41 protein-coding genes (1 of these 41 only partly in view) are annotated in these 44,334 nt (G+C 63.9%); 16 read left to right on the top strand and 25 right to left on the bottom strand.

What is annotated here, in order from left to right:
- Together FBY03_RS16845 and FBY03_RS16840 are read left to right on the top strand one after the other, a co-directional pair.
- Positions 1-153, top strand: a 153-nt coding sequence (locus FBY03_RS16845; protein WP_147173515.1) for a transposase, incomplete at its 5' end; no start/stop codon positions are given.
- Positions 154-273: 120 nt separating this feature from the next.
- Positions 274-501: a hypothetical protein gene (locus tag FBY03_RS16840; protein WP_147173514.1), complete on the top strand. Its 228-nt coding sequence runs from the start codon at positions 274-276 to the stop codon at positions 499-501.
- Between the two features lie 109 nt (positions 502-610).
- Here FBY03_RS16840 and FBY03_RS16835 read toward each other — a convergent pair whose 3' ends face one another.
- The 6 genes from FBY03_RS16835 to FBY03_RS16810 form a co-directional block, all read right to left on the bottom strand.
- Positions 611-1,228 (bottom strand): FKBP-type peptidyl-prolyl cis-trans isomerase, encoded by a 618-nt coding sequence (locus FBY03_RS16835; protein WP_147173513.1) that lies wholly within the window; start codon positions 1,226-1,228, stop codon positions 611-613.
- A 177-nt stretch (positions 1,229-1,405) separates the two neighbouring features.
- On the bottom strand, positions 1,406-1,702 hold the full coding sequence (locus FBY03_RS16830) for a DUF6482 family protein (protein ID WP_147173512.1): 297 nt from the start codon (positions 1,700-1,702) through the stop codon (positions 1,406-1,408).
- Between the two features lie 140 nt (positions 1,703-1,842).
- Positions 1,843-2,340 carry a TIGR00645 family protein gene (locus FBY03_RS16825; protein ID WP_147173511.1) on the bottom strand — a complete coding sequence of 166 codons (498 nt, stop codon included), beginning with the start codon at positions 2,338-2,340 and terminating at the stop codon, positions 1,843-1,845.
- 204 nt (positions 2,341-2,544) lie between these two features.
- Complete coding sequence (locus FBY03_RS16820) at positions 2,545-2,886, bottom strand: hypothetical protein (RefSeq protein WP_147173510.1); 342 nt, start codon at positions 2,884-2,886, stop codon at positions 2,545-2,547.
- Positions 2,887-3,088: 202 nt separating this feature from the next.
- Positions 3,089-5,575: a Lon protease family protein gene (locus FBY03_RS16815; RefSeq protein WP_147173509.1), complete on the bottom strand. Its 2,487-nt coding sequence runs from the start codon at positions 5,573-5,575 to the stop codon at positions 3,089-3,091.
- Positions 5,576-5,843: 268 nt separating this feature from the next.
- A complete protein-coding gene (locus FBY03_RS16810; RefSeq protein WP_147173508.1) occupies positions 5,844-6,179 on the bottom strand; it encodes a TraR/DksA family transcriptional regulator in 336 nt (111 codons plus the stop codon).
- A 549-nt stretch (positions 6,180-6,728) separates the two neighbouring features.
- Between FBY03_RS16810 and FBY03_RS16805 the strand changes: the two genes are divergently transcribed.
- On the top strand, positions 6,729-7,949 hold the full coding sequence (locus tag FBY03_RS16805; protein ID WP_147173507.1) for an RtcB family protein: 1,221 nt from the start codon (positions 6,729-6,731) through the stop codon (positions 7,947-7,949).
- A gap of 145 nt (positions 7,950-8,094) precedes the next feature.
- On the top strand, positions 8,095-8,463 hold the full coding sequence (locus tag FBY03_RS16800) for a hypothetical protein (protein WP_147173506.1): 369 nt from the start codon (positions 8,095-8,097) through the stop codon (positions 8,461-8,463).
- 54 nt (positions 8,464-8,517) lie between these two features.
- Here the strand turns inward: FBY03_RS16800 and ettA are convergent, their stop codons facing one another.
- Positions 8,518-10,185, bottom strand: coding sequence for an energy-dependent translational throttle protein EttA (ettA, locus tag FBY03_RS16795; protein ID WP_147173505.1), 1,668 nt, complete (start codon positions 10,183-10,185; stop codon positions 8,518-8,520).
- A 596-nt stretch (positions 10,186-10,781) separates the two neighbouring features.
- Here ettA and FBY03_RS16790 point away from each other — a divergent pair.
- The 3 genes from FBY03_RS16790 to FBY03_RS16780 all read left to right on the top strand — a co-directional run bounded on the left by FBY03_RS16790 (position 10,782) and on the right by FBY03_RS16780 (position 17,108).
- Complete coding sequence (locus FBY03_RS16790; protein WP_147173504.1) at positions 10,782-14,969, top strand: EAL domain-containing protein; 4,188 nt, start codon at positions 10,782-10,784, stop codon at positions 14,967-14,969.
- Positions 14,970-15,136: 167 nt separating this feature from the next.
- Positions 15,137-16,390, top strand: coding sequence for a serine hydroxymethyltransferase (gene glyA, locus FBY03_RS16785; protein ID WP_147173503.1), 1,254 nt, complete (start codon positions 15,137-15,139; stop codon positions 16,388-16,390).
- Between the two features lie 346 nt (positions 16,391-16,736).
- Positions 16,737-17,108, top strand: a complete 372-nt coding sequence (locus tag FBY03_RS16780) for a PilZ domain-containing protein (protein ID WP_147173502.1) — start codon at positions 16,737-16,739, stop codon at positions 17,106-17,108.
- A 158-nt stretch (positions 17,109-17,266) separates the two neighbouring features.
- Here FBY03_RS16780 and radA read toward each other — a convergent pair whose 3' ends face one another.
- A complete protein-coding gene (gene radA / locus FBY03_RS16775) occupies positions 17,267-18,631 on the bottom strand; it encodes a DNA repair protein RadA (protein ID WP_147173501.1) in 1,365 nt (454 codons plus the stop codon).
- A gap of 100 nt (positions 18,632-18,731) precedes the next feature.
- Positions 18,732-18,977: a YdcH family protein gene (locus FBY03_RS16770; RefSeq protein ID WP_147173500.1), complete on the bottom strand. Its 246-nt coding sequence runs from the start codon at positions 18,975-18,977 to the stop codon at positions 18,732-18,734.
- A 213-nt stretch (positions 18,978-19,190) separates the two neighbouring features.
- Between FBY03_RS16770 and mscL the strand changes: the two genes are divergently transcribed.
- Entirely contained in the window at positions 19,191-19,601 is a 411-nt protein-coding gene (gene mscL, locus FBY03_RS16765) for a large-conductance mechanosensitive channel protein MscL (protein ID WP_147173499.1), read from the top strand.
- Between the two features lie 64 nt (positions 19,602-19,665).
- Here the strand turns inward: mscL and FBY03_RS16760 are convergent, their stop codons facing one another.
- Positions 19,666-20,442 carry a ferredoxin--NADP reductase gene (locus tag FBY03_RS16760; RefSeq protein ID WP_147173498.1) on the bottom strand — a complete coding sequence of 259 codons (777 nt, stop codon included), beginning with the start codon at positions 20,440-20,442 and terminating at the stop codon, positions 19,666-19,668.
- A gap of 218 nt (positions 20,443-20,660) precedes the next feature.
- On the opposite strand from FBY03_RS16760, the gene FBY03_RS16755 reads away from it, so the two are divergent.
- A complete protein-coding gene (locus FBY03_RS16755) occupies positions 20,661-21,785 on the top strand; it encodes a class I SAM-dependent methyltransferase (RefSeq protein WP_147173497.1) in 1,125 nt (374 codons plus the stop codon).
- A gap of 170 nt (positions 21,786-21,955) precedes the next feature.
- Here the strand turns inward: FBY03_RS16755 and FBY03_RS16750 are convergent, their stop codons facing one another.
- Genes FBY03_RS16750 through FBY03_RS16740 form a run of 3 tightly spaced genes read right to left on the bottom strand, consistent with a single transcriptional unit; the run spans position 21,956 to position 24,560 of the window.
- Positions 21,956-22,099 (bottom strand): DUF2474 domain-containing protein, encoded by a 144-nt coding sequence (locus tag FBY03_RS16750; protein WP_147173496.1) that lies wholly within the window; start codon positions 22,097-22,099, stop codon positions 21,956-21,958.
- Positions 22,100-22,110: 11 nt separating this feature from the next.
- Complete coding sequence (gene cydB / locus FBY03_RS16745) at positions 22,111-23,118, bottom strand: cytochrome d ubiquinol oxidase subunit II (RefSeq protein WP_147173495.1); 1,008 nt, start codon at positions 23,116-23,118, stop codon at positions 22,111-22,113.
- Between the two features lie 2 nt (positions 23,119-23,120).
- Entirely contained in the window at positions 23,121-24,560 is a 1,440-nt protein-coding gene (locus FBY03_RS16740; RefSeq protein ID WP_147173494.1) for a cytochrome ubiquinol oxidase subunit I, read from the bottom strand.
- Positions 24,561-24,840: 280 nt separating this feature from the next.
- Here FBY03_RS16740 and FBY03_RS16735 point away from each other — a divergent pair, with 280 nt between their 5' ends.
- Positions 24,841-26,085 (top strand): MFS transporter, encoded by a 1,245-nt coding sequence (locus FBY03_RS16735; RefSeq protein ID WP_147173493.1) that lies wholly within the window; start codon positions 24,841-24,843, stop codon positions 26,083-26,085.
- 10 nt (positions 26,086-26,095) lie between these two features.
- Here FBY03_RS16735 and FBY03_RS16730 read toward each other — a convergent pair whose 3' ends face one another.
- On the bottom strand, positions 26,096-26,971 hold the full coding sequence (locus FBY03_RS16730) for a LysR family transcriptional regulator (RefSeq protein ID WP_147173492.1): 876 nt from the start codon (positions 26,969-26,971) through the stop codon (positions 26,096-26,098).
- 111 nt (positions 26,972-27,082) lie between these two features.
- Between FBY03_RS16730 and FBY03_RS16725 the strand changes: the two genes are divergently transcribed.
- Positions 27,083-27,499 carry a DoxX family membrane protein gene (locus FBY03_RS16725; protein ID WP_147173491.1) on the top strand — a complete coding sequence of 139 codons (417 nt, stop codon included), beginning with the start codon at positions 27,083-27,085 and terminating at the stop codon, positions 27,497-27,499.
- Entirely contained in the window at positions 27,496-28,212 is a 717-nt protein-coding gene (locus FBY03_RS16720) for a glutathione S-transferase family protein (RefSeq protein WP_147173490.1), read from the top strand. Before FBY03_RS16725 ends, FBY03_RS16720 begins: the two co-directional genes overlap by 4 nt.
- A 23-nt stretch (positions 28,213-28,235) precedes the next feature.
- Here the strand turns inward: FBY03_RS16720 and FBY03_RS16715 are convergent, their stop codons facing one another.
- Entirely contained in the window at positions 28,236-28,790 is a 555-nt protein-coding gene (locus FBY03_RS16715) for a DJ-1 family glyoxalase III (protein ID WP_147173489.1), read from the bottom strand.
- Positions 28,791-28,975: 185 nt separating this feature from the next.
- Here FBY03_RS16715 and FBY03_RS16710 point away from each other — a divergent pair, with 185 nt between their 5' ends.
- On the top strand, positions 28,976-30,268 hold the full coding sequence (locus FBY03_RS16710; protein ID WP_147173488.1) for an NCS2 family permease: 1,293 nt from the start codon (positions 28,976-28,978) through the stop codon (positions 30,266-30,268).
- 153 nt (positions 30,269-30,421) lie between these two features.
- The gene (gene trmA / locus FBY03_RS16705) at positions 30,422-31,510 is read left to right on the top strand and encodes a tRNA (uridine(54)-C5)-methyltransferase TrmA (protein WP_147173487.1); all 1,089 of its coding nucleotides are present in this window, start codon (positions 30,422-30,424) and stop codon (positions 31,508-31,510) included.
- Between the two features lie 194 nt (positions 31,511-31,704).
- On the opposite strand, the gene FBY03_RS16700 is transcribed toward trmA, so the two are convergent.
- The 10 genes from FBY03_RS16700 to FBY03_RS16660 form a co-directional block, all read right to left on the bottom strand.
- Positions 31,705-32,970: a nitrate/nitrite transporter gene (locus FBY03_RS16700; RefSeq protein ID WP_147173486.1), complete on the bottom strand. Its 1,266-nt coding sequence runs from the start codon at positions 32,968-32,970 to the stop codon at positions 31,705-31,707.
- Between the two features lie 50 nt (positions 32,971-33,020).
- Positions 33,021-34,094 carry a sugar phosphate isomerase/epimerase gene (locus tag FBY03_RS16695; protein WP_147173485.1) on the bottom strand — a complete coding sequence of 358 codons (1,074 nt, stop codon included), beginning with the start codon at positions 34,092-34,094 and terminating at the stop codon, positions 33,021-33,023.
- A 162-nt stretch (positions 34,095-34,256) separates the two neighbouring features.
- A complete protein-coding gene (locus FBY03_RS16690; RefSeq protein WP_147173484.1) occupies positions 34,257-35,753 on the bottom strand; it encodes a PLP-dependent aminotransferase family protein in 1,497 nt (498 codons plus the stop codon).
- Between the two features lie 225 nt (positions 35,754-35,978).
- Positions 35,979-37,664, bottom strand: a complete 1,686-nt coding sequence (gene betA / locus FBY03_RS16685; protein WP_147173483.1) for a choline dehydrogenase — start codon at positions 37,662-37,664, stop codon at positions 35,979-35,981.
- Positions 37,657-39,138 (bottom strand): cytosine permease, encoded by a 1,482-nt coding sequence (locus tag FBY03_RS16680; RefSeq protein ID WP_147173482.1) that lies wholly within the window; start codon positions 39,136-39,138, stop codon positions 37,657-37,659. Before FBY03_RS16680 ends, betA begins: the two co-directional genes overlap by 8 nt.
- A 3-nt stretch (positions 39,139-39,141) precedes the next feature.
- Complete coding sequence (locus FBY03_RS23075) at positions 39,142-39,315, bottom strand: hypothetical protein (protein ID WP_178090683.1); 174 nt, start codon at positions 39,313-39,315, stop codon at positions 39,142-39,144.
- A gap of 95 nt (positions 39,316-39,410) precedes the next feature.
- Positions 39,411-40,919, bottom strand: coding sequence for an aldehyde dehydrogenase (locus FBY03_RS16675; RefSeq protein WP_147173481.1), 1,509 nt, complete (start codon positions 40,917-40,919; stop codon positions 39,411-39,413).
- A gap of 2 nt (positions 40,920-40,921) precedes the next feature.
- Positions 40,922-41,908, bottom strand: coding sequence for an agmatinase (gene speB / locus FBY03_RS16670; RefSeq protein ID WP_147173480.1), 987 nt, complete (start codon positions 41,906-41,908; stop codon positions 40,922-40,924).
- A 151-nt stretch (positions 41,909-42,059) separates the two neighbouring features.
- Positions 42,060-42,965, bottom strand: a complete 906-nt coding sequence (locus FBY03_RS16665) for a LysR family transcriptional regulator (RefSeq protein ID WP_147173479.1) — start codon at positions 42,963-42,965, stop codon at positions 42,060-42,062.
- A 215-nt stretch (positions 42,966-43,180) separates the two neighbouring features.
- Positions 43,181-43,582, bottom strand: a complete 402-nt coding sequence (locus tag FBY03_RS16660) for a DUF4345 domain-containing protein (RefSeq protein ID WP_147173478.1) — start codon at positions 43,580-43,582, stop codon at positions 43,181-43,183.
- A gap of 132 nt (positions 43,583-43,714) precedes the next feature.
- Here FBY03_RS16660 and FBY03_RS16655 point away from each other — a divergent pair, with 132 nt between their 5' ends.
- Together FBY03_RS16655 and FBY03_RS16650 are read left to right on the top strand one after the other, a co-directional pair.
- Positions 43,715-44,149 carry a DUF411 domain-containing protein gene (locus FBY03_RS16655; protein WP_147173477.1) on the top strand — a complete coding sequence of 145 codons (435 nt, stop codon included), beginning with the start codon at positions 43,715-43,717 and terminating at the stop codon, positions 44,147-44,149.
- Positions 44,150-44,163: 14 nt separating this feature from the next.
- Positions 44,164-44,334 carry the start of a PhzF family phenazine biosynthesis protein gene (locus tag FBY03_RS16650; RefSeq protein ID WP_147173476.1) on the top strand. The gene runs 702 nt beyond the window's last position, so only the first 171 of its 873 coding nucleotides appear in the window; the start codon lies at positions 44,164-44,166; its stop codon lies beyond the right edge, outside the window.

Raw genomic sequence — 44,334 nt, 5'->3', positions numbered from 1 at the left:
ATCCTCGCCAGCGCTCGCTTCCACATGCATACCAGCCTGCTGGAAGGGGTGAACAACCGCATCAAGGTGATCAAGCGTATGGCCTATGGCTTCAGGGACTCGGACTACTTCTTCCTGAAAATCAAGGCCGCCTTCCCCGGGAAAGCGCGATGAACCTTTTTATTGCACGACGAAAGGCGGTAATTAAGGCTTGCTATTAATGTAATAAGAATTATTCTCATCTAACCACTTAAAGGAATTATTCTCATCTAACCACTTAAAGGGAGATGAGTCATGACCTACTTGATAGATGCCTGGCTGGACCGGCCACAGCCTTACTTGCGCATTCTCGATCGCGAAACCGGCGAAGTCTGTGCGGTGCTGGAAGCAGCAGCCCTGGATGAGCTACGTGGCCAGGGCGACCTGGACCTGCATGAGCTGAGCTCCAACGAACCCTTGGTACTCAAAGAACTGGTGCGCAACCTGTTTCTATTCTGCTACGCCCGGGCATTGCGCCCTTGATGCGGTTTTCCGAGCTGAATACGGCATCGCGAGCCATGCCCGCGATGCCACAGGGTGGCGCCTGGCCGAGTAGCGCTTTGCGCCAGCCAGCCGACCACGCAGCGAGCGCTTAGAGAATTTCCAGCAGCTCTACATCGAACACCAGCACGCTGTGTGGCGGGATGCTACCGACGCCCTGGGCGCCATACGCCAGCTCGCTCGGCACATACAGGCGCCACTTGCTGCCGGTGTTCATCAATTGCAGGGCCTCGACCCAACCCGCGATCACCCCGCCAACCGGGAATTCTGCCGGCTGACCGCGCTCGTAGGAGCTGTCGAACACAGTGCCGTCGACCAGCGTACCGTGATAATGCGCACGGATGGTGTCTTCGGCCGATGGCTTGGCGCCTTCACCAGCGGTCAGCACTTCGTATTGCAGGCCAGAGGCCAACACGGTAACGCCTTCACGCACGGCGTTTTCACCCAGGAAAGCTACGCCAGCGCTGGCAGCTTCTGCAGCCTTGGCCTCTGCGGCAGCCTGCATGACGTCGCGAATGACCTTGAAACTGGCCGACAGCTCAGCCTCGTCGACACGGCTCGCCTGACCAGCAAACGCATCGGATAGACCGGCCAGGACGGCGTCCAGGCTCACGCCCGGCGGCGGATTGTCACGCAGCTGGCCGCCAAGTTGACGGCCGATGCCGTAGCTGACGCGGGTTTCGTCAGTAGAGAGATTGAGTTCGGACATGACACTGCTCCGCTGGGGCAAAAAAGGCCGGCCAGACTAGCACAGATGCCTGAACGGCCCTAGCCGCTGACAGCGACTGACGCAGCACCAGGCCCCGCACTGCCCCCTCCTGCGGACTCGGTTTTCCGCAGCGAAGTTTATCGCCCGTCCCCATCGAGCCCTATGTCGCAGTGGACCTCAGTGAGATGCCTGCGGCCCCTTGCTGCGCGGATCTTCGGGCATACCGCACATTTCGTCGTGCTCCTGCGTCTGCACCAGATGCAGCGGGGGTAGCTGCGGTAATGAGTGCAGCAGTTCTCGGGCATGCTCCAACGAGCGCAGGTGCTGAAGATGCCCGCGGCCATCCTCCAGCGTGAAGGGACGGCCACCCACGCGCGCCTCCAACAAGTAGTAGTTACCGCCTTCGAGGGAGATCAGGTTCAACTCGTCGACATGCCCTGCGCGGGCATGACTGGAAAGGTCGTGCAGGTTCATGGCAACACCTCGCGCTAACGACTCGGACAAAACCCATACCAATACAGTGTTTGCAGTAGGTCGCAGAAGCACAAGGCAGAAAACCGACCGCCCGTCCGTTTCGCAACGAGCGGGCGGTTAGACCACGGTAATAGCGTTACTCAGCTGTGGTCGTGCTTGGTCAACTTATCCAGATAACCCATGGCGAAGGCCGACAGCACGAAGGTCATGTGGATGATCACGTACCACATCAGCTTGTTATCGGGGATGTTCTTCGCGTCCATGAACACCTTGAGCAGGTGGATCGAGGAGATCGCCACGATGGAGGCCGCGACTTTCATCTTCAGCGAGCCGGAATCCATCTTGCCCAGCCAGTTGAGCTTTTCCTTGCCTTCGTCGATGTCCAACTGCGAGACGAAATTTTCGTAGCCGGAAATCATCACCATCACCAGCAACCCCCCAACCAGGGCCATGTCGATCAGCGACAGTATCACCAGGATCAGATCCGCCTCGGCCATGGCAAACACGCTGGGGATGATGTGGAAGATCTCCTGAAAGAACTTCACGGCCAATGCCAACAACCCGAGCGACAAACCGAAGTAGATCGGCGCCAGCAACCAGCGAGAGGCGTACATCGTGTTTTCGATAAAGCGTTCCATGGGGTCTCACAGGGGGATTCAAAACCGACGGCGAGTATACCCAGCACGACCCAGCAGACAAAGGCTGCAAGCGCGCCGAACCACTCCGCCCCGGCTAACCCCGCGAACTGTGGACAATTATCCGAGCACCCCCTGAATTTATACCCGCTCAGCCGCCAGCCCCACCTCTGTTGCCGGCGGTACAACGGCTGAGCATACGGCCGCTCAGGTTTCAGGGTTGAACTGATAGTTACCGATATGATGGCAGCGCTCACCATTCAAGCGGCGCAGTTCGGCTTGAACATGCAAGCGCCAAATCGGCAACTCGTGGCATTCGTCATAGCCTTGAGTGGCCAGACTTTCGGCGATCCCTGCCAGCACCCCTTCTGCCACCACAGGCCCATAAAACGGGCCTTGCGCCTTGATCGCTGAAGGTTGTTCGCCAGAGATACCGGCGGCGCAGATTAGTGTCCAGAGTCCATTCTCACCGGCCAGTGGCAACACCACGCATTCGATGCGGGTGACCAGGCCCAAACATTGACGAGTGAGGCAGAGGCAACGCGGCATGGCGGCGACCCTCGCTAGATCAGGTCTTCAGCCTACACCCGTACAGGCGACTCAGGGAAGCCGGCAGTTGCCCTCGGCATCTGTGGATAACTCTGTGGATGAATCTAGAGGTAGCCCAAGCGCATCACCTGCTGGCTCCGCCGCAGCATTCGCCGAGTGACGGGGTAATCACTCGGCGAGGCCTCACCGTCAAAGGCTGCCTTCAGACCGCCGGTTTCTTCGTCCGCGCTTTTTTCTCCTTGGCCGCAACAGGTGCTCCCTTCTTACCTTCGGGCTGCTGGTCCGCGTCTTTTTTCTCCTCGGGCTTGTCATCCTCGCCCATGCCGATCTCGGCGATCTCGCGCAGTCGCTCGACCACCCGCGCATTGACGCTGCCAGCGGGGAACTGACCCTCGGCATTGGGGCTACCCGCTTCCTCGCCGACCAGCAGGCTCAGGGCCTCGTCCACCTGGCGCACCGCATAGACATGGAACTGCCCGGCGCGCACCGCCTGCAGCACTCGCTCGTCGAGCATCAGCGTGGTGACGTTGGAGTACGGAATGATCGCGCCCTGCTCACCCGTCAGACCGCGCGCCTCGCACAGCCGGAAGAAGCCTTCGATCTTCTCATTAACCCCGCCGACCGCCTGTACCTCGCCGAACTGATTGATCGAGCCGGTGATGGCAAAGCACTGCTTGAGCGGCCTGCGCGACAGCGCCGAGATCAAGGTACAGACTTCGCCCAGCGAGGCGCTGTCACCGTCGACATAGCCATAGGACTGCTCCAGGGCGATGCTCGCGGAGATTTCCAGGGGGAACTCCTGAGCGTAGCGACTGCCGAGGTAGCCGGTGAGGATCATCACCCCCTTGGAATGGATCGGTTGCCCCAGATTGACCTCGCGCTCGATGTCGACGATGCCCGAGCCGCCAGGATAGACGGTGGCGGAGATCCGCGCCGGCACGCCGAAGGCCGAGTCACCAACTTCCAGCACGGTCAGGCCGTTGCATTTGCCGACGGCGGCGCCGGCGGTGTCGATCAGGATGATGCCGGCCAGCATGTCGTCGATGATCCGCGCCGAGACCCGCCCGGTGCGCGTGGCCTTGGCTTTTAGCGCGCGCTCGATATGACCGACCTCGGTGACCTTTTCATTGGCCAGCTGGCGGATGAAGTCGGCCTCGCTGACCAGCTGAAACAGATCACCGATGCGCGCCGACAAGCGCCCCTGGTGCTCGGCCAGACGCGCACTGTAGGTCGCCAGCCGCGCCACCGCGGCCGCGGTCAGCGGCGCCATACCCTCTTCGGTGGTGCGGGTTTTGATCAACTGGGCGAACTGCTCCAGGCTCTCGTCGGCCAGCGGAATATCCTCGTCGAAATCGACCAGCACGCGAAACATTTCCTGAAAGTCCGGGTCGTGATCCTGCAAGGCGTAATACAGCTGGCGGGCACCGATAATGATCACCTTGACCTGCAACGGGATCACCTGCGGGTTGAGGGTCACGGTGGCGATCCGGCCAAGGTCGCCGAGCGGCGATTCCATTTTCAGCTTGCGCGAATGCAGGGCGCGCTTGAGCGCATCCCAGACGAAGGGTTCACCGAGCATTTTCTCGGCTTCGAGAATCAGGAAGCCGCCGTTGGCCCGGTGCAGGGCCCCCGGCCGCAACTGCCGGTAGCTGGTGTAGAGCGCCCCCTGATCGGCGTTATATTCGATGCGGCCGAACAGGTTGTCGTAAGTCGGGTGCGACTCGAACACCACCGGCGCGCCACCGTCGGCATGGTGACCGACCACCAGGCTCGGGCAATACTGCTCTTCCAGCAGCATGCGGGTCTGCGCGTCGGCCTTCTCCACCTCGACCAGTTGATCGACCACGGTCTTCAGCAAATTGACCTGCACCGCCTGCAAGTAGGCACCGACCCCGGCGTTTTCCGCGTACTTCTCCGACAAGGGTGCGAGCAGCGGCTGCAAAGCCACGGTGATGGTCTCTTCATTCAGCTGCCGGAGCTGGTTGCTCGACTCGCGCTTCCACTGTGGCAGGCTCGCCAACTCTTCGTTGAGGCGTTCTTCCAGGATTGAGATATCGGCATGGAAGCGCTCGCGCTCGGCCTCCGGCAACTGGGCAAATTCGGCCTCATCCAAGGCCTTGCCTTCGAGCATCGGGGTGAAGGCAATATTGCTGCTGTCGCGGTACAGCGCCACGCCCTTTTCCAACGATAAACGCTCGATCACATCCAGCGCCTGGTCGTAGCGCTTGTTGAAGGCGCGGTCGATCGCGCTCTTCTTCTGCTGATAGGACGGGTGCTCGAACACCGCGGGGAAGGTCGCCAACAGGTTGTCGATCAGCAGACCAATGTCGGCGATGAAATCACCGGCCGTGCCGGCAGGCAACTCCAGCGCGCGCGGCTCGCGCGGCTCATTGAAGTTGTTGACGTAGACCTGATCGGCCGGGGTTGCCAGGCGTTTGGCCTCGGCCTTGAGGTAGCGTTTGACGAAGGAAAACCGGCCGGTGCCAGGCTCCCCCATGACGAACACGTTGTAACCCGGGCGCGGCATCGCCACGCCGAACTGCAAGGCTTCTACCGCACGTTCCTGACCCAGCACGCCGCGAAAAGGCTCCAGATCATCGGTATTGGCGAAGTCGAACTGCTCGGCGGCGAAGGGTCGGGTCAGTGCATCGGGCGCTAGCCGCAGATGGGTAGCAACGGAGTCGGGCATTGGAAATCCTTGAACGGAGGGCACAGGCTAGAGAAATCATGGCTGGATCAGGCGGCGGCGACAAGCCATAAGCTTGATACAGCGCGGCGGTGTGATTAATCGATGCGCCTAAAGTACAACGCGCTCATACGGAAGCAAACGCATGAACCTTTTCAGGAAGTAGCCGCCCTGCTCGGTGGGCCTGGCGGTAAAACTGCGCCAACCTCGGTCATCCGCCGGCCAGCAGGTGAATCGCCCTGCCACCGAACAACGTGGCCGGTCAACCCAGCTAACGCCCGCTCACTCCGGCCTGTTCGGCACAGCGCAGACAGTACTCACTGGCCGGCAACACCTGCAGACGTGCCGGCTCGATCGGCTCGCCGCAACGCAGGCAGTCGCCGTAGGTGCCTTCGACCAGGCGCAGCTTGGCCAAGCCTACTTTGCGCATGCCTGCTTCGGCCTCGGCCAGCAAGGCCTCCAGCACCTCATCGTTTTGCCGCTGCAGCGCTTGCTCGGCGAAGTCTGGCGAATGGCTACGCGCCAGATCCCGGCGAATCGCCTTAGCCCGCGCGCCGTACTCGGCGAGCAGCGCATCCAAGGCCGCATGAGGATCGAAGGCAGGCATGGAAATACTCCTCGGTGATCACATCGCTAAGGTGGGGAAAGCAAACTACGGCGCTAGGCCACGCAACGTCAAAAGCAGCCACACAACAGTGCCACCCTGAACGTTTCAGCGTCGCCCCAAATAAAGTAGTTTTCCAACATTCTACTAAGTGTGGACGCTGCCACAGAGTCTGCATAATCGCCGGCGCAAACTTGTGCACCGATGCGGCCCAAGCAGACCTTACCGATGCCCGCGCCACCTCCCGCGACGCCGTAACCAGAACAACACCCCAAATGGATTTTGCCTTTAGCAGGCCCGAGCACCGTAGCGCTGCGCTTGGGCGCGCGCGAACTCAACCAGATGGCCGGTCCGAGCACACCCTGTTGCTGGAGCTGAAGTGGGATAGCTATTGAGCCCGTGCGGCCCCACTGACGACTCGACTGGGTGTACGCTTTCCCTCAACGCAGCACTTTGTTCACACCGGCAAGTCCCTGATCAGGGCAGCAGCCTCTATGCAGCAGGGCAGCGTCGAGTTGCCTGACGGCTATCCTCAAACCCCATTTAAAGCCCATGAAACACACCACACCCCAGATCCTCCAAGTCGCCACGGGCAAACCGATCAAGCTCTGGACCCAGGGCGTGCCGGTCGAGCCGGAGGCGCGCCAGCAACTGCTCAACACGGCGCAGATGCCGTTCATCTTCAAGCACCTGGCGGTGATGCCGGACGTGCACCTGGGCAAGGGGTCGACCATCGGCAGCGTCATACCGACGGTCGGCGCCATTATCCCAGCCGCGGTGGGCGTGGACATTGGCTGCGGCATGATTGCCGTGCGCACCTCATTGCTGGCCGGCGACCTGCCGGACAACCTGCACGGCCTGCGCAGCGCCATCGAACAGGCCGTACCCCACGGCAAGACCTTCGGCAGGCACGACCAGGGCGCTTGGGCGGACGTGCCAAAAGCCGCGGATCAGGCCTGGCGTGCACTGGCCGGGCGCTTCGAGGCGATCACCAACAAGTACCCGCGACTGGGGAAGACCAACAACCGCCAGCACCTGGGTACGCTGGGCGGCGGCAACCACTTCATCGAGGTCTGCCTGGACGAGACGAATCGCGTTTGGTTCATGCTCCACAGCGGCTCACGCGGGGTCGGCAACGCCATCGGCAGCCTGTTCATCGAGCTGGCCAAGACCGACATGCGCCAACACTTGGTCAACCTGCCGGACAGGGATCTGGCTTACTTCGAGGAGGGTAGCCGGCACTTCGCCGACTACCTTGAGGCGGTGGGCTGGGCGCAGGACTATGCCCAGCAGAACCGCGCGCTGATGATGCAGGCGGTGATCGCGGCGGCGCGCCGGGTGATCGGCAAGCCCTTCGAGTCCCGCCTGGAGGCGGTAAACTGCCACCATAACTACGTGCAGCAGGAACGCCATTTCGGCCAGGACGTGCTGGTCACCCGCAAGGGCGCGTTATCCGCGCAGCGCGGCGAGTTGGGCATCATCCCCGGCTCGATGGGTGCGAAGAGTTTTATCGTCCGCGGCCTGGGCAACCAGGAGGCCTTCTGTTCCTGCAGCCACGGCGCCGGTCGCAGCATGAGCCGCACGCAGGCGAAGAAACTGTTCGGCGTGGCAGACCAGATCCGCGCCACCGCCCACGTCGAGTGCCGCAAGGACAAAGAGGTGATCGACGAAATCCCCATGGCCTACAAGGATATCGACGCGGTGATGCAGGCCCAGCGCGAGCTGGTCGAAGTGCTGCATACCCTGCGCCAGGTGGTCTGCGTCAAGGGCTGAAGGCGAGCGATGAACAGTGCCGTCACGGCGCCTTGACGAATCCATCACATCGCCAGGCCTAGACTTCACCCATGGCCTGTACCTGGCAGCACAGGACCACGTTATCGATGCGCGCGCCCGCGTCCAGGCGCAGGAGGAATCCTCTATGGCGTTGACTTATGCCACCCTAGTTGCCGTCGCGCTGGCGGCTGGCGCAATCGCCGGCTGCGCCAACACCCACGACTACCTGATCGCCCAGGGCTATCCGCCGGCCTTTGCCGATGGTTATCAGCACGGCTGCAACAGTGGCCATCAGGCGGCTGGAGCGATTGGCGGCAACTTCCGCAAGGACGTGCCGCGCTACCTGCGCGAAGCGCAGTACGCCACTGGCTGGGACGATGGTTTTCGTCAATGCCAGGCCATGCAGGAAAGCCGCGAACGCCAGGCTTGGCTCGAAGAGCGGCAAGACCAGCACGAGGAAACCTGGCAACGCGAGAAGGATCGTGCCTGGGGCAAGGCCATGCACAGGCCTTGAACCCAGCATAAAAAACGGAGCCCTGGGGCTCCGTTCTGACCGGCTAACGAATGCTTACTGCGCCAGTTTCTTGTAACGCACGCGATGCGGCTGCGCCGCCGCCTCGCCGAGGCGTTTCTTGCGGTCGGCTTCGTACTCGGTGTAGTTGCCTTCGAAGAACTCGATGTGCGAGTCGTCCTCGTACGCCAGGATGTGCGTGGCGACGCGATCGAGGAACCAGCGATCGTGGGAGATGACGATAGCCGCGCCGGGGAAGTCGAGCAGCGCTTCCTCCAGCGAACGCAGGGTTTCCACGTCGAGGTCGTTGGACGGTTCGTCGAGCAGCAGCACGTTGGCGCCTTCCTTGAGGGTCAGGGCCAGGTGCAGACGGCCACGCTCACCACCGGAGAGGTCCTTGACGAACTTCTGCTGGTCGCCGCCCTTGAAGTTGAAGCGACCGACGTAGGTGCGCGACGGCACCTCATAGTTGCCGATGCGGATCATGTCCGAGCCGCCAGACACCGCTTCCCAGACGCTCTTGCTGCCGTCGAGGTCGTCGCGGCTCTGGTCGACGCAGGCCAGCTGCACGGTTTCGCCGATCTCGATGCTGCCCGAGTCCGGCTGCTCCTTGCCCATCAGCATGCGAAACAGGGTCGACTTACCGGCGCCGTTACCGCCGATCACCCCGACTATGGCGCCTTTCGGCATGCTGAACGACAGGTCGTCGATCAGCGCGCGGTCGCCATAACCCTTGCTGACGTTGACGAAGTCGATGACCTTGTCGCCCAGGCGCGGGCCGACCGGAATATAGATCTCGTTGGTCTCGCTGCGCTTCTGGAACTCCTGCGATTGCATCTCCTCGAAACGCTGCAGGCGCGCCTTGGACTTCGACTGCCGCGCCTTGGCACCCTTGCGCACCCACTCCAGCTCGTCCTTCATGGCCTTCTCGTGGGCCGACTGCTGCTTGGATTCCTGGGCCAGACGCTCGGATTTGGTTTCCAGCCAGCCGGAATAATTGCCCTCGTAGGGGATGCCGGCGCCACGGTCGAGTTCGAGAATCCAGCCGGCGACGTTATCCAGGAAGTAGCGGTCGTGGGTGATCGCCACCACGGTGCCGGGGAAGTCGTGGAGGAAGTGCTCCAGCCAAGCCACCGAGTCGGCGTCCAGGTGGTTGGTCGGTTCGTCCAGCAGCAGCATGTCCGGGGCCGACAGCAACAGGCGGCACAGCGCCACGCGACGCTTTTCTCCGCCGGAAAGCACCGCCACCTTGGCATCCCAAGGCGGCAGACGCAAAGCATCGGCGGCGACTTCCAGCTGACGCTCGAGGTTGTGGCCGTCGGAGGTCTGCAGGATGGCCTCCAGCTTGGCCTGCTCGGCCGCCAGCTTGTCGAAGTCGGCATCCGGCTCGGCATAGGCGGCGTAGACCTGATCCAGACGCGCCTGGGCGTCCTTGATCTGACTGACGGCCTCTTCCACCACTTCGCGTACGGTCTTGCTCGGGTCGAGCTGCGGTTCCTGCGGCAGGTAACCGACATTCAGCTCGGGCATCGGCCGCGCTTCGCCGTCGAACTCGGTGTCGACGCCGGCCATGATCTTCAACAGGGTGGACTTGCCCGAGCCGTTGAGGCCGAGCACGCCGATCTTGGCGCCGGGAAAAAAGGACAGGGAGATATTCTTGAGGATTTCCCGCTTCGGCGGCACTACTTTGCTCAGCCGATGCATGGTGTAGACGTATTGGGCCATGGATAACCTTGGTTCTATGACAAGAGAATGAAGACGGGCCAAAGGTTGTCGCGCCGCCTAGGAGCCTGGTTGGGGCGAGTGACTTCGCCCGGCGACACCAGACCGGCGCTTCGATCGCGGCAGCAGACGCCCGCCTGCCGCAAGAACCAACAAACAGCTCCCGCGCGCGTGCGGCAAAATTACCGGAATGCGCCGTGCAGGGCAAACCACGCTCGTCGGCCGCACTGGCACTTCGCCACAGTTATGGCATGCTAGCCGCCCCTGAAGTGCCCGTCCTCGCTGAACAGTCCGTTGAAAAACCACTGCTCCAGGCCATGTGACGTTTAAATCCACCTAGCAGGATCATGTTCAAGTCGTACACTGCACGGCGCCTGATTTCGCCTTGGGCCCCACATGGTTGTGAGAAGCAGGCAAAGTGCCGAGAGAGTTTTCGAGAACGAGTGCGACCCCGATCTGCGCTCGCTACCTTTCCAACGGACTGTAAAACACAATGAACCGCTGGCTTTCACTAAGTCGTAGCCGCAGGATTTTTGTCAGTGTCGACAGCCTCACCACCTAGATCCCCCCGAGTACCAGGCGAGCTGCTGGCGGCGCCCATGCGCGGCGCATTCAGGGCCGCTCTGGTGGCGTTGGTGCTGGCTATGCTGGCCTTGCTGCTGTGGCAATTGCAGCTGGAGTCACGCCAGCTGCAGGACAACCAGCGGCAACTCAGCCACGAGTTCAGCGCACAACTGGCCAATCACCTCAGCCTGAGCATGGAGCTGAAGGCCCGCGCCGGTTTGGCCATACTGCACCCATACAGCCGCCCGCCCGATTCGGCCGAACAACGCGAGGCATTACTAGAAAACCTGCGGGCAGTCTTCCCCAGCCTGCGCAGCCTGGTCTGGATCGGCCCGCGCGGCGGTATCCTCGCCGACAGCGCCCCTCAGGCGGATGACGCGCGCTACTTGGCCAGCCTGTTTCAGCGCAGCAACGGCGAACCCTTCCACTATGCCTTCAGCGCCCGTAACGGCGGACAAATCCACCTGTTGTTACGGCAAGCGGAGGCTACCGCCTCGAGTGGTTACTGGGCTTTGCGCATGGGCTCCCTGACCCTGCGCAACTGGCTCTACGAACACCACCAGAGCGCCTATCAGTGGCTGCTGGAAGACCGCCTGGCGCAACGGGTGATCACCCGTCAACATGACCAGCCAACGTCGAACCCCGCTGTTTTTCCACCGGTGACCGCCGAGAATCTGGCGCAGAGCATTCTGCTCACCCCTCTGCACGGCAGCGACTGGCAGCTGCGCGCGCTGTTCGACGAACGCAAGGTGCGCGCCCAGCTATTGCCGGAGCTGGCCGGCAAGTTTCTGCTGTTTACCCTATGCACCCTGCTGACCCTGTTCGCGCTGTACCACCTGCTGCGTGAACGGCGTAATTTGCATGCCCTCAACGCCGCCTCCCGACGCTCGCTGAAACAGGCCGCCAGTGCCCTTAGCGCCATCGAGGAGCGGGTGCTGGTGACTGACAGCAACGGCCTGCTCAGCTACCTCAACCCCCAGGCCGAAACCCTGCTCGGCCTCAGCAGCCATGACGCGCAGAATCGGCACCTGCTGGAGCTGCTGCCCAGCCTCGACCCGCTGCTGCTGCACGCCACGGCCTTTCACAGCGACCTCGGCCCAGACCTGGTGGAGATTCCTCAGGACGGGGTGCCCCGGCTCTTCGACATTACCCGCAGCGACCTCGGCGAGGCGGCGCAGCGTCTGGGCTTCGTCTGGGTGCTGCGCGATGTCACCGAAGAGCAACAGGCCATGCACGTCTTGCAGGAGACCCAGCGTCGCTATCAGGACATCTTCGAGGGCGTCGGCACCGCACTCTGCGTACTCGACCTGGCAGGGCTGCAGGCTTACCTGCAAGAGCAACAGTTACGTGACAACAGCGACCTGACTCGCTGGCTGCATGAGCATCCGCAACGCCATGACGAATTGCTCAAGCGCCTGCGCTTTACCGAGACCAATCAGCTGGCCCTGCGCCTGCTCGGGGTTGGTTCCACCGAGCAGGCCTGGCAATACCTGATCGACAGCGGCCCGCTGCAGCACGACGGCTTCCGCGTGCAGCTGATCAGCGCCCTGCTCGAGCGCGCCGGCCAGCTCGAGCTGGAAAGCAGAATCACCACCCCGCAAGGCCAGGAGCGCCACCTGTGGCTGGTGCTACGCCTGCCGGAAAACCCACAAGACCTGCATGCGGTGACCCTGAGCATCAGCGACATCACCAGCCGCAAGCGCATCGAGCTGTCCCTGGTCGAACGCGAGCGTTTCTGGTCGGATGTGGTGCGCGCCGTGCCGGACACCCTGTACGTGCATGACATGACGAGCAAGCGCGTGCTGTTCAGCAATCACCATCTGGGCCTGCAGCTGGGTTACAGCACAGGCGAACTGAAGGATCTGGGCGAGCGCTTCTGGGAGCACATCCTGCACCCGGACGATAGCGACTACTACTGGCGCATCCGCAGCCTGCAGCAGGTCGTGGGCACCGGCTTACTGCTCGAATCACAGCTGCGCTGGCGTCATAGAAACGGTAGTTGGCGCTGGTTCAGCGTGCGTGAGCAGGCCCTCGCGCGGGACGCCGCGGGTCGCGTCAGCCGCCTGCTCGGCGTGGTCAAGGACATCACCGAGCAGATCGAAAGCAGCGAGTCACTGCGCGACAGCGAACAGCGTTCCCGCCTGCTGGCGGAGAGCATCAGCGATGTGATCTTCTCCACCGACGATAGCCTGCAGCTCAACTACGTCAGCCCGTCGGTCGAGTCGGTGCTCGGTTATACGACCGAGTGGGTGCTCGCCAACAACTTCCAGGGCATGGCCACCAACCCGCAGCAACTGGCCGGCCTCTTTCGGCTGCTGGAGCGCCTGCGCGGCGCCCTCGGCGACCCGCAGCGCATGTCTGAATTGCGTCAGCAGTTCCAGCCGCAGCTGCTGGTCTGCGACTGCCTGCGCGCCGACGGCCAGCAGATCCCCGTGGAACTGCGCCTGGTGCCCATGTGGGACGCTCACGGGCGCTTCGAGGGCTTGCTCGGGGTCGGCCGCGACATCAGCCAGCAACGCCGCGCGGACAAAGACCTGCGCATGGCGGCCACGGTGTTCGAACACTCCACCGCGGCGATCCTGGTCACCGACCCGGCCGGCTATATCGTCCAGGTCAACAAGGCCTTCAGCCGGGTCTGCGGCTACGCCTCGGCGCAGGTGCTCGACCAGTTGCCCGGCATGCTCACCGCCGACCGCCAGCAGGCCAGTCACCTGCACTACATCCTCGGTCAGCTCAACCAGCGCGGCAGCTGGGAGGGCGAGGTGTGGCTGAAACGGCGCAACGGCGAGACCTTCCCGGCCTGGGTCGGCATCACCGCGGTGCAGGACGAGGAAGGCGATCTGGTCAGCTACGTGTGCTTCTTCAGCGACATGAGCGAGCGCAAAGCCAGCGAACAGCGCATCCATCGCCTGGCCTACTACGACGCTCTGACCCTGCTGCCCAACCGCACGCTGTTTCAGGATCGCCTGCACACCGCCCTGTTGCATGCCGAACGGCACCAGGAGTGGGTGGTGCTGATGTTCCTCGACCTCGACCGCTTCAAGCCGATCAATGATTCGCTCGGCCACGCCGCCGGCGACCGCATGCTCAAGGACGTGGCCGTGCGCCTGGCCGCCAGCGTCGACGATGACGACACCGTCGCACGCATGGGCGGTGATGAGTTCACCGTGCTGCTGCAGTCGCACGCCATCCGCGACGGCGCGCTGAACCGGGCCATTCATGTCGCCGAACAGATACTCGCCAGCCTGGCTCAGCCGTTCATCCTCGAGGGTCGCGAGTTCTTCGTCACCGCCAGCATCGGCATCGCCTTGAGCCCACAGGATGGCAATGAACTCAGCCACCTGATGAAGAACGCCGATACGGCGATGTACCACGCCAAGGAGCGCGGCAAGAACAATTTCCAGTTCTATCAGGCGGACATGAACGCCAGCGCCCTGGAGCGCCTGGAGCTGGAAAGCGACCTGCGCCATGCCCTGGAACAGGACGAATTCATCCTGCACTACCAGCCGCAGTTTTCCGGCGACGGCAAGCGCCTGACTGGCGTCGAGGCGCTGCTGCGCTGGCAGCACCCACGACGTGGCCTGGTGCCGCCGGACGATTTCATTCCGGTGCTGGAAGAGCTCGGCCTGGTGGTGCAGGTCGGCGACTGGGTATTGGCCGAGGCCTGCCGTCAACTGAAGGGCTGGCACGCGGCCAAGATTCGCGTGCCGAAGATCTCGGTGAACCTGTCGGCCCGGCAGTTCACCGAGGGCGATCTGGACTCGCGCATCGCCGCGATTCTCGAGCGCAGTGGCATTCCGCCAGCGTGCCTGGAACTGGAGCTGACCGAAAGCACGCTGATGCAGGACGTGACCAGCGCCATGGATACCCTCGCCGATCTCAAGCGCCTGGGCCTGTGCATCGCCATCGACGATTTCGGCACCGGTTACTCGTCGCTGAACTACCTCAAGCAGTTCCCCATCGACGTGCTGAAGATCGACCGCAGCTTCGTCGATGGCCTGCCGCAAGGCGAGCAGGACGGACAGATCGCCCGCGCCATCATCGCCATGGCCCACAGCCTGAACCTGACGGTAATCGCCGAAGGCGTGGAGACCCAGGCGCAGCTGGATTTCCTCCGTATACACGGGTGCGACGAGGTGCAGGGCTACCTGCTCGGCCGGCCCATGCCCGCCCGCCAGTTCGCCGCGCAATTCAGTGGTGCCGCGTTATTTATGCTCAGCTAAGGTCGACGGCCTTGGCGGAGCAGCCAGCCCCGGCGACCGGCCCAGCCTGACAGATGAGTCGCGCTTGCCCGCTACATGACCAAGCTTCATATGCCCGCCGAGCCCGGATGCGTTAGAATTCGCTCCCTCTTTCAACCGCCCAACTGACTTTTCTCAGGGGATTACCTATGTTCAGCCGTGATTTGAACCTTGCCCGTTTCGACGCCGAATTGTCTGCCGCGATGGAGCAGGAAGCCCAGCGCCAGGAAGAACACATCGAGCTGATCGCCTCGGAGAACTACACCAGCCCGGCGGTCATGGAAGCCCAGGGTTCGGTACTGACCAACAAGTACGCCGAAGGCTATCCGGGCAAGCGCTACTACGGCGGTTGTGAATACGTCGATGTGGTCGAGCAGCTGGCCATCGACCGCGCCAAACAGCTGTTCGGCGCCGACTATGCCAACGTCCAGCCGCACTCCGGCTCGCAAGCCAACGCCGCCGTGTACATGGCCCTGCTCAACGCCGGCGACACCGTACTGGGCATGAGCCTGGCGCATGGCGGCCACCTGACCCATGGCGCCAGCGTCAGCTTCTCCGGCAAGCTGTACAACGCCGTACAGTACGGCATCGACGGCAATGGCCTGATCGACTACGCCGAAGTCGAGCGCCTGGCCGTCGAGCACAAGCCGAAGATGATCATCGCCGGCTTCTCGGCCTACTCCCAGGTTCTCGACTTCCCGCGTTTCCGCGCCATTGCCGACAAGGTCGGCGCCTACCTGTTCGTCGACATGGCGCACGTCGCCGGCCTGGTCGCCGCTGGCGTCTACCCGAACCCGGTGCCGTTCGCCGATGTGGTCACCACCACCACCCACAAGACCCTGCGTGGCCCGCGCGGTGGCCTGATCATCGCGCGCAAGAACGAAGAGCTGGAGAAGAAATTCAACTCCGCGGTGTTCCCCGGCGGCCAGGGTGGCCCGCTGGAACACGTGATCGCGGCCAAAGCGGTGTGCTTCAAGGAAGCCCTGCAGCCCGAGTTCAAGGCTTACCAGCAACAGGTGGTGAAGAACGCCCAGACCATGGCCAGCGTGTTCATCGACAACGGCTATGACGTGGTTTCCGGCGGCACCGAGAACCACCTGTTCCTGCTCAGCCTGATCAAGCAGGAAATCACCGGTAAAGATGCCGACGCCGCCCTGGGTCGTGCCTTTATCACCGTCAACAAGAACAGCGTGCCGAACGACCCGCGTTCGCCGTTCGTTACCTCCGGCCTGCGCATCGGCACTCCAGCCGTGACCACCCGTGGTTTCAAGGAAGGCGAGTGCCGCCAGCTGGCCGGCTGGATCTGCGAGATCCTGGCCAACCTGGGCGACGAGTCGGTGGTCGACCGCGTGCGTGAGCAGGTCAAGGCGCTGTGCGCCAAGTTCCCGGTTTACGGCGCCTGATCTGACACCTGGAACACGGAAGCCCGCCGCTCGGCGGGCTTTTTCATAAGCGCTGCAAAGCAACGGGCCCTTGAGCGAGTCAGCCGAGCGGCACGCCACCTGAGCAACGCTCAGCTTGCGCACGGCACTTGCTCATCAGTCTTTTATGCCGCATTTTTGCGCGCCGCCCTGTTAGGGCAACAACAGCCCACGAGCAAACCGGGCCAGACGCAGCCAAGCATGCAGGTACCAACTTGAGAATCAGCCGGTTGGTGATCAGGTATCTGGTCATGCTCCACTGCGGACCGCCTGTTTGCCCCCACCGCCAGCCCCGCTATAGTGGGTAGAATCGCCCAGGAGTTTTCCCATGAGTGAAACATCTAACGAGCGTCGGCGTTTTCACCGCATCGCCTTCGACGCACCCACCGAAATCGTGCAGGGCACGCAGAGCTGGAGTGTCGAGCTGCTCGACGTGTCACTCAAGGGCTTGCTGATCAAACGACCGGAGGACTGGGACGGCGCGCCGCACCAACCCTTCCTGGCCTGCGTCGAGCTGGGCGGTGAGACCCAGGTGCGCATGGAAATGGTGCTGACACGTATTCAAGAGCAACTGCTGGGCTTCGTCTGCACGCATATCGACCTCGATTCGATCAGTCACTTACGCCGCTTGGTCGAACTCAATCTCGGCGACGAGCAGTTGCTGGAGCGCGATCTGGCGGCGCTCAGCGAAGAGAGCTGAATTTCACACCAGCCCTCCCTGGAAACCTCCACTCTGCTGGCCGCCACGCCGGATGCAGCCAGTCCCGCAATCGCTGGCTGAACCACCTTCCCAGCGTTGCCCACGACTGGACGGCGGAGCCGGCTGACCGCCCCAACGAAATCCAAGCCTAGGCTGCGCTACTCGAACAAGGCGTCCAGCGCCTGTTCCAGGCGCGTCACCGCGATCACCTGCAACCCGGCGGGTGCTTCTTTCGGTGCGTTGCCTTTGGGCACGATGGCGCGTTTGAAACCATGCTTGGCCGCCTCTTTCAGGCGTTCCTGGCCGCTCGGCACCGGACGGATTTCACCGGACAGGCCGACCTCGCCAAATACAAGCAAGTCATGAGGCAGCGGTCGGTTGCGCAGGCTGGAGATGACGGCCGCCATCAAGGCCAAATCCGAGGCGGTCTCCAGCACCTTGACCCCGCCGACCACATTGAGGAACACGTCCTGGTCGTAGGTGGGGATACCGCCGTGGCGGTGCAGCACGGCCAGCAGCATGGCCAGGCGGTTCTGATCCAGCCCCAGGGTGACCCGGCGCGGGTTGCCCATGTGACTGGTGTCGACCAGGGCCTGCACTTCGACCAGCATCGGCCGGGTGCCTTCCCAGGTGGCCATGACCACGCTGCCCGGCACTTCTTCCTGGGCGCGGGTGAGGAAGATCGCCGAAGGATTGGTGACCTCCTTCAAGCCCTTATCGGTCATGCCGAACACGCCCAGCTCGTTGATCGCGCCGAAACGGTTCTTCACCGCGCGCAGCAGGCGCAGGCGCCCGTCCGACTCACCCTCGAAATACAGCACGGTGTCGACCATATGCTCGAGCACGCGCGGGCCCGCCAGGGCGCCTTCCTTGGTCACGTGGCCGACCAGGAAGATCGCCGTGCCGCTCTGCTTGGCGAAGCGTACCAGCAGCGCCGCGCTCTCACGCACCTGGGCCACGCCGCCGGGGGCCGATTGCAGTTGCTCGGTGAAGATCGTCTGGATCGAGTCGATCACCATCACCTTGGGCTTTTCCAGGCGCGCCGTGGCGATGATGGTTTCGATGTTGGTCTCGGTCATCACCTTGAGCTGGTCTTCCGGCAGCCCCAGGCGCCGGGCGCGCATCGCCACCTGCTGCTGCGACTCCTCGCCGGTGACGTACAGCGCCGGCATGCGTGTGGCGATATTGCACAGGGTCTGCAGCAGGATGGTCGACTTGCCGATACCCGGATCACCGCCGATCAATACCACCGAGCCGTCCACCAGACCACCGCCCAACACCCGGTCCAGCTCGCCGGAGGCGGTGGAAAAGCGCGGCACCTGCTCGACACTGACTTCCGCCAGGGTCTTGACCTGCGCTTGCTGACCGGTCCAGCCGGTACGCCCGCTCGGCGTCGCCGTATTGGCCTCCAGCAGGGTTTCCACCAGGGTGTTCCAGGCACCGCACTCAGCGCATTGGCCGGCCCACTTGGGAAACGTCGCACCACACTCGGTGCAGCCGTACAAACGCTTGGCCTTGGCCATCTCCGCTCCTCGTTCGGGCGCACCTCGTAGCCTGTATGGCTAGCCGGTCCCGTGTCGACAAAAGCGGCATGATAGCCGAGCTGTTGGCCGCTGCGGTCGCTCAGCTGCCAGCAGTTTTGAGCAGCCCGGCGATTTCGTCCTTGAGCGCCACGCGCTGCAACTTCAAACCTTGCAACACCAAGTCGTCCAGATTGGCCAGGCCGTCTTCGGCCTCATAGATGCGCTTATCCAGCGTCTGGTACTCCTCGGCCAGCCTGGAGAAATGCGCATTACTCTGCAGCAGGCTGCGCAGAGCGTTTTGCTGATCGGGAAACTCGCGGGACAGTGGGTGATATTCGAGCGGCATGACGGAGACTCCTGAGGGTTTCTTCTATCAGACTAGCCCATCGATTGGCGAAAGCGCCGCCCCAGCGGCCCGCCGGTCTCCCTGGCGGAAACCACTGCTCGGTGAGCGGGTTTCGCCTCTGGCCTAGGCTACCCACGCCCCTGTAAACCCCAACTGGCAAGCCCGTACCAGTGAATTACACTCACCGACACCACCTATAAGGAATATCTAGCCATGAGTGTCTTGAGTGAGTTCAAAACCTTCGCGGTCAAAGGCAACGTGGTCGACATGGCCGTAGGCATCATCATCGGCGCGGCCTTTGGCAACATCGTTGGCTCCTTCGTCGGCGACGTGATCATGCCGCCCATCGGCTTGCTGATCGGGGGCGTGGACTTCTCCGACCTGGCGATCGTGCTCAAGGCCGCCGAAGGCGACATCCAAGCGGTGACCCTGAATTACGGCAAGTTCCTGCAGAGCATCCTCGACTTCCTCATCGTCGCCTTCGCCATCTTCATGGGGGTCAAGGTGATCAACAGGCTCAAGCGTGAAGAAGCGGCCGCCCCGACCAAACCAGCGGTACCGACCCAGGATCAGCAGCTACTCAGCGAAATCCGCGACCTGCTCAAGGCCCAGCAAGCGAAATAGGCCGACAACCTCGGCTAGGAAACGGCGCTCAACGGCGCCGTTTCTATGGCTGCGGCGCAGCGGACTACCAGTAATTCTCTACCGCCACCTGTCCCGGGCGTCGGGTCAGGCTCAACTGCAAGTCGCGCTGTTTCAGCAGCGTGCGGGTGTCTTCGATCATCTGCGGGTTGCCGCACAGCATCAGCCGCGAGTGCTCGGGCTCCAGCGCCAGGCCGGCCGCGCGCTCCAGTTCGCCACTTTGCAGCAAGGTGGTGATGCGCCCATGCAAGCAGCCTGGGGCATGCTCCCGGGTGACCAAGGGCAAGTAGGTCAGTTTGTCGGCGTAGTCGGCCAGGTGCTCCAGCTGGCTGAGCCCATGGATCATGGGCTGATAGGCCAGTTCGCTGGCCGTGCGCGCGCTGTAGATCAGAACGATGCGCTCGAAGCGTTGCCAGGCCTCGAAGTCCTGCAATAGCGAGAGGAACGGCGCCAGGCCGGTGCCACTGGCCAATAGCCAGAGGTCACGCCCGGTGGCGAAACGCTCGAGGGTGAGGAAACCAAACGCCTGTTTATCCACCAGCAGGCTATCGCCGGCCTTGAGCCGGCTCAGCTCGGAAGTGAATTCGCCACCGGGCACGACGATGGAAAAGAACTCGAGAAACTCGTCGTGCGGCGCCGAAACCATCGAGTAGGCGCGCCAGACCACAGAGCCGTCCGCCTTGCGCACGCCCAGGCGGGCGAACTGACCGGCGCGAAAGCGAAAGCCGGGATCACGCGAGCAACGCAGGCTGAACAGGCTCGGCGACCAGACCCGCACCTCGCTCAGGGTTTGCCGGGTGAACTTCTCTTCGCTGACGGTCATACTTCGCTCCCATCGTTTATCGGGACAGCTACAGTGTCCCGCAAAGCAGGCGGTGTGAAAACGTCACGAGCGAAGGCTAGATGAGACGGAGGCAGACAAAAAAGCGCAATTTACCCGCAGTAAATGAGCATTTTTTGTCTGCCTCCAACGCCGTATAGCCGAGCGCAGTAGTTTTCCCACCGCCTGCAAAGCGTCCTCGACCACCACCAGCAGTCCATATGCCTATATTCGTTACACCTTATGCCCAACTCGAGCTGATCCGCCAACCCGAGCAACAGGCCGAGCCGTTGCAGGCCTTCGATGCCGCCGACGAGTACCTGCTCAACTATCTGCACGAGCAAGAGCTGCCGGCGACGACCCGGGGGCTGGTGCTCAACGACAGCTTCGGCGCCCTGGCCGCCAGCCTGGCTGGTCATGCACAAGTCGTCAGCAGCGGCGACTCCTACCTGGGCCAACTAGGCTTGCAGATCAACCTGGGGCGTAACCAGTTGCCGACTGACGCGGTGAGCTTCGTGCCGGCCAGTGCAACCGCGCAGGGGCCGTTCGATCGGGTGCTGATTCGCGTGCCGAAGACCCTGGCCCTGCTCGAAGAACAACTGATTCGCCTGCACGGCCAACTGGCGCCTGACGCCCAGGTGATCGCCGCCGCCATGGTCAAGCACCTGCCGCGCGCCGCCGGCGATCTGCTGGAGCAGTACATAGGTCCGGTGCAGGCCTCGCTGGCGGTGAAGAAGGCCCGCCTGCTCGTGGCCACGCCTGAGACAAAAACCGCGCCGGCATCGCCCTACCCAACCCGTTACCACCTCGAGCAACCGCAGCTGGAACTGCTCAACCATGCCAATGTGTTTTGCCGCGAAGGCCTGGACATCGGCACCCGAGCCTTCCTGCCGCACCTGCCCAAGCACCTGGGGCGCACCCGCGCGGCCGATCTCGGTTGCGGCAATGGCGTGCTGGGCATCGCCTATGCCCTGGCCAGCCCGCAGGCAGAACTGACCCTGGTCGACGAGTCCTATATGGCCGTGCAGTCGGCGGCGCAGAACTGGCGCGCGGCGTTGGGCGAGCGCCCGGTGACTATTCGCGCCGGCGATGGCCTGGCCGAGCAGGAGGCGGAGTCACTGGACCTGGTGCTGTGCAACCCGCCGTTCCACCAGCAGCAGGTGGTCGGCGATTTCCTCGCCTGGCGCATGTTCCAGCAAGCCCGCGCGGCCCTGGTCAAGGGCGGCGAGCTGTGGATAGTCGGCAACCGCCACCTGGGCTACCACGCCAAGCTCAAGAAGCTGTTTCGCGGCGTCGAGCAGGTCGCGGCCACGCCGAAGTTCGTGGTGCTCAAGGCGATCAAGTAGGGTGGGTTAGCGGCGCAGGGCAGCAATCCCACGGCAGACAGAGAACTCGAAGCGCCGCGTAACCCACCAGACAGGAGTCCGGGTTGCCCCCATGGTGGGTTACGGCGCAACAAAAATTGGCGCAGCCTCGGCAATCCGGACAGGCGCCTAACCCACCCTACGCCAGCGGTTCATGGCGTACCCAGCCCCGCCGCCGTCATAAACAGCCGCAGCAGCCCGGCCACCACGCCGAGGGCCAGCACGCTGGCGGCCCAGATCAGCAGCAGCCAACCGAGGCGCTGCCACAGCGGCTTCTTCTCGCCCGACTCACTCATCGCCCCGCGCCTCAATGGTAGCCATCCTCTTCCCGCACCTTGCCGCGGAACACGTAATAGCTCCAGACCGTGTACATCAGGATGAAGGGGATGATGAACAGTGCGCCGACCAGGATGAAGCCCTGGCTCTGCGGCGGCGAGGCGGCGTCCCAGATCGACACCGACGGTGGGATGATATTCGGCCACAGGCTGATGCCCAGGCCGCTGTAGCCGAGGAAGATCAGGATCAGGGTCAGCAGGAACGGCGCGTAGTTGGCGTTGCGCGCCACCGCCCGCAACAGCGCCCAGGTGCACAGCAGCACCAGCAACGGCACCGGCATGAACCAGAACAGGTTGGGCAGGCTGAACCAGCGCGCGGCGATCTCGGCGTGCGCCAGCGGCGTCCACAGGCTGACCACGCCGGTGACCGCCAGCAGGACGAACACCAGCGGCCGCGCCAGGTCGTGCATCTGCTGTTGCAGGCGGCCTTCGGTCTTCATGATCAGCCAGGTGCAACCGAGCAAGGCGTAGGCGGCGATCAGCGCCAGGCCGCAGAACAATGAGAACGGCGTCAGCCAGTCCAACGCGCCGCCGGCATAGGCCCGATTCACCACCGGGAAGCCGTCGATGTAGGCGCCCAGCGCCACCCCCTGAAAGAAGGTCGCGGTCAGCGAGCCGCCGATAAACGCCTTGTCCCAGATGTGCCGCTTGGCGGCCTTGGCCTTGAAGCGGAACTCGAACGCCACACCGCGAAAGATCAGCCCCAGCAACATGAAGATCAACGGCAGGTACAGCGCACTCAAGACCACCGCGTAGGCCAGCGGAAAGGCGCCGAACAGCGCCGCGCCACCGAGCACCAGCCAGGTCTCGTTGCCGTCCCACACCGGCGCCACGGTGTTCATCATCACATCGCGTTCGCCGTCACTCTTGACGAAGGGGAAGAGGATGCCGATGCCCAGGTCGAAACCGTCCATCACCACATACATCATCACCCCGAAGGCGATGATCACGGCCCAGATCAAGGAAAGATCGATGCCCATATTCAGCTCCTCTCAGACAGTCTGTCGCTGCCGTTCTCGTGCAGATCTTCCTCGGCCGCGGACAACGGACGCGATGGCGTATGCTGCTGCCCTGGACCGCCCTCGACGACTTCCAGACCTTCGCCGGTGACCGGGCCCTTGCGCACCAGGCGCATCATGTAGCCGAGGCCCACGCCGAACAGGGCGAAATACACCACCACGAACAACGTCAGGGTCAGGCTCATCTGCACCAGCCCGTGCCCGGAAGACGCATCGGCGGTGCGCATCAGGCCATGAATCACCCAGGGCTGGCGACCGATCTCGGTGGTAAACCAGCCGGCGAGCAGGGCAATAAGCCCGGACGGCCCCATCCAGACCGCCAGATGCAGGAACGCGCGGTTCTCGAACAATTTGCCGCGACTGCGCAGCCACAAACCCCAGAGACCGGTGAGGATCATCAGCAGGCCCAGGGCGACCATCACCCGGAAGGTCCAGAACACCACCGTCGAATTGGCGCGATCCTCGGGGGCAAACTCCTTCAACGCCGGCACCTGCTGATCCAGGCTGTGGGTCAGGATCAGGCTGCCGAGGGCGGGAATTTCCAGTTTGAAGCGGGTCTCCTCGCGCTGCATGTCCGGCCAGCCGAAGAGGATCAGCGGGGTCGGCTCGTCGCCGTGGTTTTCCCAGTGACCCTCGATCGCGGCGATCTTCGCCGGCTGGTACTTGAGGGTATTGAGGCCATGCAAGTCGCCGATCATCGCCTGGATCGGCGCCACCAGCAGGGCCATCCACAGGGCCATCGAGAGCATCTTGCGCAGCGCCGGGTTGTCCCGGCCGCGCAGCAGGTGCCAGGCCGCCGAGGCGCCGACGAAGAACGCGGTGGAGAGGAAGGCCGCCGTGGCCATGTGCGCCAGGCGATAGGGGAAGGACGGATTGAATATCACCGCCAGCCAGTCCACCGGAATCACCCGCCCATCGATGATCTCGAAGCCCTGCGGGGTATGCATCCAACTGTTGGAGGCGAGAATCCAGAAGGTCGAGATCAGGGTGCCGATCGCCACCATGACCGTGGAGAAGAAGTGCAGCCCCGGCCCCACACGGTGCCAGCCGAACAGCATGACGCCGAGAAAACCCGCCTCGAGGAAGAAGGCGGTGAGCACTTCGTAGGTCAGCAGCGGCCCGGTGATCGCACCGGCGAAGTCGGAGAAGGCGCTCCAGTTGGTGCCGAACTGATAGGCCATGACCAGCCCGGAGACCACGCCCATGCCGAAGTTGACGGCGAAGATTTTCGACCAGAAGTGGTACAGATCGCGGTACACCTCCTGCCCGCTCTTCAGCCACAAGCCTTCCAGCACCGCCAGGTAACTGGCCAGGCCAATGGTGATGGCCGGGAAGATGATGTGGAAGGAGATGGTGAAGGCAAACTGGATTCGGGCGAGATCTAGAGCCTCTAAGCCGAACATAGAACTTCCTCAGTCAGATTATTCGGGGCACAGCCTGGTGCGAGCTCCAGACGTTGGAGCGCATTGCGGCGCAATCGTTCTTGTCATGCAGGCAAACGGCGGGTGGGCCAAGCAGCCCCCAGGCCAAGGCAAACGGGCCTTGACCTGGATCAATCAATGCTAAAAGAGTAACGCCATCGCACGCACTTGAAGCTGTGGTTATTTGTCGCGCGAGGCGACTGGCCTGGCCGTCGGCCATGCTAAGCTAGCGCATCATTAGTTAGCCTGCTAAGCACTTACCATGTCCGTTCACGGCAAACTGCTGCTGCGTCACCAGCGTCCCTTTATCGCCTTCTGGCTGGCCCGCGTGTGCACCGCCAGCGGCTTTCAGATGTTGACCGTGGCCATCGGCTGGCACCTGTATCAGTTGACCGGCAACGTGCTCGACCTGGGCCTGGTCGGCCTGGCCGAGTTCCTCCCGCGCGTGCTGTTCATGCTGCACACCGGGCATGTCGCCGACCGCTACGACCGGCGCAAGATCGCCGCCCTGTGCCAGGCCGGCCAGGCGCTGATCGCCATCGCCCTGGTGCTGGGCAGCAGCAGCGGCGCGGTGACCCGCGAGCTGATCTTCATCCTGGCCTTCCTGCTCGGCAGCGCCCGCGCCTTCGAGATGCCGGCGACCCAGGCGCTGCTGCCCAGTCTGGTGCCCAAGGCGCTGTTTCCCGCCGCGGTAGCCGCCTCGGCTTCGGCCATGCAGACCGCGACCATCGCCGCGCCGGCGCTCGGCGGCTTGCTGTATGCCTTCGGCAGCCTGTGGGTGTATGCGCCGACCGCGCTGCTGTATGTCCTGGCCTGCAGCCTGATGCTCAGCCTGCCGGCACGGCAAACAGCGCTGCGCAAGGAGCGCGCCTCGCTGCACTCGCTGCTCGCCGGCATCCGCTACATCCGCAGCCGCCGGGATATCTTCGGCGCCATCTCCCTCGACCTGTTCGCCGTACTGCTCGGCGGCGCCACTGCCCTGCTGCCGGTGTTCGCCAAGGACATCCTGCTCACCGGGCCCTGGGGCCTCGGCCTGCTGCGCTCGGCGCCGGCGGTCGGCGCCCTGTTGATGTCGTTCTGGCTGGCGCGCTTTCCCATCGAGCGTCAGGTCGGGCGGATCATGTTCACTGCGGTGGCGGTGTTCGGCGTGGCGACCATCGCCTTCGGCCTGTCTACCTCGTTCTGGTTCAGCCTGGCGGTGCTGGTAATTCTCGGCGCGGCGGACATGATCAGCATGGTGATTCGCGGCGCCTTCGTGCAGTTGCACACCCCGGACGAGATGCGCGGCCGGGTCAGCGCGGTCAACGGCCTGTTCATCGGCGCCTCCAACCAGCTCGGCGAATTCGAATCCGGCCTCACCGCGCACTGGTTCGGCACTGTGCCGGCGGTGGTGCTCGGCGGCGTCGGCACCCTGCTGGTCACCGGCACCTGGATCAAGCTGTTTCCCAACCTGGCCCGGCGCGACCAACTGCAGGAACCCGAAGAGATCGCCGAGGCGCCGCGCTAGCGCTGCGCCCTCAGTGCACCAGGCGCGGGTCGGCACTCAGGCGCTGGTAGAGAAAATCGCTCAGCGCCCGAATGCGCGCCACCTTGCGCAGGTCCGGATGGCTGAGCAGCCAGACCTGGGTGTCCAGCGCCGGTTCGGCGTCGGCCAGGCGCACCAGCTCGGCATGCGCCTGCGCCAGTGGGCAGAGCAACAGGCCGGCGCCCATGCCCTGACGCACGCACTCGAGCATCCCGACCAGGCTGTCGCTGCGCGTCAGCACTCGCTCATCGGGTACCTGGGCGGCCAACCAGGCACTCTGTTCGAGATGTGCCAAGGACTCGTCCGCGCCCACCCACAGGTGCTCCGCCCAGGGTAGCGACGTCGGCTTGTCGGCCAGGTAGGCACGCGAGGCATACACCGCCGTCTGGATCCGTCCGACGCAGCGGCCGATCAGGTTGTCCGGCGGCCGATTGCTGCCGCGCACGGCCATGTCGGCCTCGCGCTGGGTCAGGCTGAGGAAACTGTTGTTGATCACCAGTTGCAGGGACACCTGCGGATGCAGACGCTGGAACTCGGCCAGCAACGGCGTCAGCAGACTGTGGAACAGGGTGTCGGTGGACGTCAGGCGGATGCTGCCACGAACCTGCTGGTCCTGACCCAGCAGTTGCCGGCCGGCACCGTCGATCTGCTCGCCCACTCCGCCGAGCCGACCGGCCAGTTCCTCGCCCGCCTGGGTCAGCACGTAGCCCCCGGCCAGGCGCTGAAACAGGGCCACGCCGAGCTGCGCCTCCAGACGCTGCAAGCGGCGCAGCACGGTGCTGTGGTTGACCCGCAGGGCGCGCGCCGCCTGGCTGATCGAACCGCCCTGGGCCACGGTGAGGAAATACTGCAGGTCGCTCCAGTCCATCTATGCAAATCCGCATAATCGTTCCGCAGATATTGCGAATTTATCCGCCAAATTGCAAAGCCCAGACTCTGTGCACAGGCACTCTCGCCTGCTGCACACAGGACTTCTGTCATGCGTACATTCAACTTCCTCGGCAACCCAGCCGCGGCCAGCCTACTGCTGCGCATTGGCCTGGCCGGCATGTGGATCAGTCACGGCCTTATTCTCAAACTGCTCACCTTCGGCGTCGTCGGCCTCGGCAACTGGCTGGCCGCTATCGGCCTGCCATCCGCCCTGGCCCTGCCGCTGATTCTCGCCGAAACAATCGGCGGCCTGCTGATCCTGCTGGGCATCTACGGCCGCTGGGTGTCGCTGGCCCTGTTGCCGATCCTGCTCGGCGCGCTGCTGATCCATGCCGGCAACGGCTGGGTGTTTTCCAACCCCGACGGCGGTTGGGAATACCCCCTGTTCCTCGCCGTGATGACACTGGTGCACGCGCTGCTCGGCGATGGTCCCCTGGCCCTGAAGGCCGCAGGAGCCACCTCATGAAAGCTGCCCTCGAACTGATCAGCCATCCGCTGTGCCCCTATGTGCAACGCGCGGCCATCGTCCTGGCGGAAAAGGGCGTTGACTTCCGCCGCCGCGACATCGACCTGGCCGACAAACCGGCCTGGTTCCTCGCCCTCTCGCCGCTCGGCAAGGTACCGCTGCTGCGCAGCGAGCACGGCGTGCTGTTCGAGTCGGCGGTGATCGCCGAGTACCTCGACGAGACCCTGGCCCCACCCCTGCACCCACTGGACGCCTTCGAGCGTGCCCGCCATCGGGCCTGGGTCGAGTTCGCCTCGGCCGTTTTGAACGACATCGCGCGTTTCTACAATGCCGCCGACGCCGATGCGTTCGAGGCTCAGCGCCAGGCCTTGCGCCGCCGCTTCGAGCAGCTGGAGGCCGAACTCGGCAGCGGGCCCTGGTTCGCCGACGCGAATTTCTGCCTGGTGGATGCGGCCTTTGCCCCGGTGTTTCGCTACTGGCAGGTATTCGAACGGATCACCGACTTCGGCATCTTTGCCGGCTTGAGCAAGGTGCAGCGCTGGCGCCAGGCGCTGGCCATGCGGCCCTCAGTGCGCCACGCCGCCCCGGCAGACTACCGCGAACGCCTGTGGCAGTTCATTGCCCGTCGCGACAGCCATCTGACGACCCTGCTCAAGCAGAACTCGCCCGCACAGCTCGCCAGCGCCCCGGCCCCGCTGCGCTTAGGGTCGTAGCGGGGCTGCAGACCAGGCGCGGCTCAGCCGACCAGCATGGCCTCGGCCACCTGCTTGCGCGTGCCCTTGCCGCGCAGGTGTTCGACCAGGGTCAGGGCAAACTCCAGGGCGGTGCCCGGGCCCTGGCTGGTGATGCAGTTGCCGTCGACCACTACCGGCTGATCGACGAAGGTGCAGCCGCTGAGACGCTCGCTGAAGCTCGGGTAACAGGTCATCCGCCGCTGCTTGAGCACGCCGAATGGCTGCAGCGCCACCGCCGGCGCCGCGCAGATACCGGCGAACAATTTGCCGGCCTTGGCCTGCTCGCGTACCCGCTCGGCCAGCGGCTCATGCTCGGCCAGGCGCTGCGCGCCGGGCATGCCGCCGGGCAGCACGACCAGGTCGAAGTCCTGGGCCAGCACGTCGACCAGCATGGTATCGGCGGTCAGGCGGGTGCCGCGGGCGCAGGTGATCATCCGCCGACCTTCGATGCTGGCGACCACCACCTCGATTTCGGCACGGCGCAGCACATCGATCAGGGTCACGCATTCGATGTCCTCGACGCCATCGGCAACGGTAATAACTGCGCGTGTAGTCATGCTGACCTCCTCTAGGTTGCAGAACGAAAGCGGCCCGTTCGGTCATAAATTCACCGGTTACGGCCTAGCTGATATGATGCGCGCCTTTTCCCAGACCGCCAGCAAAATCATCCACGCGCCAGTGGCTGTGCTTTGCTTTCGTTCTGCACTTTTAACGGCGCATCAGACGTCACAGGGAGCTTCGCATGCTGGAAAAGCTGTTCCAACTCAAAGCCCACCAAACCACGGTGCGCACCGAGGTGCTGGCCGGTCTCACCACCTTTCTGACCATGGCCTACATCCTCTTCGTCAACCCGAGCATCCTCGCCGAAACCGGCATGGACCATGGCGCGGTATTCGTCGCCACCTGCCTGGCAGCGGCCATTGGTTCGGCGGTCATGGGCCTGCTGGCCAATTACCCGATCGCCCTGGCGCCGGGCATGGGCCTCAACGCCTTCTTCACCTACACCGTGGTGCTGACCATGGGCCACACCTGGCAGGTGGCCCTGGGCGCGGTGTTCCTCTCCGGGGTGATCTTCTTCACCCTGTCGATCTTCAAGATCCGCGAGTGGATCATCAACAGCATCCCCATGGCCCTGCGCGCCGGTATTGCCGCCGGCATCGGCCTGTTCCTGGCGATCATCGCGCTGAAGAACGCCGGCATCGTGGTCGACCACCCGGCCACCCTGGTCGGCCTCGGCGACATGAGCCAGGGCGGCCCGCTGCTGGCCTGCCTGGGTTTCTTCACCATCGCCGCCCTGGCTTACCGCCGCGTCACCGGTGCGGTGATGATCGGCATCCTGCTGATCACCGGCCTGTCGATCGTCCTCGGCCTGTCCAAGCTCGACGGCGTGATGTCGATGCCGCCCGCCCTGGCGCCGACTCTGCTGCAACTGGACATCATCGGCGCCCTGGACATCGGCTTGCTCAGCGTGATCTTCGCCTTCCTCTTCGTCGACCTGTTCGACACCTCCGGCACCCTGGTCGGCGTGGCGCAGAAGGCCGACCTGCTGGATAAGGACGGCAAGATGCCCAAGCTCGGCCGCGCCCTGCTGGCCGACAGCACCGCGACCATGGCCGGCGCCGCCCTGGGCACCTCGACCACCACCAGCTATATCGAATCGGCCGCCGGCATCAGCGCCGGCGGGCGCACCGGTCTGACCGCCTGCGTGGTCGCCCTGCTGTTCCTCCTCAGCCTGTTCTTCGCCCCACTGGCCGGCGCCGTGCCGGCCTACGCCACCGCGCCGGCGCTGCTGTTCGTCGCTGTTTTGATGATGAGCAGCCTGGCGCAGATAGACTGGGACGACCTGACCGTCGCCGCCCCCGTGGCCGTCGCTGCGCTGGCCATGCCGCTGACATTCTCGATCGCCAACGGCATCGCCTTCGGCTTTATCACCTGGACCCTGGTGAAAGTGCTGGCCGGACGCTGGCGCGACCTCAACCCGGCGCTGGTGATTCTCTCGGCGCTGTTTGTGGTCAAGCTGGGCTGGTTTGCCTGAGACTGACCGTCCAAACCCAGGGAGGGTTTACCGTAGCCCGGATGTAATCCGGGACAACTCTTAACCCGCCCTGGATTTCATCCAGGCTACCCTGAGCCGGCGTAGTTGCAGGATCAGAAACATCATTCCAATTGTCCAACCTCAGAGTGATTCATGAGTCTTTCGCAGTTCGATCCCGCTACCTACACCAGCCAGCTTGCCGAGAAGAAACAGCGCCTGATCGAACTGCTGGCGCCGTTCGCCGCCCCCGAGCCCGAGGTGTTCGACTCGCCGCGCGAGCATTACCGCCTGCGCGCCGAGTTCCGCCTGTGGCGCGAGGCCGAGCAGCGTCACTACGCCATGTTCGCCCCGGGCGACAAGCACACGCCGATTCTGCTGGATGACTTCCCCATCGCCAGCACGCGGATCAATCAGCTGATGCCACAGCTGAAAGCCGCCTGGCAGGCCAGCCAGGTACTGAGCTTCAAGCTGTTCCAGGTCGAGTTCCTCACCACCCTGGCCGGCGATGCGCTGGTCACCCTGTGCTATCACCGCCCGCTGGACGCAGCCTGGCAGGCCGAGGCGGAGCAGCTCGCCGGCGAGCTGGGGGTCAACCTGGTCGGCCGCTCGCGCGGCAAGCGCATCGTCATCGGTCGGGATTTTGCCGAGGAAGAACTGCAAGTCGCCGGCCGCACCTTCCGCTATCGCCAGCCGGAAGGCGCCTTCACCCAGCCCAACGGCGAGGTCTGCCAGAAGATGCTCGGCTGGGCCTATGAAGCGCTCGGCCAACGCGACGACGACCTGCTGGAGCTGTACTGCGGCAACGGCAACTTCACCCTGCCGCTGGCCACCCGGGTGCGCAAGGTGCTGGCCACCGAGATCAGCAAGAGCTCGGTGAACGCCGCCCTGGCCAACCTGGAAGGCAACGGCGTGGACAACGTGACCCTGGTGCGCCTGTCCGCCGAGGAGCTGACCCAGGCGCTCAACGAGGTGCGGCCGTTCCGCCGCCTGGCCGGCATCGACCTGAAGAGCTACCAGTTCGGCAGCGTGTTCGTCGACCCGCCACGCGCCGGCATGGACCCGGACACCTGCGAACTGACTCGACGCTTCGAGCGCATCCTCTACATCTCCTGCAACCCGGAGACCCTGGCCGCCAACATCAGCCAGCTCAGCGACACCCACCGGGTCGAGCGCTGCGCACTGTTCGACCAGTTCCCCTACACCCACCACATGGAAGCGGGCGTGCTGCTGACCCGGAGATAATCGGGCTTTCGCGGGCAACAGCTCCCGCACCCACAGATTGTCCCAGGATGCGGCTCCGACGTTTGCCTGCACAGCAAGGGATCTGACCAGGGCGGCAAATGCAGCCCTGAATCAGCGCCTGCGGGAACGCAGAACAGGCAGGCTTGCCGTGACCGGGGAACGGCCCGGTCACGGCAAGCCTCACCCTCGTTTCATCAGTTCTGAGTCAGCGCACCAGCGGGTAGCTCAACGGACCTGTTCTGCACGGCGCGATACAGCAGACTGGAAACCATAAAGCCGATCACGGCCAGTAGGCTCATCAGGGAAAAAACATAATCGTAGCCTTGCTGGCCCGGAAAGCTATCCAGGATGGAGCCATAGATCACATAGGCGAACATACCCGGTGCATAGCCGATCAGACAGCCGATACCAAAGGCCGAGCCGGTGATATGCGGGGCAATCCCCACCTCACTCATGGGCGCCCAGAACACCCCACGCATGGTGAAAACGATCAAGGCGAAGGAGAGCGTGGCCGCCATCCCGGCAAAGATGAAACTCGAGCCCTTGGGGATCAGCATGATCACCGCCATGACCGGCAGCAGCGCGAGGAACGCCCACCTCATATAACGCGCCGAGCTCTTGCAGCGCTTGTCCGCCAGGAAGCCGCCCGCCGGGCCACCCAGCACCTTGAGGAAATACTGATTGATGATCCCGTAGGCGCCGACCAGCGCCACCGGCAGCTCGTACATATCCTTCAGGTAGGGGATGAAATAGGTCAGGCCGCAGTAGACGATGTAGACCATGAACACATTGCAGCTGACCAGCCAGACGCCCGGTACCCGCACCGCTTCGAGCAGGCCGGAGAGACCGGAGCGCGGAGTCGCTGTCGACTGCGACGCGCGATCAGTCAGCAGGAACCAGGTGAGGATGCCGGCGAGAATATCGATCGTCGCGTAGAACAGGATGGCTGACTTCAGCCCCGCCTCCCCCGAGCCCATGACGACGAACACCCCCAGGGCGGAGAAGGCGATCAGGGTGTCGACCACGCCACGGCCGCCCTCGAGCAAGCCGAACATGCGCCCCTGCTCATTGTCATCGCCGAGGTTTTTGATGGCCTTGAGCAGGGAGGGCCAGAAGATGCAGTCGGCGCAGATGGCAAACAGGCCGAACACGATCAGCAGCCTGTCGAAACCGGGAAAGGTCGCCAGATAGAGCCCCAAACCGCCGGTGCCGATCAAGCCCAGGGGGATCAGCTTACGGGTGTCGAAACGATCGGCGAGCATGCCGCCGACCACGAAAAGCACGGTGGCGACAATGGCATTGACGCTCATCAGCGTGCCGATCTCGGTATGACTCAGCCCCATGAACTCCTGCATGGGGACGTAGAAGGCGTCTTTCAGACTGCCTAATTTATAGATGGTCCCACCACCGAGGATGAGGACCAAAAAACGAAACCACTTGGCTTTGGCCTGTGCTGTCATTGTTGTTCTCCACAGTAAACAAATTGGTATCTGCCGAGCGCCGCTTGAGCTCAGGCGCAGGTGAACGGCGTATCTGCCAGGGTTAATTCAGACAGGACCTTCAGCTCGCCCAACAAGCCGCGCACAAAGCGAACCTGATTGTTCGCCCAACGCCACTCATCGGCGGCCATCCGCTGCGCTGTGTAACCGGCGGGCAGGGCCGTCTCGCTCATCTCGCGATAGGGAATAAAGGGGTCTTGCGCTTCATCCGACTGGCGGAATGCCGGGGCGATGTAGTGGTTTTCCTGCTCCAGGATGAAGGCAATGACCTGGGGCGCCTGCTCACCGAGCATCAGCAATTCGTAAAGCATCCGCGGCCCAGGCAAGTCATCGTCGGCACTGCCCTGGAGCACACCCTGGTGACCAAAGCCGTTTTGCTCGGGGACGATGCGCACCCCTTTCAGGTGCACCTGGCGGATATGCGGAGCCAGGGTTTGCAGCGCCGAGAGCGGCTGCTCGCAGGCATTGATCATGTTGCCGAAGTCGAACAGTGCGTGCAGACGTGGATGGTCGAGACGCTCTAACAACTGCGCAATGTCGCCGCTCTTCAGCTCCTCGTGCTGCTCGAAGTCGAAGAACAGGTCATGCAACTCGGCTTGCTGGGCCAGATAGTGCAGATCGGTTTCGATCAGATCCATCACCCGTGAGAGATGCCCCTCGTAGCGCGAATAGACGCGGATATTGCGCACACCCAAGGTTCTGGCGATGGCCACCACCTGATCCACGTCCTCCTTGCGCGTGCTGCTGATCTCCAGGTGCAGATCGAGGCCCAACTGCTCGGCCTTGGCGGAAAATCCCAGAAGCTGCTCGGAGCTCATCCGGGCGAGGCTGTTGTCTTCGCCGTCGAGCAGGTGCAGGCTCAATCCCTGGAGTTCATGACGGTAGGCGAAATCGAGCAAATCGGCCGGTTGCAGAAGCCCCTGGGTCAGGTTGCTGAGTAACGGGTAGCCGTGGGCGAACAGACGCAGTTGCTCGAGTCGCTCGAGCAGTTTTCGCGCCAGTGATGGGGTGAGTAAGGGCGGAGGGCTGGCGCCGTCGGCCTTATGGCTCAACAGGGCGCTGAAGCGCGCTTGGATAGGGTTCATTGCAATCATTCCTCGTGTAGGCACCGGCCTGGCCGGTGGTGCCTTTATCGCGCGGGAATGGAGCTATCCATATAGCCATTACTGGCTAATTATTAAGACCACTTTTACAACCACACGCGCCGACCACGTGCCGCTTGCTCGGCAGCAAGGCCGGGGTGGACCTCAGAGCCTGTATCCCATGCTTATCAGGCCCTGTGCCAGGGCCTCGACCTTATCGACGGCCTGCTCCTCTGGCGTGCCGGCAAAACCTATCAGCAGGCCGGGCGGCAGGTAGCGCTGAATGCAGTAGTCGCTCAAGGCATAGGTATAGATCTGCTGGCTGGCCAGCCCTTGGGCGATGGCCGCGTCATTCAGCTCGGGTGGCATCCAGCCGATCAGGTGCATGCCAGCGTCCACCGGCTGGACTCTGATGAAATGGCCAAGGCGCTTCTGCAGCGTTTCCAACAGGCAGTGCTGACGCGCCTGATAGAGGGCGCGCATGCGCCTGATGTGGCCGAGGAAGTGACCTTCGCGCATAAAGTCGGCGGTGACCGCCTGCAGCAGCGTGGCGGGACTGCGATCCATTACCGCACGCATCGCGCAGAACGGCTCAACCAGTGCCTCCGGCAGAATCACATAGCCCAAGCGCAGAGAAGGAAACAGCACCTTGCTAAAGGTGCCGACGTACACCACCCGGGACCACTGGTCCATGGCGTAGAGCGCGGGCTGCGGGCGTCCCTGATAGCGGAACTCACTGTCGCAATCGTCCTCGATGATCCAGCCCAGGTTGCGCCCAGCCCATTCGATCAGTTCGAGTCGCCGCGCATAGCTCATCGTGGTGCCGAGGGGGTGCTGGCGCGACGGCGTGGTGAACGCCAGGCGAGCCCCCGGACACTCGCGCAACCCTTGCTGCACGTCGATGCCTTCCTCGTCGATGCGCAAGGGGACTATCCGACTGCCCTGGGCCTGAAAAGCGATGCGCGCGGCGATATGCCCCGGATCCTCCATCCATACGCTGTCCTGCGGGTCGAGCAAGAGCATTCCCAGCAGGTTGAAGGCCTGCTGGGCACCCGAAACTATCACCACCTGTTGGGCACTGCAGTGGATCCCGCGCGCGTCATACAGATACTCGGCGATCGCCTCGCGCAGCGCCCGCTGTCCCTTCAACTCGCCATAGCTGAGCATGTCCTTGGTCGGCTGACGCAGATGACGGCTCATCAGGCGCTTCCAGATCGGCAAGGGGAAGGCGTCGTAAGCGGCATGGCTGGGCAGAAACGAGGTCGGACAACCGGGCTCCCAGGCGGCGTATGAAATGCCACTGAAATGGTCACTGCGCAGCGACAGGACCGACTGACTCAGGTTCGACAGTCGTGGTGCCTTGCGCGGCTCGTCGGCCGCCGCATCACGGACGCCCCACTCGGCACACACAAAAGTACCGGCACCAGGGCGCGGCTCCAGAAAGCCTTCCGCGGTTAGCTGGTCGAACGCATTGAGTATGGTAATCCGCGATAAACCCAACTCCGCGCACAGGGTACGGGTCGACGGCAGACGCATGCCCCCATGCAGGTGGCCGGCGAGGATCTGCTGGCGTATCTGCAGGTACAGCTGGCGATACAGCGGCACCGAGCCCGTGCGATCCAGCTCGATACTCGCCAGCAGCATGCCACCGGGGGACTTCATTGGTTGCCGGCCTCTCATGGGCTATTGGCCTGTACGGCCGTATCTAGCGGTGCTCACCGCCGAGATTCACCTGAATGGCTGATCCATCACGGTGGCCACAGGCACTATGCAAGCCGCAAATGTTAGCAAAATGAAGCCCTGGAGATTGAACGATGAGCCTCCTCCCCCCCACCGCAGGCGCGCGACCCTGTTCGCGTCTCCACTGCGGTGAGGGACTGACTCCGGTTAGACCCGGACATCCCGCGCCGGCGCTTTCGTGCGCTGCCGGGTTTGCCAATTCTCGGCCAGGCCGACCTCCACATCCGCAGCCGGCAGCATGCCGCGCCCGCGCAGCAGGTCGGACGCACGCTCGGCGAGCATGATGGTCGGCGCGTTGAGGTTGCCGTTCGGCTCGGTAGGGAACACCGAGGAGTCGATCACCCGCAGTCCTTTGAGGCCGCGCACGCGCAGCTCGGAGTCGACCACCGCCAGTTCGTCCTCGCCCATGCGGCAGGTGCCGCAGGGGTGGTAGGTGCTCTCCAGGTTCTCGCGGACGAAGGCGTCGATCTCCGCGTCTGTCTGCACCGATGGCCCCGGCGCTATCTCGCCGTCGCGGAAGGCGTCCATCGCCGGCTGACCGATGATCTCGCGGGTCAGGCGCACGCAGCGGCGGAAGCCCTCGCGGTCCTCCTCGCGCTCCAGGTAGTTGAACTGGATGCGCGGATGCTCGTAGGGGTCGGCCGACCGTAGCCGCACATGGCCGCGACTCTTGGGTTTGTTCGGCCCGGTGAGCACCATGAAGCCGTGGCCCTTGATCGGCTTCTTGCCATCGTAGCGCATCGCCGCCGGGAGGAAGTGGAACTGGATGTCCGGCCAGCGCAGCCCCTCCTCGGAGCGGATGAAGCCGCCGGCCTCGAAGTGGTTGGTGGCGCCCAGACCGTCCTTGAACAGCAGCCAGCGCAGGCCGATCAGCAGCTTGCTCAGCGGGTCCATCTTGCTGTTGAGGGTCAGCGGTTGCTTGCAGCCGAACTGGATGTAAACCTCCGCGTGATCCTGCAGGTTCTCGCCGACCCCGGGCAGCTCGTGCTGCAGCACCACCCCGGCCTGCTCCAGTACCGCCGCCGGGCCGATGCCGGAGCGCTGCAGCAGGTGCGGCGAGCCGATCGGCCCACCGGCCAGGAGGATCTCGCGGGCGCAGAACACCTGCTGGGTGCGCCCACCGTGATCGTACTCGATGCCCACCGCGCGCTTGCCGTCGAGGATGATCCGTCGGGTCATGGCCTGAGTCACCACGGTCAGGTTCGGCCGGTCCATGGCCGGGCGCAGGTAGGCGTTGGCGGTGGAGCAGCGCACGCCGTCCTTGATGGTCATGTGCATGGCGCCGAAGCCTTCCTGCATGTAGCCGTTGCAGTCGGCGGTCTTGATGTAGCCGGCCTCCGCGCCGGCCTCGACCCAGGCGCCGTACAAGGGGTTCTGCATATGGTTGCCGTTGTTGGTGTGCAACGGCCCGGCATCGCCGCGGTAGGCGTCGCCGCCGGCCTCGTAATGCTCGGCGCGGCGGAAATACGGCAGGCAGTTGCGATAACCCCAGCCGCGCGCACCGAGCTCTTCCCACTCGTCGAAGTCGTAGGCGTGGCCGCGGATATACACCAGGCCATTGATCGACGAGGAGCCGCCGAGCACCTTGCCGCGCGGGCAGTGGATGCGCCGCCCGTCGAGGTAGGGCTCCGGCTCGGTCTCGTAGCGCCAGTTGTACTTCTTGGTGTTCATCGGGATGGAGAAGGCGCTGGGCATCTGGATCAGCACGCTGCGGTCGCTGCCGCCGAATTCCAGGACCAGCACCGAGGTGGCGGGGTCCTCGCTCAGGCGGTTGGCCAGCACGCAGCCGGCCGAACCGGCGCCGATGATGATGTAGTCGTATCGCTTAGTCATTGCTCAAGCCCTGTGCATTGAGATTCAGGGAAGTGGTCTTGACGCTGCCGCGCGGTGCGTAGGCGCCCCAGCCCAGTCGCGTGGCGAATGCGCGGGTCAGCCCGTAGTGCACCACCCCGGCCAGCAGGCAGGACGGCAGCGAGGCAGAGATGAAGCTGAACAGCGAGGTATTGGCCAGGGTCTGCGGGTTGAACAGCAGCACGTAGACGCCGAAGCCGACCACCAGCGCCAACAGCGCGATGGGGTTGAAGCCCTTCCAGTAGTGGTACGGCGACTGCTCCTCGGCCGCATAGATATGGCGCAGGTTCATCCGTTGCTGACGCAGGAAGTAGTAATCGGCAATACCGATGCCGGCCAGCGCGCTGTTCAGCGCCGAGGTCCACACCAGGAAGATGAAGAAGCCGTCGTAGATGCCCGGTGCGACGAAGACGATGATCGCCGGCGCCACACAGAACAGCACCACCAGCAGTTCCCAGCTCATCTCCCTGAGCTTCTTGCCGGCCAGTTGGCGCAGGCCGACGATCGAGGTGTAGAGGATGTTGATCATGCTGGTGACGTTGGCGAAGGCGACGAAGCCCAGGGCGATGACGCCGAACACCAGGCCGCCGATATGGGTCATCCAGATGGTCGGGTCGCTGTCGCCCAGGGCGGCGGACGCCAGCAGGCCGACCACCTCACCGAGCACCGCGGCGCCGAAGATGCCGATGATGTTTGGCCAGAACGCGGTGCGCTGATTCTTGCTCAGACGCGCCAGGTTGCCGATATAGGGCCACCAGGACAGGCCCGCCGCCATGTTCACTTCGACCGCGATCATGAAGTTGACCCGTTTGTCGGCGAAGGGCGCGTCCAGGGCCGGCAGGGCCAGCAGTTCGGCGACGCTACGTTCGCTGAGGATCAGGTAGAGCATCGCGCCCATGATCAGCACCAGCGCCGGGGCGACTATGGTGTTGAACACCTTGATCGAGGTGGGGCCCTTGGCGACCACGAAGCCGGCCAGGAGAATCGCGAAGAAGCCCGAGAGCAGCACCAGCAACCCGGTCGGATCGGTCTGATGCTCGCTCAGCAGGCCGCTCAGGCCGTCGATCGAGCGGCCGAACATCAGCCCCAGGACCGCCAGCCAGCCCATGGTCAGGAATACCACCGCCAGCACATAGACCAGACGGCTGCCGTTGCAGCCGAACATGCTGCGCAGGAAGGTGAACTGCTCGGTGCCGTACTTGCCGCAGGGCACGCAGGTGGCGAAGGTCGCCAGCAGCACACCGATGATGTTGCCGATGACGATGGCGGCGATGCCTTCGGTGACGCCGACGAACAGCGCGGTGGCACCACCGATGAGGAAGGCCCAGGTGGCGATGGCCAGGGCCGAGTTGGCGTAGGTGAACTCCCAGAAGCCCCACATGCGTTCCGTGGGCAGCAGCGGCGTATCGCCGCGCTCGGCTTCGAGACTGATATCGACGGGTTTAGACGTGGCCATGGCTCAGTACCCCCAGAGGTAGAAGCCGGTGACCAGCACCAGCGTCATCAGGGTGATTGCGATGTAGTCGGTGGCGCTCAGCGCACCCGGCCAGTGGTTGGCTTGCTCCATCTCCTCATAGACGCGGATGCGTCGTTCCAGGTCTTGCGCACGTACGCTTTCGGCTTGACTGTTCATCTGGACATAACCTCGTATGGCTCTTGTTATTGGCTACCCGATGTGTCCCGGCATGACGCTAGGTGTTATGCCGGTGGTCTGCTGCTTTCGTTAGTTCATGGCAGGGTGATCCACACCGCCTTGGTCTCCAACAGGTGTTCGAGTTGCTCGGCGCCCAGGTCCTTGCCGAAGCCGGACTGTTTGTAGCCACCGAACGGCATGGCCGGGTCGATGGTGCTGTGGGCGTTGACGTACACCGAGCCGGCGCGCAGCCGTGGGATCAAACCGTGCACGCGACCGAGGTCGTTGGAGTAGAGCGCCGCAGCCAAGCCATACGGCGAGTCGTTGGCCAGGCGCAGCGCCTCCTCGTCATCGTCGAAGGGTGCGGTGACCAGCACCGGGCCGAAGATCTCCTCCTGGACGATGCGCATGTCGTTGCGGCAGTGGGCGAAGATGGTCGGCTGCACGAAGTAGCCGGGGCCTGCGACGGGCTCGCCGCCGTACACCAGCTCGGCGCCCTCGCGCTTGCCGGCCTCGATGTAGTTCAACACCCGCGCTTGCTGCTGCTGGGATACCAATGGACCGATAAAGCAGTCGGGGTCCAGGCCCGGGGCGATCTTCAAGGTTCGGGTGTAGGCGATCAGCTCGGCGAGGAACTGCGCATAGATGCTGCGATGAATATAGGCGCGGGTGCCGGCGTCGCAGACCTGTCCGGAGTTGAAGAACACCCCGTTGGCCACCGCCTGGGCCGCGGCCGGGATATCGGCATCGTCCAGCACGATCACCGCCGACTTGCCGCCCAGCTCCAGGGTCAGGCGCTTCATCTGGTCCATGGCGGACTTGCCGACCGTGCAACCGACCGGGGTCGAACCGGTGAAACTGAGCTTGTCGATGCCCGGGTGGGTGGCCATCGCCGCGCCGACCAGGCTGCCGCGCCCGCTGACTATGTTGACCACGCCGTCGGGGATGCCCGCCTGCTGCACCAGCTCGGCGAAACGCAGCGCCGACAGCGAGGTCAGCTCGGCCGGTTTGACCACCACGGTGCAACCGGTGGCCAGGGCGGCGCCGAGCTTCCAGGCCATGGTCTGCAGCGGGAAGTTCCACGGCACTATGGCGCCGACCACGCCGACCGGTTCCTTGCGCGTATAGGCCAGGTAGTTGCCCGGCAGCGACGGTTCGACGGTGCGCCCGTGCAGCTTGCTGGCCCAGCCGGCGAAATAGCGGAAGGTGTCGACCGTGCCCTGGATGTCCACATCGCGCGCCTGGGCGGCGGACTTGCCCATGTCGATCGACTCGATCTCGGCCAGTTCGACGGCGTTCTGCTCGATCAAATCGGCCAGGCGATGCAACAGGCGCTCGCGCTCCAGCGGCTTGAGTTGACTCCAGGCGCCGCCGTCGAACTGCGCGCGGGCGGCCGCCACGGCGCGGTCCAGGTCCTCCGTGGTGGCCATGGGGATGCGGGTCAGCAGGCCCTCGGTGGAAGGCTCGATGACCTCGGCGTACTGGCCGTCGCTGGCCTCGACCCAGGCGCCACCGATGAACATCTTCTGCGCCTTGGCCAGGAAGGTCTGGGTGGCCTCGCAGACGCCGAATTTTTGCAGGTATTGCTTAACGATGCTGTCCATGGTCATGCCTCCTGAGTGGCGCGGGCCTGGGCGCGCTCGTGAAAGATGAAGCCGATGCTGTTGAGCAGCAGTTGCGCGGCGAGGATCGAGGTCATTCCGGTGGGGTCATACACTGGCGCCACTTCGACCAGGTCCATGCCGACGATATTGCCCTGGCTGCGCTTGGCCAGTGCCTGGATGATTTCCAGTACTTCGTAGTAGAGGAAGCCGCCGTGACTCGGGGTGCCGGTGCCCGGCGCGATGGACGGGTCGAAGCCGTCGATGTCGATGGTGATGTAGTAGGGCACGCCGCTGGGAATCAGCTCCAGCACGCCCTGGGCGCCGAGGCGACGCACGTCGCGGACCGACAGGATGTGCGAGCCGGCACTGCGCGCCGCGTCGTAGTCGTCGCGGTTGGAGGAGGACACGTTGCGGATGCCCATCTGGGTCATGCCGACGATGTGGTTCATCTCCGAGGCGCGGCGCAGTGGGCTGCCATGGCCATAGCGCACGCCATGGCGCTCGTCGACGAAATCCAGGTGTGCATCGACATGGATGATATGGATCGGCCCGCGCCCTTCGAAGGCCTTGATCACCGGCGCATGCACCGAATGGTCACCGCCCAGCACCACCGGCATGGCGCCGGCCTCGAGGATCTTGCGCACGGCGTACTCGGTGTTGGCGTTGCTCGTGGCCATATCGGTATGCACGATGTCGGCGTCGCCGACGTCGACCAGTCGCACGTCCTCGGCGGTCAGGTACATCACGTCGTCTTCGTGGTCGTAGGCGCCGGCGTGGCCGAAGGAAAACAGGGTGGAGGCCTCGCGAATACCGCGCGGCCCGAAGCGGGCGCCGGAGCGCCACTGGGTGCCCATGTCGTTGGGCGCGCCGAGGATCGCCACGTCGGCATCCAGCGTATCCCAGTCGGTGCACACCGGGGATTTGGCGAAGGTGCAGTGACCCACGAACGGCAGGTTCAGGCGACCGGATTCGTAATTGTTTTTGCTCACGGTTATCTCCTGGAATCGGCTTCATCGAAGCAATAATCGACGACGTCCCATTGTTAAGAGCCGCGGAAAAACCAAGCAATATTGGGTATCGGATGTTCAGATCGGGAATTACCGATCTATCCGCGCACCACCGAGCGGTGCCACGCGCGGGTCAGCCGGCCAGCGCCGCCAGCTCGATCTGCAGGTCGTCGAGGATGGTCTCCACCAGCAGGCTATGATCCTGGCCCCGGCGCATGACGATCTCGAAAGTCGTGTCGACGGCGATCTGTTCGGGAAACAGGCGCTGCAGTGCCCCCGACTCGACCCAGCGCTGGGCATAGTGGGTCGGCAGAAAACCCAGGTAGTTGCCACTGAGGATCAGCAGCGCCTGGGCCTCGACGTTGGCCACCAGGGCCGCCGCCTCGGTGACCCCCAGGGCTTCCAGGTCGCCACGGCGCATGTAGGAGCGCGCCACCACCTTCAGGCTCGGCAGCGCCGCGCGCAACGCCTCGAGCGAGGGGTACTGACCGGCGGCCTGGGCACTGCCATACAGGCCCTGCGCCTCGGCATACAGCGGTCGGTACAGCAGGCCCGGCACATGGGCATGGAAGTGGCCCACGGCCAGGTGCAGGGTGCCCTCCAGCACCGCCTTCTCCAGCTCGGCTGGGGTGCCGATCTGCACGTTCAGGTAGACGTCCTGGCAGCGGTCGGAGAAGCGCCGAATCGCCCCGGCCACCGGCGAGCGGGTATCGCTGATGGTGTTGTCGATCAGCCCCAGATTCAGCCAGCCGCCGAGCGTACGGCGGATCAACTCGGCGTCCGAGCGAAAATCATCCAGCGCCACCAGCAAACGCTTGGACGACAGGTACAGCGCCTCGCCCTGCTCGGTCAGGCGAAAGCCGCCACGCCCGCGCTCGCACAGGCGCACACCGAGGCGCCCTTCCAGTTGGCTGACGTACTCGCTGATGGTTGACTGGCCGATATTCAGCACCGCCTGGGCCGCGGCGAAACCGCCGTGCTTGACGATGGTTTCGAACACCCGCAGCAGCTTCAGGTCGATGGTGTGCAGTTGGTTCATGGCGTTGTCGTTTGCTGGGAAGGAGGGAACGGTTAGCCAATAAGCGGATGGCCAAGCCAGGCTCGAACTAGGCCCTCGCTAGATTTACAGCCAATACGCCAGCACGTCCAGCCACCCGCCCCCGCTTATGGGCGGGGCAGCCACAGGTCGTGCTCGATATGCCTGCTAGGGAAAGCGACAGGTTTCTCAGGTAAAGCCGCATCGCTCCGGGCGTATCACTCGTCTTCCGGCGATGGCCTGGACAAGCCGCGCAACGCCCAGAAGGCCAGCCCGGCGGAGACCACTTCGAGCAACAGCGCCACCAGGTTGAAGGTCTGCTGGGCGCCGCCGTCCAGCCACAGGCCGCCGATCCGCGCCAACGCCATGGCGCTGTAGAGCAGCACCAGCAGGGTCAGCGCCGCGTGGATCAGGTCGAGACGAATCAGCGCCAAGCCCAGGAAGGCCGCCAAGCCCAGCTGCAGCCCCCCGTAATAGGCGCGCACATCGGTCGCCGCAGCCGGCGCCATCAGCAGCATGCCGCTAAGGTTGCTCATCTCGTGCGGACGAATGAAATAGACCAGACCCAGGCCAGCCAGGGCCAGCAGTTGGATGACCAGAATGACGCGTGCACGCAGCATCGACAGCTTCCTTCCCGTAGTGCGATCAGGCCAGCATAGGCCGCCGCTCGTGTATCCGGAAACACTCGATGATTTGGATTGGCTGTGCAGCGACGCTATGCTCGCGGCAACCCCCCATTAGAGAATCTCTGCATGCGCCTGTTTCTCCTGCTCGGCGGACTCTTCGCCGGCCTCGTTCACGCCGCCGAACCACTGACCATCGACGTCTATCGCGACCCCAACTGCGGCTGCTGCAAGGCCTGGATCGGCCACTTGCAAGACAACGGCTTCAGCGTCAACGACCACCTCGAGGCCGATATGCCGGCGCTCAAGCAGCGCCTCGGCGTGCCGCCCCGTTTGGCCTCCTGTCATACCGGGGTGATCGACGGCCGCTTCGTCGAGGGCCACGTACCAGCTGCCGACATCCTCAAGCTGCGCCAGCAACCGGACCTGCTCGGCGCCGCTGTGCCGGGCATGCCGACCGGCTCGCCCGGCATGGAGCGCGGCGACATTCGCGATGCCTACCAGGTCATCGGCCTCGGCCCGAATGGCGACGAGCGGGTGCTGAGCGAGTACCCCGGCAACTGACCCACGGAGTCGCTATGTCCCCCTTGGTTTATTGGCAACTCGATGTATTCGCCGAGCGTCCGCTGGCCGGTAACGGTGTGGCGATATTCCCCGACGCCCGCCAGCTGTCGCCTGCCACCATGCAGGCGCTGACTCAGGAGCTGCGCCAGTTCGAATCGGTGTTCCTACTGCCCGGTGCCAGCGCC

Source organism: Pseudomonas sp. SJZ079 (assembly GCF_007993865.1).
In the GTDB taxonomy this organism is placed as follows: Bacteria; Pseudomonadota; Gammaproteobacteria; order Pseudomonadales; family Pseudomonadaceae; genus Aquipseudomonas.
This window is presented reverse-complemented; position numbering and strand designations above follow the sequence as displayed.

What these genes read in the sequence shown, in the direction of transcription:
- FBY03_RS16840 (WP_147173514.1), top strand. Translation starts at nt 274, where the DNA reads ATGACCTACTTGATAGATGCCTGGCTGGACCGGCCACAGCCTTACTTG.
- FBY03_RS16835 (WP_147173513.1), bottom strand. Translation starts at nt 1,228, where the DNA reads ATGTCCGAACTCAATCTCTCTACTGACGAAACCCGCGTCAGCTACGGC.
- FBY03_RS16830 (WP_147173512.1), bottom strand. Translation starts at nt 1,702, where the DNA reads ATGAACCTGCACGACCTTTCCAGTCATGCCCGCGCAGGGCATGTCGAC.
- FBY03_RS16825 (WP_147173511.1), bottom strand. Translation starts at nt 2,340, where the DNA reads ATGGAACGCTTTATCGAAAACACGATGTACGCCTCTCGCTGGTTGCTG.
- FBY03_RS16820 (WP_147173510.1), bottom strand. Translation starts at nt 2,886, where the DNA reads ATGCCGCGTTGCCTCTGCCTCACTCGTCAATGTTTGGGCCTGGTCACC.
- FBY03_RS16815 (WP_147173509.1), bottom strand. Translation starts at nt 5,575, where the DNA reads ATGCCCGACTCCGTTGCTACCCATCTGCGGCTAGCGCCCGATGCACTG.
- FBY03_RS16810 (WP_147173508.1), bottom strand. Translation starts at nt 6,179, where the DNA reads ATGCCTGCCTTCGATCCTCATGCGGCCTTGGATGCGCTGCTCGCCGAG.
- FBY03_RS16805 (WP_147173507.1), top strand. Translation starts at nt 6,729, where the DNA reads ATGAAACACACCACACCCCAGATCCTCCAAGTCGCCACGGGCAAACCG.
- FBY03_RS16800 (WP_147173506.1), top strand. Translation starts at nt 8,095, where the DNA reads ATGGCGTTGACTTATGCCACCCTAGTTGCCGTCGCGCTGGCGGCTGGC.
- ettA (WP_147173505.1), bottom strand. Translation starts at nt 10,185, where the DNA reads ATGGCCCAATACGTCTACACCATGCATCGGCTGAGCAAAGTAGTGCCG.
- FBY03_RS16790 (WP_147173504.1), top strand. Translation starts at nt 10,782, where the DNA reads ATGCGCGGCGCATTCAGGGCCGCTCTGGTGGCGTTGGTGCTGGCTATG.
- glyA (WP_147173503.1), top strand. Translation starts at nt 15,137, where the DNA reads ATGTTCAGCCGTGATTTGAACCTTGCCCGTTTCGACGCCGAATTGTCT.
- FBY03_RS16780 (WP_147173502.1), top strand. Translation starts at nt 16,737, where the DNA reads ATGAGTGAAACATCTAACGAGCGTCGGCGTTTTCACCGCATCGCCTTC.
- radA (WP_147173501.1), bottom strand. Translation starts at nt 18,631, where the DNA reads ATGGCCAAGGCCAAGCGTTTGTACGGCTGCACCGAGTGTGGTGCGACG.
- FBY03_RS16770 (WP_147173500.1), bottom strand. Translation starts at nt 18,977, where the DNA reads ATGCCGCTCGAATATCACCCACTGTCCCGCGAGTTTCCCGATCAGCAA.
- mscL (WP_147173499.1), top strand. Translation starts at nt 19,191, where the DNA reads ATGAGTGTCTTGAGTGAGTTCAAAACCTTCGCGGTCAAAGGCAACGTG.
- FBY03_RS16760 (WP_147173498.1), bottom strand. Translation starts at nt 20,442, where the DNA reads ATGACCGTCAGCGAAGAGAAGTTCACCCGGCAAACCCTGAGCGAGGTG.
- FBY03_RS16755 (WP_147173497.1), top strand. Translation starts at nt 20,661, where the DNA reads ATGCCTATATTCGTTACACCTTATGCCCAACTCGAGCTGATCCGCCAA.
- FBY03_RS16750 (WP_147173496.1), bottom strand. Translation starts at nt 22,099, where the DNA reads ATGAGTGAGTCGGGCGAGAAGAAGCCGCTGTGGCAGCGCCTCGGTTGG.
- cydB (WP_147173495.1), bottom strand. Translation starts at nt 23,118, where the DNA reads ATGGGCATCGATCTTTCCTTGATCTGGGCCGTGATCATCGCCTTCGGG.
- FBY03_RS16740 (WP_147173494.1), bottom strand. Translation starts at nt 24,560, where the DNA reads ATGTTCGGCTTAGAGGCTCTAGATCTCGCCCGAATCCAGTTTGCCTTC.
- FBY03_RS16735 (WP_147173493.1), top strand. Translation starts at nt 24,841, where the DNA reads ATGTCCGTTCACGGCAAACTGCTGCTGCGTCACCAGCGTCCCTTTATC.
- FBY03_RS16730 (WP_147173492.1), bottom strand. Translation starts at nt 26,971, where the DNA reads ATGGACTGGAGCGACCTGCAGTATTTCCTCACCGTGGCCCAGGGCGGT.
- FBY03_RS16725 (WP_147173491.1), top strand. Translation starts at nt 27,083, where the DNA reads ATGCGTACATTCAACTTCCTCGGCAACCCAGCCGCGGCCAGCCTACTG.
- FBY03_RS16720 (WP_147173490.1), top strand. Translation starts at nt 27,496, where the DNA reads ATGAAAGCTGCCCTCGAACTGATCAGCCATCCGCTGTGCCCCTATGTG.
- FBY03_RS16715 (WP_147173489.1), bottom strand. Translation starts at nt 28,790, where the DNA reads ATGACTACACGCGCAGTTATTACCGTTGCCGATGGCGTCGAGGACATC.
- FBY03_RS16710 (WP_147173488.1), top strand. Translation starts at nt 28,976, where the DNA reads ATGCTGGAAAAGCTGTTCCAACTCAAAGCCCACCAAACCACGGTGCGC.
- trmA (WP_147173487.1), top strand. Translation starts at nt 30,422, where the DNA reads ATGAGTCTTTCGCAGTTCGATCCCGCTACCTACACCAGCCAGCTTGCC.
- FBY03_RS16700 (WP_147173486.1), bottom strand. Translation starts at nt 32,970, where the DNA reads ATGACAGCACAGGCCAAAGCCAAGTGGTTTCGTTTTTTGGTCCTCATC.
- FBY03_RS16695 (WP_147173485.1), bottom strand. Translation starts at nt 34,094, where the DNA reads ATGAACCCTATCCAAGCGCGCTTCAGCGCCCTGTTGAGCCATAAGGCC.
- FBY03_RS16690 (WP_147173484.1), bottom strand. Translation starts at nt 35,753, where the DNA reads ATGAAGTCCCCCGGTGGCATGCTGCTGGCGAGTATCGAGCTGGATCGC.
- betA (WP_147173483.1), bottom strand. Translation starts at nt 37,664, where the DNA reads ATGACTAAGCGATACGACTACATCATCATCGGCGCCGGTTCGGCCGGC.
- FBY03_RS16680 (WP_147173482.1), bottom strand. Translation starts at nt 39,138, where the DNA reads ATGGCCACGTCTAAACCCGTCGATATCAGTCTCGAAGCCGAGCGCGGC.
- FBY03_RS23075 (WP_178090683.1), bottom strand. Translation starts at nt 39,315, where the DNA reads ATGAACAGTCAAGCCGAAAGCGTACGTGCGCAAGACCTGGAACGACGC.
- FBY03_RS16675 (WP_147173481.1), bottom strand. Translation starts at nt 40,919, where the DNA reads ATGGACAGCATCGTTAAGCAATACCTGCAAAAATTCGGCGTCTGCGAG.
- FBY03_RS16665 (WP_147173479.1), bottom strand. Translation starts at nt 42,965, where the DNA reads ATGAACCAACTGCACACCATCGACCTGAAGCTGCTGCGGGTGTTCGAA.
- FBY03_RS16660 (WP_147173478.1), bottom strand. Translation starts at nt 43,582, where the DNA reads ATGCTGCGTGCACGCGTCATTCTGGTCATCCAACTGCTGGCCCTGGCT.
- FBY03_RS16655 (WP_147173477.1), top strand. Translation starts at nt 43,715, where the DNA reads ATGCGCCTGTTTCTCCTGCTCGGCGGACTCTTCGCCGGCCTCGTTCAC.